Annotated in this window: 42 protein-coding genes, 7 tRNA genes and 1 rRNA gene (1 of these 50 running past the window's edge); 9 read left to right on the top strand and 41 right to left on the bottom strand. The window is 43.6% G+C overall.

From position 1 onward, the window contains the following. From FYJ57_RS10550 to FYJ57_RS10475, 16 genes are all read right to left on the bottom strand, one after another. On the bottom strand, window positions 1–600 hold the 5' portion of the coding sequence (locus tag FYJ57_RS10550; RefSeq protein ID WP_154432599.1) for a purine-nucleoside phosphorylase. It extends 240 nt beyond the left edge of the window; only the first 600 of its 840 coding nucleotides appear in the window; the start codon lies at window positions 598–600; its stop codon lies beyond the left edge, outside the window. Next, a complete protein-coding gene (locus FYJ57_RS10545; RefSeq protein WP_154432598.1) occupies window positions 590–1,168 on the bottom strand; it encodes a zinc ribbon domain-containing protein in 579 nt (192 codons plus the stop codon). Before FYJ57_RS10545 ends, FYJ57_RS10550 begins: the two co-directional genes overlap by 11 nt. A gap of 42 nt (window positions 1,169–1,210) precedes the next feature. Then, window positions 1,211–2,632: an ATP-dependent Clp protease ATP-binding subunit ClpX gene (clpX, locus tag FYJ57_RS10540; RefSeq protein WP_154432597.1), complete on the bottom strand. Its 1,422-nt coding sequence runs from the start codon at window positions 2,630–2,632 to the stop codon at window positions 1,211–1,213. A 475-nt stretch (window positions 2,633–3,107) separates the two neighbouring features. After that, window positions 3,108–5,219, bottom strand: coding sequence for a S1C family serine protease (locus FYJ57_RS10535; RefSeq protein WP_235904547.1), 2,112 nt, complete (start codon window positions 5,217–5,219; stop codon window positions 3,108–3,110). 102 nt (window positions 5,220–5,321) lie between these two features. Further along, a complete protein-coding gene (locus FYJ57_RS10530; RefSeq protein WP_154432596.1) occupies window positions 5,322–6,242 on the bottom strand; it encodes a glycosyltransferase family 2 protein in 921 nt (306 codons plus the stop codon). Window positions 6,243–6,320: 78 nt separating this feature from the next. Then, window positions 6,321–7,472, bottom strand: coding sequence for an LCP family protein (locus FYJ57_RS10525; protein WP_154432595.1), 1,152 nt, complete (start codon window positions 7,470–7,472; stop codon window positions 6,321–6,323). Between the two features lie 33 nt (window positions 7,473–7,505). Beyond that, on the bottom strand, window positions 7,506–8,771 hold the full coding sequence (locus tag FYJ57_RS10520) for an LCP family protein (RefSeq protein WP_154432594.1): 1,266 nt from the start codon (window positions 8,769–8,771) through the stop codon (window positions 7,506–7,508). Window positions 8,772–8,818: 47 nt separating this feature from the next. Then, the gene (locus tag FYJ57_RS10515; protein WP_106491384.1) at window positions 8,819–10,225 is read right to left on the bottom strand and encodes an undecaprenyl-phosphate glucose phosphotransferase; all 1,407 of its coding nucleotides are present in this window, start codon (window positions 10,223–10,225) and stop codon (window positions 8,819–8,821) included. Window positions 10,226–10,517: 292 nt separating this feature from the next. Further along, a complete protein-coding gene (locus FYJ57_RS10510; RefSeq protein WP_154432593.1) occupies window positions 10,518–11,486 on the bottom strand; it encodes a glycosyltransferase family 2 protein in 969 nt (322 codons plus the stop codon). Between the two features lie 13 nt (window positions 11,487–11,499). Then, complete coding sequence (locus tag FYJ57_RS10505) at window positions 11,500–13,317, bottom strand: glycosyltransferase family 2 protein (protein ID WP_154432592.1); 1,818 nt, start codon at window positions 13,315–13,317, stop codon at window positions 11,500–11,502. 79 nt (window positions 13,318–13,396) lie between these two features. Next, window positions 13,397–14,551 carry a dTDP-4-amino-4,6-dideoxygalactose transaminase gene (rffA, locus tag FYJ57_RS10500; protein WP_328597469.1) on the bottom strand — a complete coding sequence of 385 codons (1,155 nt, stop codon included), beginning with the start codon at window positions 14,549–14,551 and terminating at the stop codon, window positions 13,397–13,399. Window positions 14,552–14,619: 68 nt separating this feature from the next. After that, window positions 14,620–14,958: an EamA family transporter gene (locus FYJ57_RS10495; RefSeq protein ID WP_154432591.1), complete on the bottom strand. Its 339-nt coding sequence runs from the start codon at window positions 14,956–14,958 to the stop codon at window positions 14,620–14,622. Continuing rightward, window positions 14,951–15,301: a DMT family transporter gene (locus FYJ57_RS10490; protein WP_022171134.1), complete on the bottom strand. Its 351-nt coding sequence runs from the start codon at window positions 15,299–15,301 to the stop codon at window positions 14,951–14,953. The genes FYJ57_RS10495 and FYJ57_RS10490 overlap by 8 nt, the downstream gene beginning before the upstream one ends. Before the next feature lie 190 nt (window positions 15,302–15,491). Then, the gene (locus FYJ57_RS10485; RefSeq protein WP_154432590.1) at window positions 15,492–16,739 is read right to left on the bottom strand and encodes a lipopolysaccharide biosynthesis protein; all 1,248 of its coding nucleotides are present in this window, start codon (window positions 16,737–16,739) and stop codon (window positions 15,492–15,494) included. A 14-nt stretch (window positions 16,740–16,753) separates the two neighbouring features. Continuing rightward, entirely contained in the window at window positions 16,754–17,755 is a 1,002-nt protein-coding gene (locus FYJ57_RS10480) for a glycosyltransferase family 2 protein (RefSeq protein ID WP_154432589.1), read from the bottom strand. Beyond that, window positions 17,745–18,617 carry a LicD family protein gene (locus tag FYJ57_RS10475; protein WP_205839953.1) on the bottom strand — a complete coding sequence of 291 codons (873 nt, stop codon included), beginning with the start codon at window positions 18,615–18,617 and terminating at the stop codon, window positions 17,745–17,747. Before FYJ57_RS10475 ends, FYJ57_RS10480 begins: the two co-directional genes overlap by 11 nt. A gap of 166 nt (window positions 18,618–18,783) precedes the next feature. Between FYJ57_RS10475 and FYJ57_RS10470 the strand changes: the two genes are divergently transcribed. From FYJ57_RS10470 to FYJ57_RS10460, 3 genes are all read left to right on the top strand, one after another. Then, window positions 18,784–19,713 carry a glycosyltransferase family 2 protein gene (locus FYJ57_RS10470; protein ID WP_154432587.1) on the top strand — a complete coding sequence of 310 codons (930 nt, stop codon included), beginning with the start codon at window positions 18,784–18,786 and terminating at the stop codon, window positions 19,711–19,713. Between the two features lie 12 nt (window positions 19,714–19,725). Next, window positions 19,726–20,688 (top strand): aspartate aminotransferase family protein, encoded by a 963-nt coding sequence (locus FYJ57_RS10465; RefSeq protein ID WP_154432586.1) that lies wholly within the window; start codon window positions 19,726–19,728, stop codon window positions 20,686–20,688. A gap of 87 nt (window positions 20,689–20,775) precedes the next feature. Continuing rightward, window positions 20,776–22,041 (top strand): ATP-grasp domain-containing protein, encoded by a 1,266-nt coding sequence (locus FYJ57_RS10460; protein ID WP_154432585.1) that lies wholly within the window; start codon window positions 20,776–20,778, stop codon window positions 22,039–22,041. A 63-nt stretch (window positions 22,042–22,104) separates the two neighbouring features. Here FYJ57_RS10460 and FYJ57_RS10455 read toward each other — a convergent pair whose 3' ends face one another. From FYJ57_RS10455 to FYJ57_RS10420, 8 genes are all read right to left on the bottom strand, one after another. Further along, a complete protein-coding gene (locus FYJ57_RS10455) occupies window positions 22,105–23,535 on the bottom strand; it encodes an ArnT family glycosyltransferase (RefSeq protein WP_154432584.1) in 1,431 nt (476 codons plus the stop codon). A gap of 4 nt (window positions 23,536–23,539) precedes the next feature. After that, complete coding sequence (locus FYJ57_RS10450; protein ID WP_154432583.1) at window positions 23,540–23,953, bottom strand: GtrA family protein; 414 nt, start codon at window positions 23,951–23,953, stop codon at window positions 23,540–23,542. Between the two features lie 63 nt (window positions 23,954–24,016). After that, window positions 24,017–26,467, bottom strand: a complete 2,451-nt coding sequence (locus tag FYJ57_RS10445; RefSeq protein WP_154432582.1) for a glycosyltransferase family 2 protein — start codon at window positions 26,465–26,467, stop codon at window positions 24,017–24,019. After that, window positions 26,446–32,118, bottom strand: coding sequence for a glycosyltransferase (locus FYJ57_RS10440; protein ID WP_154432581.1), 5,673 nt, complete (start codon window positions 32,116–32,118; stop codon window positions 26,446–26,448). The genes FYJ57_RS10445 and FYJ57_RS10440 overlap by 22 nt, the downstream gene beginning before the upstream one ends. A gap of 15 nt (window positions 32,119–32,133) precedes the next feature. Further along, window positions 32,134–33,402 (bottom strand): ABC transporter ATP-binding protein, encoded by a 1,269-nt coding sequence (locus FYJ57_RS10435; RefSeq protein WP_154432580.1) that lies wholly within the window; start codon window positions 33,400–33,402, stop codon window positions 32,134–32,136. Window positions 33,403–33,426: 24 nt separating this feature from the next. Continuing rightward, window positions 33,427–34,809, bottom strand: coding sequence for an ABC transporter permease (locus tag FYJ57_RS16635; RefSeq protein ID WP_235904546.1), 1,383 nt, complete (start codon window positions 34,807–34,809; stop codon window positions 33,427–33,429). Between the two features lie 12 nt (window positions 34,810–34,821). Further along, a complete protein-coding gene (gene rfbC, locus FYJ57_RS10425) occupies window positions 34,822–35,385 on the bottom strand; it encodes a dTDP-4-dehydrorhamnose 3,5-epimerase (RefSeq protein WP_022171147.1) in 564 nt (187 codons plus the stop codon). Window positions 35,386–35,593: 208 nt separating this feature from the next. Beyond that, complete coding sequence (locus FYJ57_RS10420; protein ID WP_205839952.1) at window positions 35,594–37,552, bottom strand: DUF2142 domain-containing protein; 1,959 nt, start codon at window positions 37,550–37,552, stop codon at window positions 35,594–35,596. 214 nt (window positions 37,553–37,766) lie between these two features. On the opposite strand from FYJ57_RS10420, the gene FYJ57_RS10415 reads away from it, so the two are divergent. Continuing rightward, window positions 37,767–40,922 (top strand): Cna B-type domain-containing protein, encoded by a 3,156-nt coding sequence (locus FYJ57_RS10415; RefSeq protein ID WP_154432578.1) that lies wholly within the window; start codon window positions 37,767–37,769, stop codon window positions 40,920–40,922. Window positions 40,923–40,954: 32 nt separating this feature from the next. Here the strand turns inward: FYJ57_RS10415 and FYJ57_RS10410 are convergent, their stop codons facing one another. Beyond that, a complete protein-coding gene (locus FYJ57_RS10410) occupies window positions 40,955–42,217 on the bottom strand; it encodes a D-alanyl-D-alanine carboxypeptidase family protein (RefSeq protein ID WP_154432577.1) in 1,263 nt (420 codons plus the stop codon). A 194-nt stretch (window positions 42,218–42,411) separates the two neighbouring features. Here FYJ57_RS10410 and FYJ57_RS10405 point away from each other — a divergent pair, with 194 nt between their 5' ends. The 4 genes from FYJ57_RS10405 to FYJ57_RS10390 are packed head-to-tail and all read left to right on the top strand — an operon-like array spanning window position 42,412 to window position 46,126. After that, entirely contained in the window at window positions 42,412–44,214 is a 1,803-nt protein-coding gene (locus tag FYJ57_RS10405; protein WP_154432576.1) for an InlB B-repeat-containing protein, read from the top strand. A gap of 47 nt (window positions 44,215–44,261) precedes the next feature. Beyond that, on the top strand, window positions 44,262–45,068 hold the full coding sequence (locus FYJ57_RS10400; protein ID WP_117525296.1) for a glycosyltransferase: 807 nt from the start codon (window positions 44,262–44,264) through the stop codon (window positions 45,066–45,068). Then, window positions 45,065–45,751, top strand: a complete 687-nt coding sequence (locus tag FYJ57_RS10395) for a glycosyltransferase family 2 protein (RefSeq protein WP_022171153.1) — start codon at window positions 45,065–45,067, stop codon at window positions 45,749–45,751. The genes FYJ57_RS10400 and FYJ57_RS10395 overlap by 4 nt, the downstream gene beginning before the upstream one ends. 24 nt (window positions 45,752–45,775) lie before the next feature. After that, complete coding sequence (locus FYJ57_RS10390) at window positions 45,776–46,126, top strand: DUF2304 domain-containing protein (protein ID WP_118567554.1); 351 nt, start codon at window positions 45,776–45,778, stop codon at window positions 46,124–46,126. A 30-nt stretch (window positions 46,127–46,156) separates the two neighbouring features. Here the strand turns inward: FYJ57_RS10390 and FYJ57_RS10385 are convergent, their stop codons facing one another. The 8 genes from FYJ57_RS10385 to FYJ57_RS10350 form a co-directional block, all read right to left on the bottom strand. After that, on the bottom strand, window positions 46,157–47,401 hold the full coding sequence (locus FYJ57_RS10385) for a CDP-glycerol glycerophosphotransferase family protein (RefSeq protein ID WP_154432575.1): 1,245 nt from the start codon (window positions 47,399–47,401) through the stop codon (window positions 46,157–46,159). A gap of 64 nt (window positions 47,402–47,465) precedes the next feature. After that, on the bottom strand, window positions 47,466–48,197 hold the full coding sequence (locus FYJ57_RS10380; RefSeq protein WP_022171156.1) for an ABC transporter ATP-binding protein: 732 nt from the start codon (window positions 48,195–48,197) through the stop codon (window positions 47,466–47,468). 66 nt (window positions 48,198–48,263) lie between these two features. Then, window positions 48,264–49,046: an ABC transporter permease gene (locus FYJ57_RS10375; protein WP_154432574.1), complete on the bottom strand. Its 783-nt coding sequence runs from the start codon at window positions 49,044–49,046 to the stop codon at window positions 48,264–48,266. Between the two features lie 8 nt (window positions 49,047–49,054). Beyond that, on the bottom strand, window positions 49,055–50,368 hold the full coding sequence (locus tag FYJ57_RS10370; protein WP_154432573.1) for a CDP-glycerol glycerophosphotransferase family protein: 1,314 nt from the start codon (window positions 50,366–50,368) through the stop codon (window positions 49,055–49,057). A 10-nt stretch (window positions 50,369–50,378) separates the two neighbouring features. Beyond that, window positions 50,379–50,771, bottom strand: coding sequence for a glycerol-3-phosphate cytidylyltransferase (tagD, locus tag FYJ57_RS10365; RefSeq protein ID WP_022171159.1), 393 nt, complete (start codon window positions 50,769–50,771; stop codon window positions 50,379–50,381). A gap of 101 nt (window positions 50,772–50,872) precedes the next feature. Further along, window positions 50,873–52,078: a CDP-glycerol glycerophosphotransferase family protein gene (locus tag FYJ57_RS10360; protein WP_154432572.1), complete on the bottom strand. Its 1,206-nt coding sequence runs from the start codon at window positions 52,076–52,078 to the stop codon at window positions 50,873–50,875. 13 nt (window positions 52,079–52,091) lie between these two features. After that, window positions 52,092–53,582, bottom strand: a complete 1,491-nt coding sequence (locus FYJ57_RS16055; protein WP_205839951.1) for a sugar transferase — start codon at window positions 53,580–53,582, stop codon at window positions 52,092–52,094. Between the two features lie 86 nt (window positions 53,583–53,668). After that, complete coding sequence (locus tag FYJ57_RS10350) at window positions 53,669–55,564, bottom strand: polysaccharide biosynthesis protein (RefSeq protein WP_154432571.1); 1,896 nt, start codon at window positions 55,562–55,564, stop codon at window positions 53,669–53,671. A 269-nt stretch (window positions 55,565–55,833) separates the two neighbouring features. Between FYJ57_RS10350 and FYJ57_RS10345 the strand changes: the two genes are divergently transcribed. Continuing rightward, window positions 55,834–56,184, top strand: coding sequence for a sporulation initiation factor Spo0A C-terminal domain-containing protein (locus FYJ57_RS10345; protein ID WP_022171163.1), 351 nt, complete (start codon window positions 55,834–55,836; stop codon window positions 56,182–56,184). A 416-nt stretch (window positions 56,185–56,600) separates the two neighbouring features. Here FYJ57_RS10345 and FYJ57_RS10340 read toward each other — a convergent pair. The 8 genes from FYJ57_RS10340 to FYJ57_RS10305 form a co-directional block, all read right to left on the bottom strand. After that, window positions 56,601–56,686: transfer RNA gene (locus tag FYJ57_RS10340), tRNA-Leu, on the bottom strand. Between the two features lie 26 nt (window positions 56,687–56,712). Beyond that, window positions 56,713–56,785, bottom strand: a tRNA-Val gene (locus FYJ57_RS10335). A gap of 53 nt (window positions 56,786–56,838) precedes the next feature. Next, window positions 56,839–56,912: transfer RNA gene (locus tag FYJ57_RS10330), tRNA-Asp, on the bottom strand. A 22-nt stretch (window positions 56,913–56,934) separates the two neighbouring features. Continuing rightward, a tRNA-Ile gene (locus tag FYJ57_RS10325) sits at window positions 56,935–57,008 on the bottom strand. Window positions 57,009–57,037: 29 nt separating this feature from the next. Continuing rightward, window positions 57,038–57,110 (bottom strand) — tRNA-Thr (locus tag FYJ57_RS10320). 33 nt (window positions 57,111–57,143) lie between these two features. Continuing rightward, window positions 57,144–57,215, bottom strand: a tRNA-Glu gene (locus FYJ57_RS10315). A 4-nt stretch (window positions 57,216–57,219) separates the two neighbouring features. Then, window positions 57,220–57,292 (bottom strand) — tRNA-Asn (locus FYJ57_RS10310). 252 nt (window positions 57,293–57,544) lie between these two features. After that, a 23S ribosomal RNA gene (locus FYJ57_RS10305) occupies window positions 57,545–57,671 on the bottom strand; the annotation flags it as partial.

Genomic DNA, 57,671 nt, shown 5'->3' with positions numbered 1-57,671 from the left:
CATCCGTATCTCCGCCGGTGATTCATATGCCGGACCGGTAAACTGCAGATAGATTCCTTCCTGAAGCTCAATATTCAATGATTTGCTGCTCTCCCGGATGATTTCCCGGTACTCCCTCCGGTAAATTTCACTCATATCCGGAAAGCGCGGTCCAAGATCGTCCATATTGGCTCCGATTAACGGTGATGGCACAAAACTTGAGATCTGATCCGTGATCATCATCAGATCGCCGGCATGAAAGTTCTCGTTGACTCCACCGGCTGCATTGGTCAGAAACAGGATCTCTGCACCCATTTTCTTCATAAGACGTACCGGAAGTACCACATCCTGCATCGGATAGCCTTCATAATAGTGTACCCGTCCCTGCATCATAACAGTAGGTACACCTTCTACCTTTGCAAATACGAACTGCCCTTTATGTCCGGCTACCGTAGACCGTGGAAATCCTTCGATGCTCTCATATGGAATGGTTTTTTCCACTGTTACATGTTCTGCATAATCCCCCAGACCGGATCCGAGGATCAGTGCCAGTTTCGGTACAAACGGCAGCCGCTCTTTCACCGCCTCATAACACCGATTCAGTTTTTCTTCACTCGTCATCGCCGTCCTCCTTCTGCACACAGGCATCCCATACTTCCTGCTCTGCATCCTGTTCCGGTGCTGCCTTTTCTGTTTCTTCTTTCTGCACTTCTTCAGATTCTTTCTCCGGTTCTTTACCTTCTTTTTCTTTCGTCTCTTCCTCTTCTTCTGTCTCTTCTACAGAACCCTGGGTAAACCAGTCTTCCTCTTTTTCTTCCTCTTCTCCCGGAAGTTCCGCACCGCAGTACATACAGAATACAGCATCTTTCGGGTTGGAGATTCCACAGGCTGGGCATACATTTTTTCCCTGTTTGGCAGCCATGCTTTCTTTACACTCTGCCAGTTCTTTCTGAAGACCCATAACCACTTCACAGTGACCGGTCAGCTCTTCATCCGGTGTATCGCCATCTACGTAACGCCGGTATACGATTTCACCGAGATCTGCATATTTTTTCCGTATCTCTCTTTGCAGTGTCCGCACTTTGTTTCGCATCTTCTGTGTCTCAACAAATTCCTCTGTTTTCTTTCCTACAGCCCCTGCTGTTTCCGTAATCGTCTGTTTAATGCTGCCAAATAAATCTTCGTTCATAAGTCATACCTCCTTGAATATAAAACCCCATTTGTATCCGTTTTACTGCAACAACAGCGGCTCCTGTCCTCTTAAAAGGATCTTCGGACCACCGGTGTGTTCAATATATTCTTTGGTGATGATCACCTCTCCAATACTGTCGTCCTTTGGAATCTCGTACATAATATCCAGCATGTATTCTTCCAGAATCGCTCGCAATGCTCTCGCACCGGTATCTTTTTCCAGTGCTTTTTTTGCGATTGCACGCAGCGCATTTTCTTCAAATTCCAGTTTGACTTCGTCCATCTCCAGTAGTTTTTCATACTGTTTCAGGATTGCATTGCGTGGCTCTTTAAGAATCTTCACCAGCATGTCTTCATCGAGTCCCTGCAATGTGAAAATGATCGGCAGTCTTCCAAGAAATTCCGGTACCATACCGAACATTCTCAGATCCTCCACCGTTACCTTATTCAACAGATTTTTATCATTGTCATATTTATCTTTCAGATCCGCCTGAAAACCAATTGCTGCCTTTTTGTTTAACCGTTCTTTGATGATTTCCTCCAGATCCGGGAATGCACCGCCACAGATAAATAAAATATTGCTGGTATTTACTGTAGTCAGTGGTACCATGGCATTTTTACTGTTCGCTCCCACCGGCACTTCCACATCACTGCCCTCGAGAAGCTTTAACATCCCCTGCTGTACTGCCTCACCACTGACATCTCTCTGGTTCGTATTCTTCTTTTTTGCAATCTTATCGATCTCATCGATAAAGATAATTCCATGCTCTGCCCGCTCCACATCATTGTCTGCTGCCGCAAGTAGTTTGGAAACTACGCTTTCGATATCATCACCGATATAACCTGCTTCCGTCAGCGAAGTCGCATCCGTGATCGCAAGTGGCACATCCAGCAGTTTCGCCAGCGTCTGCACCAGATAAGTCTTACCACTTCCGGTCGGTCCGATCATCAACATATTGGACTTTGCAATCTCTACTTCACCATTTTTCTGCTCTGCGCTGAGTACTCGTTTATAGTGATTGTACACACCAACCGAAATCACCTTTTTCGCATGTTCCTGACCGATCACATATTCATCCAGTTTTTCTTTGATCTTATGTGGCGGCGAAACATCCTTCATGGTAAATTCCTGCTTCTTTTCTTCCGTTTTCTTTTTCTTCTTCACTCTTTGTTTCTCTGATACCTGATTCGGAATACTCGACAGATCCATCATGCTGATATTGGGCATGTGGCTCATCAGATCCCCGTAATTCATATTGCTGTTATTCATGGTATCAAAACTTTTCTGCATACATTCCGTACAAATATGTATATTCTGAGGAAGCGTGATCATCGGTCCTGTCTTGCTCTCCGGTCTCCGACACATAAAACAGACTTTTTCGTATTCATCTTCCTTCGTATTTTCATCAGAAGTCTCTCGCCCCTGCTTTTCTTTTTCCAATAAATCCTTGTCTTCTGACATCCGTTTATCCCTTTCTCATCCCACATTTTATGAGACACTGTCCCCGAAACCACCTGTCACTCCTGTGTACTTCCAGTTACTTACCCTATATTATAAAACAGAATCTTCTTGCCCTCAAGTAAACTTTTTCTAAACACAGCTTTCAGCATACTGTCTCCCCCTATTTTCCTTCTGGTCTCCCCCTCTGAATAAGTTCTATCCCTTCATTCCTTTTATTTCCTGCCATTCCCACCATATTTCAACTTTCTCCCACCGTCAACGCACAGCAGCAGGGGTTCCCACCAGGGTCCGGCAACACTTTGTGGGCGTTTAGAGCAAGCTTTAAGATCCAGTCCTTAGAAGAACTTGACAATGAGCGGCTCTCCGCGAACTGGCATTTAGTTCTTCTTAGGACTTAGCTTAAAGTTGCTCTGCCCACGTTGCCGGACTCTGACGGGAACCCCTGCCGCGTCCGTCTATGATACTACTTATTCACTTACTTACCCTGCTGGGGATCTGCCTGCTTCATCTCACTCTTCTTTCCAAGAGTAACCGAAACCGTCTGCTCCTGATACTCCCCGTTCTGTGCCCGGCTGATCACAACCTCCACAGTCTCTCCTGCCTGATAATACTCCAGTTTTCCAACCAGATCCGAACTACCGGAAACCGTCATACCGTCAAACTTGACAATCACGTCACCTTTCTGGATACCTGCTGTCTGTGCCGGTCCGCCCTCTTCCACAGAATCTACAAAGGCACCCAGTGGGATACCGTAAGTCTGTGCAGAAGTAGAATCTACATTCAGACAAGTCACACCGATATAACCCGCATGATCTTCATCCGCCTTATATCTTGTCTCGCGGTTCATCAGTTCATCCAGGATTGGCTGTGCCACAGATACCGGAATCGCATAACCCATTCCTTCTACTTCGGTGGCTGCCGCTTTCGCAGAGTTGATACCAATCAGTTCTCCCTGCATATTCAGCAGTGCCCCACCGCTGTTGCCGGGATTGATTGCTGCATCTGTCTGGATCAGCTTCCCGGTTGTCTTTCCGTCTTCGTCGGTCACTTCACGATCCACCGCACTGATCCATCCGGAAGTTACGGACTGTCCATATCCCAGTGCATTACCAATGGCAACTACCTGTTCCCCGATTTCCAGCTCATCGGAATTGCCGATGCTTACTACTTTAATGGATTTCAGAGTATCTTCATTCATATCCGAAATTTTCACAGCGACTACCGCCAGATCGTTATCGGAATCCGTTCCCTTGACCTGAGCTTCGTACACCGCATCATCATCAAAAGCAACCGTTATAGTATCTGCATCAGCTACTACATGATTATTCGTTGCTACCAGGATCTCACTGTCATTCTGTCCTACAATGATACCGGAACCGGAACTCTCGCTCGGATACTGCTGCACACCGCCAAAGAAATCCTGTACCGTTTTTACAGACGCATTCGTAATAGATACAACAGACGGCATACAACTTTTTGCCACCTGTGCAACGGTGTATTCTCCCGTTGTGCCTGCGCTTACTTCCTCCGTTGCATCACTTCCGCTTCCTGCTGCACTGTTACTGTCCCCGGCAGCATTCTCCTGCTGTGGCAGTTCCGTGGTCGGAAGCTGATACTCTGTTTTCTGTTCATTTTTAATTTCTTTATTCGCGATCATACTGGATCCGATGATAATACCGCCTGCAACTACACCAAAAAGTACCGCCAGACCAAGCGTTACTATTACTTTTTTTCCTGTTCCGCCCGGTTTTCTGTGGTCCTGTGGTTGATTCTGATCCTGCTGTGGCTGGTAATACGTATAATTTCCGTACTTTCTCTGACCGGTCACCGGACCGTTCTGCGTACTCTGTTCCCGGCTCGTCCAGGAATTCCCACTCTGATACGCTCCGCCATTTTGTGTATTCTGGTTATTCTGACTGTTTCCCGCACAGCCCCAGTTACCATTCTGATAGCCCCCGGTTGTCTGTCCGGAAGAACTGCTGTCTTCCATCTCTTTTGTTGTATGATTTCCATCGACCGGCTGTCCCCAGCCTCCGTTATCCTGTGATTCGGCTGCTGTTTCTGTGTAATTTTGTGTATCCGCTGTCCCGCTGACATCCTCCCGGTAATTCTGATTCTCATACGTATTCTGGCTGGCACGTTCTCCGCCGTCCGCTCCGTTCTGGCGTTTCTGATAATCCGGATTTACCCAGTGATAAGAAGCTGCTTCCCGCGAATTCTCCGGCTGTGCACCACTCTGCTGCACCGGCTGTTCCTGTGGCTGTACCGGAGTATCCGTCACATCCGCCGGCTGTTCTTTCTTCTCCTCTTTCCCCAGCACTGCTTCCCACGGATATCTCGGTTTTTCTTCCTCTGTTTTTGCAACCTGCCCGTCACCGTTTGTCGCTGCTTCTTCCGTCATTTCTGTCACTTCCACCCGCTCCGATACTTCAGGTTCCTGACTTTCTGTCGCCTCCGGCATTGCTTCTGCGGTTTTCCCTGCTTCCGGTTCTTTTACAGCTGTCGCCTCTGTCACTTCAGATTCTTCACCGGCCGGCTGCTGATTTTCTTCCTGTTCTGTTCCCGGCATTTTCCATTCATCATTCATCGTTTTTCTCCCTGTCCTTTATATGTCTTCACATTCTTTTTCACGTTTTGTATATCTGTTTATCATATCCGAAAATTGTGTTAAAACTGTGAACTTTCCCGCTTATTCCCAATATTTCGGATTCATCGTACAGCGAGGGATCACCCACTTTGGAAGCTTCTGATATCTCTTTCCCAGAAGATAGCCCAGATATTTCCAGCCGCTCTGCCATACCAGCTGGATCACCAGCCATGGTTTTCCCTGTCTGCAGAGCCAGCCGGCAGTTTTTTTCACCAGACGGATCCCCTCTCCTTCCGATCGGATCCCGGCAAAAACTTCCGGATGATCTGCCTGTGAAACCGCCAGATCAAAGTTCCGGTGAAACTGCTGGATTGCCGAATAATTGTGGGAATGTACCACCTTTGCCTCTGCCGCATAAGCCACTCCATATCCCTTTTGGATCAGTTCTCCTGCAAAGATCATATCTTCATTAAAAATGGCCTTCTGTACAAACCCCCCCAACTGCAGATACAGCTCCCGTCTGTACATTGCGCACACATTGGAACAAAAATACGTCTTGATACCGAGTTCCGGCAGGTCTGCCAGCCATTTCACCCGGCTTTTCTCCGGATAATTAAACTGTCTCGTATACTGTTCCATCAGCCGGCAGTCTTTCCGTGGCAGCTGTCTGGCATAGGCAGCTCCGATTTTTTCATCCTGTTCAATCGCCTCCACCAGTTTTTCAATCAGATGGCAGTCTTCCGGCAATGCATCCTGGGTCATAAACAGCAGATAATCTGCCCGGCTCATCCGCGCCGCCTGATCCCTTGTCTTTCCATGATCGAATTCCTCTCTGGTCAGATGGTGCACTTCCATCGGAATCGTCGTTTTCTCATAAGCTGCTTTCCAGTTTTCCTTTCCTGTATTCATCACGATCAGACGGTGTACCGGCCAGGTCTGTCCTTCCAGTCCGCGCAGCATCTGTTTCCACCCTTCTCCCGGACGATAAGCCGGGATAATCACATCTACCGTTTTCTTTTCCATAATCTGCTCCATTTTCTATATATGTGAAAAGAACTGTCGCACTTTTCACGACAGTTCTTTATTTTCCATTTTTTCTTCTTACTCCGTATCACTCTCACGATAAGCTGCAAGGGAGCCATCTTCCGAATGATCCAGTCTTGACTCTTCTCCAAATCCGCTCTTATCCACAATTCGCTGGCTATATGCCTTCACTTCTTCGGAAGGTGTATAACTGTCTTCCGGATACAGGAATTCATGCAGTTTGATCACATTTGATTCCAATGTGACCGGAAGTACTACATCAATTCCAACCGCATCTTTCACACGCTGTCCATACAGATGATCAAATGGAAAACCAGTTTGATCTTCAATATCATAGGATAACATACTCATTCCCATTTGCAGAATTTCTGCTTTTGAAAAAGATGTATAGATATTTGGAAATACTTTATCTAGAATTTTACTCAATGTAGCGACATCTGCATTTTTCGCTTTCTCTACGATTTTATAGATAACTTCTCTCTGTCTTGCCGCACGACGGAAATCATTTCCTGCTGTATATCTGATTCGTGCATATGCTACTGTCTGCACACCATTCAGATGATGTACGCCTGCTGTTTTTTTAAGTGGCGTATAATCCATACCTGTTACTTTTGATGTTTCCACACAGTAATTATTCAGATGAACCACTTCTTCTTCTTTCAATTCCACATCGATTCCGCCAAGCAGTTCCACGGCTTCCGCAACCGCCTGAAAATCTACGCTTACAAAATCTGTCACATTCAAATCCAGATTGGTATTGAGCATATTCAGAAACTGTTCGGCACCGCCTTTTGCATATGCAGCATTCGCTCTGTTATACTGACCATTTCCTTCCGAATCTTCGCCAATCCGCAGATACGTATCACGATATACTGAAACCAGTTTCACTTTCTTGGTATCATTGTCGATACTTGCAATAATCATAGTATCACTGTTACCGGATTTTAATTTATTACTGCGATTATCCAGGCCCACCAGACCGATGGTCGTATAACCTTTCATAACTTTATTATTGCTGACGCCGGAATTAACTCCAATCTTGCTGAAATCAAGACTCGTAAAATTCATCTTGCCAAGTTTTGCATATATAAAAACACCTGCAATCAGAATCAGCAGAATAAAAATCTCGATTCCGAAAAAAATTCTTCTGCGTCTTCTTTTCTTTAATAATCTCTTCTGTTTTCTGGTCAACGGCTGTTTTTTAGACATAGGTTTCCCTCCCTCTTTCGTATCCCCCGAGGTTTACTGTTCCAGGGAAGAATCATCATATCCCTGTGTATCATCTGTTACATCTGTCTGGCTTTCTTCCTGCGGATCTGCAGAGCTCTCTGCCGGATTCGCAGACTCTGTATCCGATTCATGATAAGCTGCCAGTGAACCATCCTCCGAATGATCCAGTCTGGATTCTTCTCCAAATCCACTGATTTCTATAATTTTCTGACTGTATGTTTTCACCTCATCCGAAGGAACATAACTGTCTTCCGGATACAGAAATTCATGCAGTTTGATTACATTAGATTCCAAAGTAATCGGAAGTACACAGTCAAGACCGTCCATTGCGTCTTCTACTACCCCTCCATATAAATGATCAAATGGGAAACCTGTCTGATCTTCAATATCATAGGAGAGCATACTCATTCCCATCTGCAAAATCTCCGGTTTCGTCAGAGATGTTTTGATGAGTGGGAACACTTTATCCAGAACTTTGCTAAGGGTACTGATACTGGAATTCTTTGCCTTTTCTACGATCTTATATATAACCTCTCTCTGTCTTGCCGCACGTCTGAAATCGTTTCCCGCTGTATAACGAATTCGCGCATACGCTACAGTCTGTACTCCGTTCAGATGATGAACTCCGGCAACCTTTTTCAGTGGTGTATAATCCATACCGGTAACTTCTGACGTCTCTACACAATAATTGTTCAGATGTTCAATCTCCTCTTCTTTCAGATCAACATCGATACCGCCAAGCAGTTCCACCGCCTCTGCAACGCCTTTAAAGTCAACCGTTACATAGTCAACAATATTAAGATCAAGATTCTTATTCATCATGGTCATCATTTTTTCCGGACCACCTGTACAGAACGCAGAATTTGCCTTATTGTATACATTTTCGCCGTCCGAATTACTTCCAACCCTAAGATACGTATCACGGTATATAGAAACCAGTTTTACCTTTTTGGTATCGTTATTGATACTCGCAATGATCATCGTATCACTGTTGACATCACCATCCAGTTCTCCTTCTCTGCTGTCAAGCCCAACCAGTGCAATACTTGTATAACCTTTCATAACCTGATTTTCTTCCACACTTTGATTCACATCCACATTTTCAAAATTCAGGTCTTCGTAATTCATATTTCCGAGTTTCGCATATACAAACAGTCCGCCCATCAGGACGACCAGAATGATAATTTCCAGCGCAAACACTACTCTGCTCATCGTACTTTTCCGGCGTCTGCGTCGGATTCTTTTCTGTCTGTCCGTCAGGTTTTTCTCTTTCGCCATGTATTTACTCCTTATTCCTTTGTTTTTCTATCTTGCGGACCCTCTTCCTAATATGCGTTCTTGTTAATAAAGCCTTTAAAAAACGTCAGCAAAATAATTTTTACATCCAGTCCGACAGACCAGTTTTCAATATAATACAGATCATAATCTATTCGTTTCCGAATGGATGTATTTCCTCTGTAGCCATTGACCTGTGCCCAGCCGGTAAGACCCGGACGTACCTGATGTTTTACCATATATCTCGGGATCTCTTCCCGGAATTTTTCCACAAAAAACGGCCGTTCCGGTCTTGGTCCCACCAGACTCATATCTCCTTTGAGAATGTTAAACAGCTGTGGCAGCTCATCGATACTCGTCCGTCGCATCAGCTTCCCGATTCCGGTTACCCTTGGATCGTTTTTGACGGTCCATGCCTTCTTTTCACTTTCCTTCGACTGTACTTCCATTGAACGGAACTTATACATCATAAATGTATGATTATGCAGTCCCACCCGCTCCTGTTTGTATATCAGCGGTCCCGGAGAAGTCAGCTTGATCATGATCACAGCAAACAACATTATCGGAGAAAACAGAATAATTGCAACGATCGATCCGAAAATATCCATCAGCCGTTTTACCACCGCATTGAACGTATTAGTCAGCGGTACATAACGGATATTGATGACCGGAAGTCCCAGTAAATCTTCTGTATATGGTTTTGTCGGAATGATATTATTGTAATCAGGAATAAACTTCGTGTGTACTCCTGACTTTTCACACATTGCCACAATTTCCTGCAGCCGGTAATATTCACTCAATCCCAAAGTGATTGCAATCTCATCCAGCCTGTTTTCCGGCAGGATCACCATTAGATTTGCGATTCTTCCAAGCACTTTAATTCCGCGGTACATAGTTCCGGCTTCCACATTATCATCGAGGATTCCACGGATCTGATATCCCCACTGTGGATTTTCAAGTATCCGGTCAATATATGCTTCTGCTGCCTTACTGTAACCAACCAACAGGATATGCTTCTGATTCAAACCTCGTTTACGGATATCCCGCAACAGATAACGAATCGTGATACGGACCAATTCTTCCAGGAACATATTTATAAAATAGAAGAAAAACAACATATCACGGGAAAAGTTGATTTCTTTGAGCCACACATAAATGCACCCGATGATCAACAATATTCCCACCGTATTGGCTTTTACAATATTAGAAAATTCCAGTCTGCGTCCCTGCACCCGTTTCGGTGTATACAGATTAAACGCATAATACAGGATCAGATAAACCGGTACGATTCCAACCAGCGCTGTCATATACCATTCAAAAGATAAACTTCTGACCGCATCTACTGAAAAGGGACCCACGAATTTTAATGTCCATGCCAGCAGATAAGAAACAATGATCACAACAGCATCAATCACTACATGCATACGATTAAAGTACTTCTGATTATCTTTAATCAATATTTTTCACCTTTTAGTATTTCTGGTATGTTTTGTATTTACAATATTACTATAATACGCAATATACAAAACCACAACCAAACATTTTGTTAATTAGCTTACACTTTTCTTACATATTATAGTCAGGATATATTTTCCTGTCAACAAAACTTACGTTCTCCAATGTTTCTCTCATCCAAATCGTTACTGTTCACGCTGCACGATGCACAGAATTTATGCTAATCGCATAAATTCGCGCGATATATCTCGGGTTTTCTGTGACCTTCGCTCGCAAAAAACACCTCGCGTGATATTACCAGTGAACAGTAACGTCAAATCTCCGTATCACATTGATCCACAACTGCAATTGAATCTTCCCGTAATTAGGAAGATTTTTCCAAAAAAACGGTACTTTTTTATCTTTTTTACACAGTGAAAAACCATTTTTAATCCCTGCTGCATATTCCCGCCCATATTTCTTTGAAGCAAAGAATATAAGTTTCACAGTGAATCCCAGCACCAGAAAAGGCAGATTCAGTAAGATCTGGAGCAATGGCATATTTTTATAAAGCATATAAACATTATTTCTGGAAGAATATCTGATTTTAAACTGATTATAGCGTGATCCTGAAGTTCCGCTTCCCACGTGATACACCCCTGCCTTCGGCAAATACCAGTTTTCATACCCTGCTATCTGTGCCCGATATCCAAGATCAATATCCTCAAGATACGCAAAATGTTCCTCATCAAATCCTCCCAGCTGCTTTACCAGTTCTGTCCGATAAATAGCAGCTCCGCCACAGGAAGCAAATATTTTCCGCTCTTTTCTGTATTTTTCTTCCGGTTTTCCCTTCCCAAGCGCAAACGCCCAGCCAAGACAGTTATAATAATTTCCGGCATCGTCTATCTTTCCCCGATCATGAAACTGCAGCATCCGAGCAGCTGCAGAAAAAGCATTCTTTTTCCTTTCAATTCCCCGATACAGTTCCAGCAGAAAATCGGGCTCTGCCTCGGTATCATTATTTAACAGTACTACATATGGTGTCTGTGTTGCTTCAATTCCGATATTCACTGCTTTACAAAAACCAGTATTTTCCGCAAGTGCAATTACCCGTACCCATGGATATTTTTCTTCTGTCAGTTCTCTGCTCCCATCTACGGAACCATTGTCCACAAATATCACATCGAATTCAGAAAAAGTCTGTCGTTTCAAACTGTCCAGACAACGTTCTACATACTGTATCCCATTAAAATTAGGAATCACAACAGTTATCTTCTTCATGGTATCTCCTTCCTTACGCACGCAGCGAATAATTCCATTTGCTCAACGTAAGGTTTTTATTATAATAAGGATCTCCCTGCTTTAACAAATCGATCCATCTGGTCCGCATAAATTCTATCTCCTGCTGGAACCGGCGCACTTTGTCTTCACTGTCCTCCGATCCCCTGGATTTGGATTCGTAATGATATAATTCCACCCTCGGATTATAGACCACAAGATATCCTGCTCTCACGCACCGCAGGCAAAGATCCACGTCGTTAAACGCCACTGTCAGTGCTTCTTCAAATCCATCCAGACTTTCAAAAACAGTTCGCTTCATCATCATACATGCGGCAGTCACTGCGCTCAGATCCATCTGCAAAGATGCTTTGTGAAGATACCCACTTCTCGAACGTGGCATATTTAAGAATGCATGACCGGCGATCCCGCCGATTCCGATGATTGTTCCAGCATGCTGGATCGTATCGTCCGGGTAATACAGTTTTGCTCCCACGATACCCACTTCTTTCCGTTGGCAGTTCCCCAGCATTTCTTCCATCCAGTGAGGATTGATCACTTCCACATCATTATTCAAAAACAGCAGATACTCTCCGGAAGCCGATTTTTCTCCGAAATTATTGATGGCTGAATAATTAAATCCGGATTCCCAGATCACAATTTTTACGTTATTCCGTTTTTTCAGTTCTTCATAATATTCCCAGGTTTCTTTCTCCTGGCTGTTATTTTCTATGATGATTACTTCGTAATTGCAATATGTAGTTTTGGAAAATACCGAATCCAGACACTGTTTCAACGTATCTTTCTGATCTTTGTTCGGGATCAGGACCGACACCAGCGGGGTTCCCTGCACCGGATATTCCACCTGATAGAAACCAAGATCTTTCGTATGACTCACGGTTCCCTCCACACCCTGTCGTTTCAGATGTGCTTCAATAGCTCTCTTTCCCGCCTCAAACGCATACATCTTGCTTGCCGGATTATCCGCCGTGGATGCCTGATGCGTCCGCCAGTGATACAGCACCTCCGGGATATGGCAGATCTTCTTCGCGGCCTCCGTACAACGGAAGATGAAATCATAATCCTGTGCCCCGTCATACTCTCTGCGGAACCCGCCCACCTGACGGATCAGACTGGTTCTCACCACGAAGAAATGTGTAATATAATTATTGGATCTTAACAGATCCACATTAAAATCCGGTTTGAAATGTGGCTGAAAATGTTCGCTCAGATCCGTCGTTACTTTATCTTCATCCGAATAAAAGACATCCGGCTCTTCTCTGCTCTGATTCAGTGCCTCCACGATCCGGTACAGTGCCTGTGGTGCCAGCAGATCGTCATGGTCAAGCAGACCGGTATATTCTCCGGCTGCCATCTCCATCGCTGCGTTCGTATTTTCCGCGATTCCGAGATTTTCTTTCAGATTCTCCACTTTTACTCTGGCATCTTTCGAGGTGTATTCCCGGAGTACTTCCGACATCGCTGCATCCTCGGGGCTTGCATTGGCGATACACAGTTCCCAGTTTGTATATGTCTGCACCTCCAGTGATTCTATCATTTCCCGCAGGAATTTCGCCGGTGTTTTATATGCCGGAACAACCACACTGATCATTGGCTGTTTTTTCCACTGTTTCCTTCTCTGCCCTTCCAGTTCTTTTTCCGAAGGTTTGTGATTCTCAAACCATGGACCATAAGGCACTTCTTCCGGCTCCATCCGCTCACACAGACGCACCCAGAACTCTTTCGGTCCGTATTGTTTCAGATAGCGGATCCCCTTTTTTATCGTATACGGTTTTATCTTTTTGAGATAACGCATCCAGTTTCCTGAACTCATCGATACTCCTTTCTGTTGCCTCTTATCTGCTTTCGTAACTGTCCAGTGTCTTCCCGGTTAACAGTTGCCCTCTGAATAGCTACCTGTCTTCTATCGTCTCATACTCCGGAAATTCTTTCAGTGCTTTTACCACTTCCGCTGCTTCTTCCAGGGACAGACTGTAGTACATCGGCAGACGACACAGCCGTTCGCTCTCTTTTGTCGTGTAAACATCCTCGCCATGGAACCGTCCAAACTTCTTTCCGGCTGTTGCAGAGTGCAGTGGAACATAATGGAAAACACTCAGGATCCCACACTCTTTCAGATAAGCCAGAAGCTTTGTACGCACCCTCAGATCTTTTACTTTGATGTAATACATGTGGGCATTGTGTGTGGCATACTCCGGAATATACGGGCGTTCCAGCACCCCTTTGTCTTCCAGTTCTTTCAGTTCTTCGTGATAGAAGTTCCAGATGGACAATCTCTTATCATTGATCTTGTCTGCCTCTTCCAGCTGCGCCCACAGATAAGCGGCATTCATATCGCTTGGCAGATAGGACGATCCATAGCCCACCCAGGTATATTTATCAATCTGTCCACGGAAATACTGGCTGCGGTTTGTTCCCTTTTCCCGTAAGATTTCTGCAGGTTCCAGGTATCTGTCATCCTGAAAGAGAATCGCACCGCCCTCTCCCATGGAATAATTCTTTGTCTCATGGAAACTGTAGCAGCCAAAATCACCGATTGTTCCAAGTGCTTTTCCTTTATAAAAAGCATTTACTCCCTGCGCGGCATCTTCCACCACTTTCAGGTTATATTTTTTCGCAATTGCCATGATCTCATCCATTGCACAGCTGACGCCTGCATAATGAACCGGCACGATTGCTTTGGTCTTTTCTGTAATTGCTTCCTCAATTTTTGTCTCATCAATGTTCATGGTATCCGGACGGATGTCCACAAACACGCAGGTGGCTCCCCGTAAAACAAAAGCATCCGCGGTGGATACAAAGGTATACGACGGCATGATCACTTCATCTCCCGGCTGAATATCCGCCAGAAACGCTGCCATCTCCAGTGCATGGGTACAGGAAGTTGTCAGCAATACGTTTTTCGTCTGAAACCTGTCCTTCATCCACTGGGAACATTTTTTGGTAAATGGACCGTCTCCGCAGATCATACCGTTTTTTTCTACGGCTTCTTTAATATACTCTGTTTCTTTTCCCACAAACGGTGGGCGGTTAAAACTGATTCTCACTCTTCTCACTCCTGTTATTGTTTTGCTTTGATATCGGATTGTTCCGTACTTTTGAGTCTTGTATCATCTCACATCGTATAAATCAAAATTCCTGCTATGATCAGCAGGTTTCCAACAAGTTTTCCTTTTGTGATCTTTTCGTTCAGGATCACTCTTGAAAAGATCAGAACAAATACATACGCAGCCGTATCGATCACCGGTCCAAACCGCATATCTACTTTTGTATAACACCAGGTGTTCAGAAGCAATACACCGAAAAAGATCCCGTACGCCATGATCACCCGCCAGTTCAGATATTCCAGCAGCGGATGGCTGTATTTTTTATTGGCACTCTGTTTTAAGAGTACCTGGGAGATGGCAGTAAAAAATGTGCCTGCCAGCATCAGTAACATAAACATTCTATTCATAGCGCTGCACCACCCATACGCCGGTGAGAACTACCAGGATACCGATAATATTCCGTACCGACAGATTTTCATGAAAGATCACCACTGCCCAGATCTGCGACCACAACAGGTACACACTCTTGTTGGCATAGGCTGTGGACAGGGAAAACTTCTTTATCACCTGCTGCCATGCAATGGCATAGATTCCGCAGTTTCCGATCATCAGTGCCAGGAACACATAAAGCCAGATACTTCCCAGCCCGTGCCGGTTATACTGCACGGATGCCATCTTGGAAAATACGCTGGTCAGGGAAAACAGCAGAATATTCAGGTGAAGCTGTATGTAATTCTTTACTTTTTCCATTGTTTTTTCCTTTTATTTTTTTGTATATCGTCTTTACGAGCGATACCATATCATCTTATTATACCATTCTTATACTTTCGCTTCAAGAATACTTTTCTATTGCAATTTACACTTACAATCAACTTGGGTCCACTGGCAATTATTGATATGCATTACAGGCAAAAAAGTGCCTCATAACAGGCACTTTTTCTTATTGTTCCATATGTTGTTTTTCTCTTTGTTTGACCTTCCGTAACAGCCAGAACCAGAGTGCGCCAATTTCAATCAGATAACTCACTGCCAGAGAAATACTTCCGCCCTGCATTCCATATTGCTGAATCAGCAAATACGCACCAAAATAGCTGACCGGAAGTATGATCACATTGCATATAACCAGTCCTTTGATTTCTCTCACTACCGTAAGCAGTGCACATAAAAACCACACGATGGCAGTCAGGATCGTACAGCCGATAAGTGGAAGCAGCAGATCTTCATGCGCTGCCACCTCATCCCCGTACAGAAGTTCCAGCCCCCAGTGTCCGAGGATCTTTCCTCCTCCCAGAGCGACAACACTGATCAGCAAAATTGCTGCCATGCATTTGCGAAAGGTTTTCCAGAAATCCCGGATATTTCCACTGCTGTACTGTTCGGCAAACAGCGTGATAAACGGGTTAAATACATAGGATGCTCCCATCTGAACGATCATTGTGGGTGCTGCGACTGATCCATAGATACCGAGTGCTACACCTCCCAGAAGTTTTTCCATGACCAGACGCGGGATCGTCGGAATGACCGATGACATAGTCTGGTAACATAACAGCGGAAAACATTCCGCCATCAGTGTTATATTTTTTTTCTCTTTCAGATGGATCTTTATGGTATCCAGCTTCTTTGCCCGAGGAATATCATACAAAAAGATCACCAGCCAGGAAACCAGCGCCATAGCAAGAATGGCTGCCAGCAGACTCTGTGTCACTGCCAGTACCGCCACAAATCCCACAAATGAAAGGATTCCTTTCACCATCCAGGACTTTCCGATCCAGTCCATCCGCCATTTTTTCTGACAGATTCCGGCATAGACATCGTAGAACGCCTCCGCCATCTTAAACAGGCAGTATGCAACGATACACAGACTCGATCCGTAGCTGTATCCGGCAATCAGTGCATAACCTACACAGACCAGGAATGAAAGGATACAGATGATCAGACGGCTGCTCACATAGATACCGGAGGTATATTTTTCTTTCATGTCCGATACCTGATAATTGCGGATACCCTGCATAGCGATGCTGTAAAATACATTGTTAACCGACATGGCAAGGGTAAGGATTCCCGCTGTTTCCACTCCGGACAGCCGGACCACCAGTACACTGATCAGCCACTGTGTGATCAGATATACCATACTTCCCGCCGAGTTCCAGATAATACTCTTTTGTATTGATACTTTTTTTTCTTCCATTTTTTCCTTTTTGTTCAGCCTACCAGTTTTGTCAGAAGTTTCAATCCGTGCACCCGGAGTGCACACACAAAGATCCACGGTCCGATCCTTTGTACCGCCGGAAGCTGGTGAAAATATCCCACTTTTATGTAGGGATTTTTATAGCATCGTGGGAAACAGGTTTCCATGATTTCCTGTACTTCCCGGCACATCCCGTCCTTCACCTCTTTGCGGCATCCTCTTCCCGTATCAAACAACAGACTCGTCATGATCCTGCTGATAAAAAATTCCAGTTTCAGTGGATCCATCGGATGCTCTTTGTCTGTACAGAATGCAATGGCATCACGCAATTCTCCAAAAGGCAGCTGCCACATCTCCAGTTTCCGGTTTTTGATCGTAGATGTTGTCGACTGGGGATTTGCACGGTAATAATATTCTCCGTCCCCGATGGTCTGAATATTTGTGGCAACGGCTTCTAGTTTTAAGATCAGCGGAATATCTTCACAGATCACGCCTTCACGGAAATGAATCTTCCAGGTATCAAACAGTTGTCTTCTTACCAGACGGTTACAGCAAAGATAAGATGGAATCCGAATCCCTTTTTCCTGATAATTGATCTCATACTTCTGTATGATCTCGCCCCGTTCTGTCACCTTGGTATAATTGCACATCACCATATCTGACTTCTTTTCTATGGCAGTGTTATACATTCTCTTCAGAAAATCCTTTCCTATGTAATCGTCGCTGTCCACAAATGCCACGAACTCTCCGGATGCCATCGCCAGTGCATGATTTCGCGCCGCTGACTGGCCTTGGTTTTCCTGATAGATCACATGGATTTTATCCGGGTATTTTTTTTCATATTCTCTCAGTATCTTCGCCGAGTGATCTTTGCTCCCGTCATCCACCGCAAGGATCTCGATTTCCTCAAGAGACTGCTGTAAAATTGAATCCAGGCATATGCGAAGATAGCTTTCCGCGTTATAAACCGGAACAATCACCGATACTCTGATGGGTTCTTTATTTTCATTTTCCAAATGTCATTACCTCTTCTCCCGGAAACTGAATCTCTACAGGCATATGATTTACCCTGTCTTCTTCATCCGGAAGTTTCATATAATCTCCGTAACATCTGGTCAGGATGGCATCATATCCGCATGGAATCTTCACAGTGATATTCTCAAAAGGCACATCCACCAGCTGTTCAATCTCTTTTTTCTCAATGATCCATTTTTTTGCATCTGCGGCAAAGGTTGTCATCCGAGAACTCCCTTTCTCCGGTTTCTTCATAAATGCCTGATTACACTTTTTCCAGACCATTCCCGCAGAGATTCCGCACAGATGCATTCCACCATGCAGAATATGCCAGATGGATCGCATTACAAAGTCTTTTGCCGGTCCGTACTGGCCGATCTGTGGTTCTTTGACCTTATAGATACTCAGGATCATGCCCCAACGCACCGCCCGGTTCAGCTGTTTTTCCATCTCTGCCTCATCATCAGAAATCTCATCGTAAGGAAAGATATCAATATAGAATCCGGTAATGCTTCCCGACTTTTGCAGACTGTTTTCCACAAAACGAGTGCGATTCATGCGTAGTTTTGCAAAATACAGATGATATTCCGGATCCGTATCCACAGTCTGAAGAAAATACTCTTCCCCGCATTCTTTCTGTGCAATCTGAAGGAATCTCTCATAGTCTTCTCTCGGCATTCCCACATCAATATCATCGTCCCAGGGAATAAATCCTTTATGCCGCACCGTTCCGAGAAGTGTCCCGAACGCCACAAAATAACGCAGATGGTATTTTTCGCAGATTTCGATATATTTGCATAAAATCTGTTTTTCCACATCCTTGATTCGATTCAATATTTCCGTATCGTATTCTCTGTACTGCAAAGCTGTTCCTCCCCACTTTTTTCTGCGTTGATCTTGCACCATTATATCTGTTGTAAAATCCATTGTCAAGGTGAGCCGTTTCCCCGGAAAACCTTGAAATAAAGGATTGAAAATGATATGATGAAGCACAGAACACAACCCTTTAAGAAAGGAAATACAAGATACTATGAGTTTATATTCTGTTGTTGTTCCGGTATATAATTCGGAACATACCTTAACGGAACTTTATACACGTCTCGAGAAAGTCTTCCGTGAAACCGTGCAGGAACCCTTTGAACTGATCCTTGTGGATGATGGTTCCAAAGACCGATCCTACCAGATCATGGAAGAACTTCGACAGAAAGATCCCCGTGTGAAGATCATCCAGATGGCGAGAAACTTCGGACAGCATCCGGCTCTTCTGTGTGGATTCTCTCATGCGGAGGGAGATTTCATCATCACCATGGATGATGATCTTCAGCATCCTCCGGAAGAGATCCCGAAGCTGATCAACACCATCAGAGAGCGGGACGATGTGGATGTCATCATCGCCAGCTATGAAGGCAGAAAGCACGGACCGATCCGCCGTCTCGGAACCAAAGTTTCTGTCTGGGCCACCTCCAAAATGCTTGGAAAAGACCCGAATCTGCAGATCACCAGTTTTCGTCTGATCCGCCGTTTCCTCGTGGATGCCATGTTGCAGACAAACACCTATCTTCCGCAGATCGGCAATCTTCTGGTGTTAAGTTCCAACCGTATCATCAATGTACCGGTGCATCATGATGCAAGAGCCTACGGAAAAAGCGGTTATTCTTTCCGCCGTCTGGTCAGAGACCTGCTTTACGATATCACTTCCCACTCAGCATTCCCGCTGCTTCTGGTACGTGATCTCGGCATCTGCAGTTTTCTGGTCAGTGTGGCACTTGGAATCTTTTTCCTGATCCGCTATTTCCTCTACGGTGTTTCCGTGGAAGGCTGGACTTCCCTGATGCTCGTACTGCTGGCATTTTTCGGTATCACCCTGCTTTCCATTGGAATCATGGGGATTTATCTGATGAATATTCTGAACGAATCCAAGAAAATGCCGCATTATGTCATCCGTAGAAAAGATGTCTGACAGGAGGATTGTATGAAACAGGAAATTGGAGGATATCTGGAACTGGAAGTTTTCCACGGGAAAGAATACTATCCTGATCTTGTAAAAGTGAATCTTGGCCGTACAGCCCTCTGCTGGCTGCTGGAATCCCGGAAGATTGAAACGCTCTATCTTCCGTTTTTCCTTTGTGACTCCGTGATTGATGCCTGCTTGCGGCAGGGAATCCACGTGAACTTCTATTCGCTGAATGAGGATCTTACGCCGGCTCTTCCTCCCGACCTTTCCCTTCATCCAGGGGAATACCTCTATCTGGTCAATTATTACGGGCAGCTGACGGATGAAAAGATTCTTTATTATAAAAAATACTATAAAAATATTATCGTGGATCACACCCACGCTTTTTTTCAGCATCCGCTTCCCGGCGTGGATACTCTTTATTCCTGCCGCAAATTTTTCGGGCTGAGTGACGGTGCCTATCTTTCCACAGATGCCACGCTCACTGCCGGAAAAGAGCAGGATGTCTCTGCGGAACGTATGGGACATATTCTCGGCCGTTTTGAAAAAGATGCCGGAACGTATTATCAGAAAATGTTAGACAACGCTGCGACCTATCATCATATGGAGATTCTCACCATGTCCCGCCTGACACAGAATCTGTTAAAAGCCATCGACTACGAACAGATCCGTCAGAAACGGAATGAAAATTACAGATTTCTGAAAGAACTGCTTCCCTCCGATTCACCTTTTACCCGCGTGACACCGGACGGACCCTTCGCCTATCCTTATTATCATAAAAACGGAATTGCACTGCGAAAAGCCCTGGCGAAAGAAAAAATCTTTGTTCCAACCAACTGGTCCAACGTGATCCGGGACTGTGCACCCGAATCTTACGAATATCAGTGGGCGGCAGACATTCTCCCGCTCCCCTGCGACCAGCGTTACGGAAACGAAGAGATGCAGCGGATCGCAGACGTGATCCATGCACTGGAACCTTAGAACGTGTCTGAAAAATCATTTCCGCAATCTGCAAACCCCAGTTTGCGAAAAGCCTTTTTCAGACACGCTCTAGAAGAAAGGATTATTATGAATAAACGTTTACTGATTCTCGGAACCCTCGGGGAATTTGAACAGCTGGTGCAGAAAGCCAGAGCCCGGGGCATCTATACCATCGTTTGTGACGGATACCCGGACGGTCCGGCACGTGCCTTTGCAGACGAATCTTATGTGATCCCGGTCACCGATACGGACCGAATCGCCGCCCTTTGTAAAGAAAAACAGGTGGACGGAATTCTCACCTCGTTTTCCGATCTTCTGCTGGAATGTATGGTGAAGATTTCCGCAAAAGCAGGTCTTCCCTGCTATCTGAACCCGGAACAGCTTCCCTGGTATCGTGACAAATCCGCCACCCGGGGACTGCTCGAAGAACTCGGTCTTCCCTCCCCTGGTTTTGCAAAAATCCCCACTTCCGGATTGGCTCCGGAGCTGATCGCTCACCTGCATTTTCCTCTGGTGACAAAACCACTGGATAAATACGGCTCCCGCGGCATCTATGTGGTACACAATCTTGAAGAACTGAAACAGGCAATCACTGAAACCGCTTCTTTCACCGATCTTCCTGAGATTCTCGTAGAAGAATATAACGACGGTTACGAATTCAATATGATGACCTGGGTACATAAAGGAAAAGTCCATGTGATCAGCATCGCAGATCGCGAAAAGACGGACATCGGACCGGGTGAGATCCCGATCAGCACCCGAAATGTCTATCCATCCTGTCTGTATGAACGGGTGGTTGCTCCGGCAACCGATCTTTTACAGTGCTACGCCAACAAAACCGGGCAGAAAGAGGGGGCGTTATCCATGCAGTTTTTCTGGAAACCGGAAAACGGCATCCAGGTCTGTGAGATCGCAGCCCGATTCTTCGGCTATGAGCACGAACTGACCGATATGGTATACGGGTTCTCCATCGAGGATCTGCTGTTAAATTACCTGTATGATGTTCCCGCACTGGAACAGATGCTGGATCAGCACGATCCACGAAAACCGATTTGCCACGGAGCTGTCCTGTATTTTCAGGGACGCCTGTTACAGATTCGTGATCTTTCCGTTCCGCAGAAACTGGCATCTCATTCTGCGGTAGAAAAACCATGGATTTTTTATCACGAAGGAGAAGCTGTCATTGCCCACGGACCGAATCCTTATGTGGCACTGTACTATATCTCCTGTCCGTCCAGAAAAAAACTGGATCAGGTTACCGATGAATTTTTCACTTCTATGACCATCCCGTCTTTGGATGGAAAAGAAGTCCTTTATCGTAACCAGATGCCGAACTATCCAAAAACAAAATAAGCACGAAAAATGAGCTTATACAGAAATCATTTTCCTGTATAAGCTCATTTTTTATAGTTATTCTTAATAAGCCGCCCGATATACCAGCACATACGTCAGCAATACAGAAATTGCTGCTGTCCCCTGTCCGATCCTGCAGATCCATATGCTTATTTTTTCATTTCTGATCAGTTTTTCACTCCAGTTTTCATATCCCAGTGTCACAAAATAGAAAAATGGAAGCGCCATCGGCATGATATAGCGTCCCTGCGCTTGAAAATCACTTGCATAAGCATAATACACCAGCAATCCAACCGGTATCACCATAGCTCCCACCATACAGATATGCATCCAGTTTCTCATATTCCACCATCTGTTTTTTCTCCATATCTCAGTGATAAGAATTCCATCTGCATCGGCTTTTTTCTCTTTTTTTACAAATTCCGTGGTCAGACAAAATTCCCGACGCAGTCTCCAGCTGTTTCCGAGAATTCCCACTGCAAACACGATCAGATACACTTTACTCCACAGATATGGCATAAAAATATCAAGATGTCCGAACGTTCCCACAAAGCTTACCAGTACCGTAACCAGCCAGTTATGCTGCCATTCTCCAGGTACCCACCATATCATATCCAGAACGCTCATTCCCATATTCACCGGAAGCACCCGATTGGAAGGTTTTAACTCATCGATCGCGTATTTTTCCGCATAGATGGAAGAGGTTTTCATTCCCAGAAAATCTCCGTCATACAGGATTCCGCTCCGGATAAACCACCATCCGGCCACAAGAAAGACAATTCCCAGCATCAGGCAGCCTTTCTTCAGCAGCTGCTGCCAGTCCCATTTCTGCTCTCCACACTTCATCATGCAGCCTGCAAAAAATACGGCGCTCATCAGAAGATATCCATATGCGTTGTAATAAGACAACATACACAATCCCATGGCAATTCCCATCTGTACACAGACTTTCAGGGTCCAGCCTTCCTTACACGCCCTGCACCAGCAGTACAGGATCCAGGCTGTCGTAAGAAGTGCCAGTCCATCCGTATTGATATAAGAAAACAGAAAACAGGTTCCCGGAAGAAAGCACACCAGAACTGCAAACAGCCTCCCTGTCTCTTTTTTCTGAAATAACAGTTCTCCTATCTTCCAGGTAAACCATGCCATTCCGCATCCCAGAAGAACATTCACCATACGCGCCGCAATCACCGTAGCCCGAAAACTGTCCGTAAATACCTGCACAACCTTTGCAAATACTGCTCCTGCCATATAAGGAAGAATTGGATTAAACGCATAGGAGATGCCCCAGTTGGCATTCCGTATCTCCGGATCCCGTCCATCCGGCAAGGTTCCATGCTTTACAATAAATTCGACGATCTGGTAACGCATACTTTCATCCGGTGAGGCATCGAACGGTGCCGCCAGCGCCCAGGAAAGATAAAATACAAAAACCAGAAGTACAAAAATCCATATTGCATATCCTTTTTTCACTGTTTTTACTGTTTTTTTCATTCCATCACCCTTTATGCCTGAAAATAACCAGTTTGCTTGTCACATAATTCAAGATGATTACAAGTACATTTGCCGCACATTTAATCAATACGTCATTGAATCCGCACAGATCAGCAAAAATAAACATACATGCCCAGTCCAGTATTCCCGTAGCCAGACGACAGGAGAAAAACGAAACTATCTCTTTCCCTATTTCTTCCCTTGTACTGGCTTCGCTGTGAAATACCCATTTTCTGTTAGTAAGATATGCAAACAGAACCGATAAAATCCATGCAAGTACAGTACTCACCATAACCGATAAGCCAAACGGATGCGCAAAGATCCAATAACTCACAATATTAACAAGCGTTGTCAGAACGCCGAAGACACCGTACGGAATAATGTCTTTGTACTTGTCCCATAGCTTTTCTATATTCATCTTTTCCACCTTTCTTTTAAAAAAGCAGGTACATTTCCACCATGCACCCGCTTTTTTGGTTGTTTATAATCGTTTCAGTGAAAAATCCTGGCTATCCAGGGTCAGGTTCGGATTATAGAACGGATCGCCGTTCTTCAGGATATCGGGCCAGCGTTTCTCAAACGTAGCAATCTCCTGATTGAATCTTGCCACTTTCTCCGGAGTATCTTCCAGTCCTCGGGATTTGGATTCGTAATGATACAGTTCCGCATATGGATTGTACACGATCAGATATCCTGCCTGTCGAAGTTTCATACAGAAATCAATATCGTTAAATGCCACCTGCAGTTCTTCACTCAAACCACCGACTTTCTCAAACGCTTCCCGTTTTACCATCATACAAGCCGCAGTCACCGCACTGTAATCCTGTGCACAGATGATCCGGTGGCAGTACCCGGTAAATCCACGCTTCTGCTGTACAAAACAGTGTCCGGCGATTCCACCGAAACCGATGACCACGCCGGCATGCTGGATCGTATCATCTTCGTAATACAGTCTCGCACCCACAGCACCCACATCTTCTCTGGTACAGTAACCAAGCAGTTCCTCCAAACAATCTTCGTTGATGATCTCGGTATCGTTGTTTAGTAGCAGGAAATACTCTCCTTTGGCATACTGCACACCGAAATTATTGATGGCAGAATAATTAAAGTGGCCTTTATAATACACCACATGCACTTTCGGATTAACCGCTTCAAGCTGCTCGTAATATGCAAAAGTTTCTTTTTCTTCGCTGTTGTTCTCCACGATAATATATTCATAATTGGTATATGTGGATTTTGCTTCGATTGAATCGATACACCGTTTCAGATCATCAATATGATCTTTATTCGGAATAATGATCGAGATCAGTGGGTCATAATCCCGCAGGAATTTTGTCCGATAGAGTCCCAGGAACTCTCCCTTGCTCACTTCCACTTTAACACCGATCCGGTCATAATGCGCCTGCACCGCCCGTTGTCCCGCATCAAATGCATACAGCTTGCTCTCCGGATTCTCCGATGTGGAATCTTCATGGCATCGCCAGTGATACAGGATCTTCGGAATATGATGGATCTTTTCCGATCCCGCATGTTCCACACAACGGAAGATAAAGTCATAATCCTGCGCTCCGTCAAACTCTCTGCGTAACATTCCGACCTCATCAATCAACGTTTTCTTCGCCACAAACAAATGGCAGATATAATTGACCGTACACAGCAGATCCACGTTATAATCCGGTTTGAAATGTGGCTGGAAGAACTTGTGTCCGTCCATCGTCATCTTATCTTCATCCGAATATAGAACCTCTGTTTCCGGTTTCTCATTCAGTACTTTCACACACTCATACAGGGCATGTGCCGTCAGTTCGTCATCATGATCCGCAAATACCACAAACTCACCCGTTGCCGCCTCGATCGCAGCATTCGTATTTTCTGATATCTGTAACTTTTCCTGATGATCGATGACTTTGATTCTGCTCTCTTCCTTCTGTAACTGTTTTAACAGTTCCCGAATCGGAGAATCCGCACCGCTTCCGTCAGACAGGCAGAGTTCCCATTTGCCATAAGTCTGCGCCTGCAGAGATTCCACCAGCGCACGGAGATATTTTTCCGGTGTTTTATAAAGCGGTACAACCACACTGAAGGTCGGTTCCCAGGAAAAATGTTCTTTTCGCTGGTGTTCCAGTTCTGCTTTACTTGGCAGATGTTTCGGAAGCCATTTCTGATAGATCACAGCGGCTTTATTTTTATTTTTCACTTTTCCGACCACTTTTTGGGCAAGTGCTGCCGGACCGTGCAGTTTCAGATAACGGCTGCCCTTTTTGCAGTATTCATTTATCTTTTCTGCGGCAAGCTGTATCGGCTGCAGGTGAATCTGTCTTCTCACCCGTATCGAACCTGCCTCAAAAACAATATAAAATTCTTTCAGCTGCTGGTAGTGCAGTTCAAAAAAGAACCCACATTTTTCTTCTACCTCTGCCTCCGGATACTGATTCTGTACATCGACACGTTTCAGGTGCTGGATCTCACATGGAATTCTGTTTCCGCGGGAATTCTCCAGATAAACCTTTAGCGGTTTCGTATAAGCTGCCCAGCCACGCACCCGGCAGATGCCGAGTTTCCGGTCCACTTCGGAACTCTCAATGAAATACTGAGGCATACCCTGTCTTCTGATCAGCTGTTTTACCGGAATTGAAAACCAGACCTCTTTTTTCCCGTTCTCTTCCGCATAAACCACTAATTTTTTATACTGTTCCAGCTTATCAGGAAGTACAATCTCCATCTGAACACGAATCGCATCCACCAGATCCAGATCCTGAAATCGTTCCAGGGCACTGATACGCTCCTGCTGCTTCAGATTTACCTCCAGTGGTTTCCCGTCCAGCTCCGCTGCCGCGGTATGTTCCTTGGGCCAGGTGCCCTGCAGATGATAGGTTTTCTCATCTGAAAGATCAAATCTTTCTTTTTCTACTACGAATACTTCTCGCTGCATAGTAATTCCTCTCTTGCATCTTTTCCTGTATTCTGAGTTACATACTGACACATCACTTTTTTATGGGCTTTTTCACCCATCTGTACTCTGGCTGTCTTCTCCTCGATCAGCGTTGTGAGCGCTTTTTTCCACTCCTCCTTGTCACTGCAAAGCCAGCCATCCATACCATTTTCGATCACGCCTTCCATCTCCCGGTTTCTGCTCATCACTGATGGCACTTTCACCAGTGCGGCTTCCATCCATTTGTTTTCGGACTTACTACAATGGAAGATACTGTCCTCCAGCGGCATCAGATTGATATCGATGCCTGCCATAACAGAAGGTAACTGTTTCCAGTCCATAAACGGAAGTTTTTCCACCTTATTTCCGAATTTTTCCATTTTTCTGTCAGAGAGTACACCAACCAGCTTCAGCCGTACCTCCGGATGTTCCTTCATCACTTCCAGAAGTGCTTCTTCCGCCACCTCAAAGTCCTGATCATGAGTTTTCGATCCGCTGAAGTAACCGATGGAAATATGCTCCGGGTCTTTTTCCACCTGCTCTACTGCGTCATGGGACAGAATCTGCATCTCCATGCTTGCACAATTCCGGTTGATTACCACTGGTTTTCCCGGAAATTCTCTTCGGATCTCTCCCGCCAGTGTATCAGTGGAGGTAAAATAGCCATCACACAGTTCCATACAGGAATGGATCTGTTCCGTCGTCTTTTTAAAATCTTTATACTCACTTCCGGTCAGAAAATGCAGATAAGAGATTCTTTCGTAATCAAAGATCAGATCGTCAATGTCATAATACACATTTAATCCGTTTTTTTTCGCCTGTTCAACTACCTTGCGCACCACATCTTCCCTGCTGCAACGGTAACATACAACTGCCCGGTACGCATCCCAGTCCAGATCTTTGACCTCATCCACCTGATAAAAATCCGATCCGTAACCCTGATAATGCAGCTGTTCCCGGAAATGCTCCACCCGGTAACGGGAAGCAAACGAAATTTCCTCACCCACAAACAGGATCTTCTTTTCGCGTACAGGTATTTGTTGCCACTTTAGTGTATGTTCTGCAAACTCCTGCAATTCTTTAAGAGCCGATTTTGCATCCGTCTCTTTCAGAACCAGACCTTTTTCGTAATGTTTTACACGCTCCACCGGCGCACCAATCGGGAATACAGCAACCGGCATATGCATGGACATAATCTCTGAAGTTGTATACGAGAAGGTCTCCGGCCAGATAGACGGGATAAAGAACAGATCAATATCTTCTTCCATCGTCAGTCTTGGAAGTTCATCTCTGGTATATCTTCCCGTACAGGAGAATACCGGACTGTCGATTTCTTCATCCGACACCCCGATCAGTTTCATTCGGATGTTCAGGTTCTGCGCCTCGATCTCTTTTATCATCTCCTTGACAACATCCAGACCTTTTTTATAACACAGCACACCGAGCAGACCAATGTTCAGTGTCCTGGTCGTCTTCACCTTCTTATCCAGTGCCGTCACATAATGCGGCTTGTGTGGCAGCACATGTAACTGATACAGATAAGGATAGGTCTTTTTAAATATCTGTGCCGTATCATCAGAGAATGCCAGAATCTCATCACACCGGGATAAAAACTCCCTCCAGTGTGTTCTCCATGCGGTTCCGGACTCATAGTCCAGACATGCATTGCTTCGGTTTGCCGGGATACACTGGTTACAAATTTGTGCATCCGCGCCATGACAGTATTTCCCCTGAGCATCCATCAGATTTACCGCCGGACACATGAAGAAAAAGTCATGAAGCAACATCTTCAGATGTGCCTGATGTTTTTCTTTCAGTTCAAGAATCTGATCCAGAACCTTATAGATTTTCTGATAAGTTACCAGTTCGTTGATCCAGATTTCATCCACTCTCGGAATCTCATCAAGGATCATCACCAGATCTTTGGCAAAATACTGAACCTTATATTTTTTGTATTCATATTCCAGATAATAGCGCATATTATCGATGTCAAACCGGACAGTCAGGAAACGCTTTCCTTCTTTCAGTGCCAGTTTACGTTTCTCAATCAGATATTCCGTGGCACCACCGCCGAGGTTATGATCAAAGGCAACAATCGTCGGTACATCCAGCAACTGATTTAACAGCTGTGTTTCCACATACAGTCGGATCGTTCTTGCCGGATCTCTCCGACAGAAAGCTGCCGTATCGCTGTTATAATTCGGATGTTTCTTCGCCAGTCTCTCCAGATGGCTCTTTAACAGCCGTAATTTTTCTTCGGAAGAAAAACTTCCGCCATGTTTGTGATAAACAAACAAATTTTCCACCTGTACATTGGTATATCCTGCCTGGATTGCCCGCTGACACCAGTCATTTTCTTCTCCGTATCCTTTGTCAAAGTTCTCCTCATCCAGAAGACCTACTTCTCTGATTGCTTCCAGATTCATACCCATGCAGAAACCAATACCTGTTGGCATGGTCGCATACTGCGGACGGATCTGGCGAAAAGCATCATCGATCTGCCATAATGGCATGCCTTCAAAGATCACATTATCCTCACAGAAATTAGGAAAGCTGCAGATGGTTCCGCAGGTCGTAAACGGTGTGGAGGATGCTACTTTTTCTTTTGTAAAGATCGGCCACATCAGTCTCTCCAGCCATCCCTCCGGCACTTCCACATCGGTATTGACCAGTGCTACATGATGCTCTGCAATTGCAAGGGCACGGTTTACAGACGGGAGGAATCCCATATTTTTCTCATTTCGAAGCAGAACCGTTCCCTCATGTTCTGCCACGTATTGCTCCAGATATTCCCGTACTGCCGGATCCGGACTCTGATCGTCCACCAGAATCAGACGGTATTTCATCTTTGTCTTTTCAATCCCCGCAAACAGCTTGTCAAAATACTGTAAGCCGTTATAAATCGGGATGATAATATCTATCACTTCATCCGAAGGAATCTTCGCATCAAATACCGGCGTTTCTTCCAGATAACGTTCTTTAAAATATCGAATATTGCCGATGCTCTCCTGTCCCTCCAGGGTATACACCTGTATCTCATTACAACCAGGATCTGCAGGGATCTTGCATAACGGATATGCTTTTTCTCCGTCTACGGTGTCGTAAACAACTGCCACTTCCGTTTCCACTGGTGAATGCACCACCAGCACACAGGAAAATCCACAGGATTCTGCCTCCGGAATCTGTAAAACAGCTGCCACATCACTCCGATATACTATAGTAATCGGTTCTTCCGCCACCACTTCCCCGTTCTGTAAAAAAGCAAGATGCGTGTTCTCCATGGCGTACGCACGGTCAAATGCCCAGCCGATGATCTGCAGCACATTATTTTCATAGCTGAAGCTGTCGATACTTCCCACACAGCTCGATACCGGCTGTTCTGTCTGTTGATTTTCTGTAACCAGTGGGGCCACAGGACGTCCAAGCATCTTCTTCACCAGACGTTTTGCTCTCTGTTTCGGTCGATGCTGAAATTCCATGGCTGCCCGAAGTTCTTCCTGCCTTCTCTCTTCTTCGGCTTTTTTCGCTGCTATCCGTTCTTCTTTTTGTATCCGCTGCTGAAGTTTTCTTTCTTCTTCCCGACGTACCGCTTCTTTTCGCTCCTCTTCCAGTTGGATTTCTTCTGCGATCTCTTTCTGCGACAGAAAACGAATTTGACCGGAAATTGTAATTTTCTTCAATTCTGACGGATCCGTCACATGGATAAAATATCCGCCTGCCAGATTCAGGAACACTACCGCATCCGCCGCCTTGTCGATCCGCATACCAAACGGAATTAACTCCCCATGGCATCCACAGTCAAGTACTTCCACTTTCACCTCACAGAACGTATCACTTAACAGATTCCAGCGGATTCCGCAGATATTTTCTACTTTCTGCAGATCAAACGTAACCTGAAATCTTCCCCGATCCAATTCCACCGCCGTCTCAATACTGTTCTCTTCCGACAGCCCAGAACCTGTATCATAATACAGTTTGCTGCGAAATCGCTTTTTCTCCTGACATGCGCGCACAGTTTCTGACAGATCCACCGGAATTCTCTCTTTCCGGTATACATCCAGCGAATCGCTGCCAACATATTCATAAGTAAAATGCATTGTCCATGCCAGGAAAATTTCGCTGTCCGATGGCTCTATACCAAATTCGTGATTCATATCGTCCTGTGTATACAGCGCGCCCAGTTTCGGGATTCGGTAATACAGTTCATGGATCATTCTCCACATGATAAAGGCAACCGGAACCGGAAAGTCAAAAGTCCATTCATAGTCAATGATTTCATAATCATCTCCGAACTCAAAGATATTCGCACAGATCAGATCAATGTTTGCCGGACTTACGCATTCATAATATTCCTTGCCCGGATGTTCTCCAAACACTTCCTTAAAAACTTTCGTCTGGTACTCCGGTTCTTTTTTCCGCTGTGCGAACACATGCTCATATACATGTTTCAGGGTTCTCAGAATCTCATCTGTCTGTTCTTTCTCCACAAGATCACGAATTCTGTCTTCAAGTGTTTTCCCGCCCAATACCGGATACACGATTCCCCCATTCTCATATCTGCACGGAAGATTACGAAATCCTTTTCCTGGTTTCTGCGCTCCTGTTTTTTTCAGTCCTGCTATAAAGTTTTCTGCCTCCGGGCACAGTGGTTTTTTCTCTGCCCACACACTTTCCTCTTTCCGCACCAGCTGGGTCAGGGTTCGAAACTCTTTCCTGCGGCCCTGATTCAGTTTTACATATAAAATTTCTTCTTTTTCTTCAAGTTCCTGTTTTCCTGCAACCAGAAGAAAAGAATTCACAAAACGGTCCGCGATCTGTTCTTTTTTCATTGCCTCGATACCGGCGCTTTCTGAAAACAGATCCACGGTTTTGTCCGTGTAAATCGGATAATTTTTCCCATAATGATCGGTGGTCAGTGATGCATCCGTAAAGATCTCCGTTGGAAATTTATAATCCGGATACGGGTAATAAAATTTTTGAAAAGGAAATCCGCTTTTTTTCACAAGTTCCTGCAATTCTGTTTTGGAAAATGTTCTGACACTGTGATTTCCCGGATAACCATTGATTCCAAAGAAGGGAATGTCCGTATGATCTTCCGGGGCCCCAGCAAAATACTTCATTCCCAGCTTATTCTCAATTGCGATCAGCAATTTTCCTGTATTTTTTAAGTAAGAACCCATTTTTCCTAAAAATGTCTCATACGGTGTATCGCCCTCTGTGAAACTCATGGCATATTCCAGTACTCCGTTGACTACCACATAGTCATACTGCTGCCCCAGATCCATGTCATTGAGGTTTCCCACCATGATGGTCAGATTATCTTTTTTCTCATTGCGGTAATAATTGATCTGTGCTCTTCTTTTCGAGAGTTCCACAGATGTAACCTGACCTGCTTTTTCACAGAGCGTACCTGTGATTGCACCACAGCCCGCACCGATCTCCAGAACACTGTCCGATTTTTTGATCGGATACCAGTTCAATATATTTGCTCGCAGATCTGAGAAGTGATAGATCACAGGAAAAGAAACCTGCTCACTGGAAAGATCCTCACAGGTTACTCCTTCTTTTGCCATCTTAAGCATCTGTTCTTCAATATCTCCATCTGAATACAGATCTTTTTGCGTATAATACTCTAAGTTCAGTATTGCCATTCTTTTCCTCCTCAGTTACTTTAACGTGACCTTTGAGAACAGATCAAAATATCCGACAGCTTTCTTATCCGTAATGACTGTCAGATTACATACATCATACAACCGGTGGAACACGGTAAAATCACCATCCCGGTAACCGGTACATCCCAGACACAGCATATATTCTCCGGCCTCTAACGGCATCTTCTGTGTAAAGGTGATCCGTCTGGTTTCTCCCGCCTTCTGTGTACCTACCGGTGTATTCTCATACATCGTATTGGTTCCGGTGATCTCCGTTCCTTTCAGATCTTTGATCGTGAAAGCAAAAATCGGTTCCTGGATCGTTTCATGAAAATGAATCTTCATATCCACGGAAAATTCTTCTCCCTTTTCAATCACATTCGTAACCATTCCGGACTTATCACGAATTGCAAAGTCCTGAATTTCTGCTAATTTACTTCCATATTCCAGTACTTTTGGATTCAGATTTAACTGATCTTTCGTACTCTTTTCTTCTTGTACCTCTGGCGTTTCTTCCTGCGTAGTGTTCTGCTCCCCTGGTTCATCATACTGGTTCACCAGAACACGACGATACAGATTGACCATCTCTTTCGCATCGCCTTCTGCCAGTTTTTCTCCTTTGTTTAACAGAACAACCCGGTCACAATATTTCCCGATGCTGCTCAGGTCATGACTTACAAAAAGAATGGTTTTTCCCATCTCTTTAAATTCTTCAAACTTCCGGTAACATTTCGCCTGAAAAAAGACATCTCCTACGGAAAGTGCTTCATCTACGATCAGAATTTCCGGTTCGATATTAATAGCTACCGCAAAAGCCAATCGCACAAACATACCACTGGAATACGTTTTTACCGGTTGGTGTATAAAATCTCCGATATCTGCAAAATCCAGGATATCCTGCAGTTTTGCATCAATCTCTTCTTTGCTGAATCCGATCATCTGACCGTTCAGATACACGTTTTCAATACCGGAATACTCTCCGTTGAATCCGGCTCCCAGTTCCAGCAATGCGGAGATTCTTCCATCCACCACCACTTCTCCCTGTGTGGGATTCAGTACGCCGGTGATAATTTTCAAAATCGTGGATTTACCGGAACCATTCGTTCCGATAATTCCCACGGTCTCCCCCTTTTTTACCTGAAAACTTACGTTGTTCAAAGCATAATGTTCTTTATATCCTTTTTTTCTTGTCAATCCGAGGGATTCTTTTAACCGATCCATCGGTTTCTCGTACAGTTTATACATCTTACTGATGTTATTCACTGAAATTGCAATCTCTGACATCTGTAAACCTCTCTTTGATTTCTCTTAAAGTACATCTGCAAAATGTGGTTTCAGTCTCTTAAAGATCCAGGAACCAAGTGCAAACAATACTACTGTTACGATCCAGAAGTATACGGTCCATCCCCAGTGATTCCAGAACCATACGTGACCCAGCATGGAATCACGGTATCCGGTGACAATATAGTACATCGGATTCAATTTGAACAATTTGATCAGCCATGGATAATTTGCCAGCATGTTGACATCCCACATGATTGGTGTCAGCCAGATACCTACCTGTAAGAAAATACTGATGATCTGTGTCAGATCCCGGAAGAATACAACGATCGCACTGGTCGCATATACCAGCCCCAGTGTAAACATAAATGTGCAGAGCGAATAATAAAAGATCTGCAATGTTGCCAGCGACGGCGTATAGCCATACAGGCTGCATAAAACCAGTGAAAACGCAACGAAAAAGGCATGTACAAATAAAGCGGAAATCATCTTTACGATCGGCAGTACACTGATTTTAAACACTACTTTTTTAACCAGGTAGTTGTATTCCATCAGTGCATTGGTTCCACCATTCAATGCATCCTGGAAAAAGAACCATGGTACAATACCAGATACCAAATATAGAACAAATGGATAATCCGATACATTTCCTGCTTTCAGACCGACAGAAAAGACAAACCAATATACCAGAATCGTAACGATTGGCTGTACAAACGCCCATACGATTCCAAGATATGACCCTGCATACTTCGTTTTGAAGTCATTCTTTGCCAGATTCATAATCAGTTTTCTGTTCTGTAAAAGCTCGATTGGGAGTGTCAGTACTTTCTTCCGGAAAACAAACGCAACCACTGCTCCACCGTCAATCAGTAACAGCATCAGAATATTTTTGATCCACAATTTCTGTGTATAATCTTTCTCGAGAACCGGATACAGTTTTTCTTTATCCAGATGCAGCCACACATAAGGATCTGTTCCATTCGTCCAGATTTTTAATGTTCCGTCATTAGCTTCCAGGCTCTCCAGTTGCTGACCTTCGATCAGCTTTGGATTCGTCATCTCCGGAATCTCTGTTTTCGTATCTTTACATCCAAGATAAACATTTTCAATCGTGAACGTTCCCGGCTGCGTGCCCAGATCCAGACGCACCATATTAAACTGAAATGGAACAGAAAAAACCAGTTCCTGACTTTCTCCAACCTGATCATACGTCTTGACCTGACTTGATTTTTCTGAAAGTTCTCCGGCCGCACTGTAATAGACCTGAATCTCCTGTTCCTTATCGCTGTTCATCGTAAGATGAAGCTCATAATTACCGCCTACACTTCCTCTGTGACATACGATCAGCACATTTAAAACCAGTAAACACAACACGCAGATACCGGCCAAAATCTTTTTCTTTCTTCCCATTTCATTTCCCTCTTATCGATTTTTGTACTCCGCAAAGCTTCCCCACTTCTGATCCTTGTCAGAGATGGTCAGTTCTTCTTTTGTCATTCCTTCCGGCATCGGCCATTCTACGCCAATCTCCGGGTCATCCCATTTCAGTCCGCCTTCATCGTTTGGGTGATAAAAATCGGTACATTTATACGCAAATTCTGCGGACTCGGACAGTACGATAAATCCATGCGCAAAATTCTTTGGAATAAAGAACTGTTTTTTATTCTCTGCAGACAGCACAACACCAAACCATTTTCCATATGTTTCAGAACCCGGGCGCAGATCCACTGCCACATCAAAGACCTCCCCACTAACTACCCGCACCAGTTTGTCCTGGGGATAATTAATCTGAAAATGCAGTCCTCTTAAAACTCCTTTTTTGGAGCTTGACTGGTTATCCTGTACGAATTCCATATCGATGCCTGCTGCTTTATAATCATTATAATTATATGTTTCCATAAAATATCCACGTTCATCGCCAAACACTGTCGGTGTGATTACTTTCAGTCCTTCAATTTCACATGTTTCTACTGTAATTTTTCCCATTTTTTTATCCTCTCTTTAATAAAATATTCTCTCCTGCAAGCAGGTTTTTAACACAAACGAGCAGTACCCTGATAAAGGATACTGCTGTTTTTATTGCATTGCATATCAATAATTGATCCAGTGAATCAATTTTGATTTCCATGATGTTTTATTATACCATCATCGTTCTTATTCTTCAACTCCAACGATTTTTTCCTGACAGACAGATTTACACAATCATTGCTTTCCATACATCAAAAACTGTAAGGATTTCCAGAATATACATGGAAATCATGATTCTTTTGCTGTATCTTTCCACTCGAAGTGTCTGTTTTCCCTTTAACATCAGTACCAACATTGGCAAAAATGGCAAAAAATATCGTCCCTGAACTCCCGCTACGTTTTTCCATTGAGGCGGTGTAAAATCAAGCCACATACTCAGCACTATTCCGCCAATCATAATCAATGACAGCATGCCAACCAGTACTTTCTGTTTATTCGTCATGTAATCCGCCTTTTTATCTGTAAATAAAGCAAATACCATACACAACAGAAATCCTGTAATATTTATCCAGGAAACTTTCACCTGAAGCCATCCCAACGACTGTCCTATAATTGTTCCCAGATAATACTCTGCCTGTTCAAAATACGTATTAAACAGTACACCCATACTGTTTACCGGATCTTCCAGAATCTGGACAAGAGTCCATCCTCTTTCAATATCCGAATATCCTGTTCCCGGAGCAGACGTCAGGTTTGCTACAACTGCCCCTCTCAGAAGCATTGTAACCATTCCAATCGCAACTATAATCCCTATTTTTCCCGTAAGCACACCGCGCGGATTATTTGATTTGGACGATGGTATCAGGAAGATGATTCCACATACAAAGATATAAACCAGTTTACACGGTGCCATCCACATTCCGACAACAGTCAGAAATGCATAATCTTTCCACGTCACCTTCTCCTTCTCATAAATCAGGTACATTGTATAACCGATGAAAAGAAAACTGAGTGCGTTTACCGTACAGTCATAAGAATACGACGCTGCAATCTCCAGACTCATCGGAAAGAGCGCAATCACCGCCATTACCATCTTTCCCCATGGCATAAAACGAACTGCCCAGAAAACACATAGTAGATAAAACAACAATGCTGTGATTTTTCCCAGATACAATGTAATCATACCATTTGTATGGAAAAGCCAGCCGATTGCAATTCCGACAGCCTGCGGCAGATGCGCGGCAAATGGTGCAGCCAATGGTCCTCGATTCAATGCAGCTGGTTCCTGTCCCCCTTTTTGAAGAAGCTGATTATAATAATAGGAAGCATCTGCCAGCGAAATCGCCATTTTATCCTGAATCTGTGCATCAGTCTTTCGCACCAGAACATATCCTTCTTCGTCCACGCCATTTCGAAACAGTATCTTATTCGCATCATAATATGCTGTTGCTATATGACTGTGCTCATCCGGTGCCGTATTGGGTGGAAAAAGTACAATATACATACTTCCCATAAAGAGTCCCAGAACAAGAAAATACCACTCCACTCTCTTTTCTTTTCGCATGATCAGAAACCCAAATGCGACAAGCGAAAGACACAGAATTACGCCCAGACATGCATATATATTCTTTAAAAATGCATTTGTTGCCTGTAAGTTAAAAACCATACACCCTGTCTCGTCATTCCCGTCGGTTTTTACATGTTCTCCATAAGCCTCATAATTCGTCACCGCCGGAACAATAGCCGAATTTTCCGGAATTATTACGTGAATAATGTATTTTTCTCCCATGATTTTTTTCAGCGGAACACTCAGATGAAAAGTCTGATAGCTGTAATCCCCTACCGTATTTCCGTCAATTTCCCATTTCTGGATCCGCTCTCTGTCCGTCGCTTTCAGAAGTTCCACCTGCACAGGCTCCTCTGCCTGCTGTTCAAGTTTTCGAAACATTACATTAAACTCTGTCAGTTCATTTTCATCTACAATAAACTGTTGTTCCATTTCACGGACCTCTATGTATCCTGTTTTGTCCTGAAATTGCTCTTCTGATGCTTCAATCTGCAGATAGGAGTGTTGGCTGTTTGCTGTTTCCCGGATTCTCCAGTAATAAACGCTCAAAAGGATTACACAGAGTCCGATCATTGCACACAGCAGACCCAACCATTTTTTATATTCTTTTTTGTTCATTTTTTCCTTCCTCTTATTACTTCTTTTCGTGCTTTTCATCATATCATTTATTCTTATTTTATACAAGTTTTCATTCTTACGTTTTTCTATCGTTCCTTGATTTTTCTATTATAACTGTTATAATGAACGTGATTATATGTAACGCGTTGCCTATTTATTTTTTTCTTTCTGCTGCGTGTTATTTTTTAGGAAAGGAGTTGTTTCACAAACTATTATGAAAAACAGATTAAAACACCTGCTGTGTGGTGTTTCGGCACTTTGTATGGCAGGCAGTCTGGTGTTTGCATCGCCTTCTGGGATAAGTACGGTTCAGGCAGATACTACTTTTCACAGTACAGACGGTACGATTCATTTTCTTACCTTAAATCACAATACTGATGCCATTCTCATCGAATGTGATGGAAAATTCGGTATGGTCGACTCCGGTGAAGACAATGATTATCCAGATGGCAGTGATCCCCGCTATCCTTTACGTGCAGGCATTACCAAAGGACTGGGATTCGAAAATCAGGTGATTTCCTATCTGAAAAGTATGGGTGTTACAGAAGATAACTTTGAATTCTATATAGGAACCCATCCTCACAGCGATCATATCGGATCTGCAGATGAAATCATCCGTGCGTTTCATCCAAAACGTGTCTATCTGGAACCTTATTCAGACAGCGATATCACTGATTCCACACATTATTGGGATAATCTCTATGTCTATGATCGCGCTGTTGCCGCTGCCAAGGAGACCGGGGCAACACTCATTCAGTATTTTAATACGGATGCACCACTCTATCCTGAGACAGTCACAGTAAAGGGAAGCATTGTCTGGACAGTGCCGGAGGAGCCGGAAGTCCCCGAAGAACCCGAAGAAATTCAGAAACCAGAACAGAGTACCCCGAACGATTCAGATGCAGACACCGAACTTAAAGGGGAGGATGATTCTGATGTCCCGGCGCAGGAGCCTGATACTACTGAATCTGATATTTCATCTGGTTCTGAATCCGAGTCAGAACCAGATGCACCGGCTGCTACCGAAGAACCAGCTGTGCAAAACAACGATACTGTCACGGAAACTTCTTCTGAAACCATAAAAGATCTTTCCGCTTCTACGGAAACGCAGAGTGATGTAGTTTCACTTGCAACTGTTTCAACAGCTGCAACGCCGGTCACAGAAACTTCCACACAGAATGATGATTCAGCCTCGATCAACCCTCCGGATACGATGTCAGTTACTCTGTCCTGGGGAGATAACCAGTCTGTAACGTTAACTTCCGATACCACATCGGAACATGGATCTGTTACCAAAGTCTCTGAGAACCAGTGGGACTATGAGTTCCAGTCCATTCCCAAATACGATGATACCAAATCTGCTTATACGTATACCGTTAGACCGGAAGCGGATGGTTATTCTTTCTCTAAACTTGGAGATTCTGATTATGATTTCAGTTGTGCACCCGCTGATGCTTCTGCTGAAACAACAGCCTCTACATCAGCAGAATCTCTGAATATCCACCCCCTGGACAGTGGTATTCTGGATGAAGATGTAAGTTCTTCACTCTCCGGTACCTCAGACAATCTGGTTACTTCCAGTATTCCATCCAGCGACCGCGTAGTTGCCGGAACTGACAGTGACCCGACCAATGCAAATCAGGATGAAAAGGCAGCATCCGGACAGCGCAGTATTTATGAAAATGAAACAGGATATGTGTCCACACCAATCTTCTATTTAGGCAACAAAAATAAACTCGAAATAGAAATTATGAATTACGATGTTCCACGCCCTCAACCAGATGCCAATTACTACAGTCTTGGTGTAAAAGTAACTTCGCAGACCGGAACCACAGCGTTCCTTTCCGGAGATATTAACAACTATAACGGTACAGAAACTAAACTTGCTGAGAAACTGGAACATGTAAATCTGTTAAAGCTTGGGCATCATGGCGCCTACGGTTCCAATACAGATGGGTATATTCGTCGTTTGCAGCCTGACATGGCAATCCTGACAGGAACCTATACCTATGTAACCAATACCACCATAAACGGTGAATGTGGTACCCGTGACACACTGCTTGCGATGGGTAAACGTACTCCACTATATGCTACCGGATGGTACGCAGGCAGTCAGCCCGCTCTCGTGATTCATCTGAATCCGTCTCTTGACAACAACATTCCATCCGGAAGAAGTCTGGTAGCGATTGGCAATATTGACGGTTCCACAGTCTCTGTTTATTACGAGAATGGTTTCCCAACAGTTTGCAGTGGATGGAAAAAAGATAATTATGGCAATTATTATTATTTCCAAAATTCCTCAACTCCGCTGACTAATCAGTTCGTTGAGGATAATAATGCCTGGTATTATGTGAATGCCTCCGGTCAGAGGACCACCGGATGGATCTATATTAACGGCTATTATTACTATCTTGATCCTTCTACCGGTGCCATGGTCACAGGATGGATTCAGCTTAATAATATCTGGTATTATCTTGGGGCAGATGGTGCTATGTACACCGGTACACATACCATCAATGGTTCCGAATATACTTTCAATTCTGACGGATCTATGGTCACATCTGCCTGGGTTGGAAATAAATATTACGGAGCTGATGGCGTATGGATTCCATATTACAAAAACGAAAACTGGAGAAAAGATACCAATGGTTACTGGTATCAGCGTCCTGATGGTACTTACCCTGTCAGTCAGTGGGAAAGTATCGATGGGCATTGGTACTATTTTAATGCCAGTGGATATATGATCAGCAACAATTGGTTAAAGCTTGGAAAAACCTGGTATTATCTGGATGAGAATGGTGCTATGCATACCGGCTGGCTCCACCTGGGAGGCAGTTGGTATTATATGGACGCATCCGGTGCCATGCTTACCGGCTGGGCATATCTTGGCAATGGCTGGTACTACTTTGGCGGAAATGGTGCCATGTACCCTGGCGGCTGGCATATCATAAATAATACTTACTATTATATGTATTCTAACGGTGCTATGGCGGCTGACACCTGGATCGGTTCCTACTATGTCAACGCATCCGGTGCATGGGTTCCCGGCAAAGTAAAATACACTGCCGGCTGGATCCAGAACGGTTCCCGCTGGTGGTATCGTCATCAGGACGGCAGCTACACTACCAATGGCTGGGAATATATTAACGGTCAGTGGTATTACTTTGATCAGTCCGGCTGGATGGTTACCGGATGGCTGAAACTTGGCAATACCTGGTATTACCTCACTGGCTCCGGTGCTATGGCAACCGGATGGATCAATCTCGGCGGTACCTGGTACTACCTGACCGCCTCCGGCGCTATGGCAGCCAACACCTGGATCGGTTCTTATTATGTAAATGGTTCCGGTGCATGGGTTCCTGGTGCTTAAACAAATCAAGAAAAAAAGAAGGGGAAAATCCATCAGGATTTTCTCCTTCTTTTTTTCTTTTTCATATGTTTTCGAATTCCGGAAATAATCGTAACTACCAGAGTAACTGCGATCAATCCCGCCAGAATATAGATCACATATCGATATACCGTCATATCCTGCGTTTTTTCTTCCTGTCCCGTGTTCGAATCAGAAGATTCCGGCACTACCTCAGGTGTCGGCGTTGTCTCCTCTGCCGCTATCTCTGAAGGTTCTTCCTCCTGCACCTCTTCGGAACCGCTTCCCACATAATAATCCGTTCCATAATAATAGGAATTATCTGTATTGGTCAGATCACTTACCTGTACATCTTTCGGTATCGTAACCGCTCCTCCCGGTACCTCTACTTTCTGAAAATTATTAAAACCATAATCAAACATACTGATATGATCCTGACACACCTGTCCGGCATCCGCCCGCATTGCCACTGCGATCAGTGTCATTCCATCTCTTGTCGCACCACTGACAAGTGTATTTTTTGATGCTTCCGTCACGCCTGTCTTTCCACCAAAACATCCTTCATAGTATTCCGGTGCTCCCTGTGCCACCAGTGCATGATGCGTGGAATACGTCCGACTTTCCGGATTCATATTTGTCGGATCAATCGTAAAGCTCTGTGTACCGATAATGTCCAGAAAATCCTGATTTTTGATTGCTTCCCGGAAAATCAGTGCCATATCGTGTGCCGTTGTATAATGATTCTCATCCGGCATTCCGCTGGCATTTACAAAGTGTGTATTGACACAGCCAAGCTCCTGCGCTTTCTGGTTCATCATATCTGCAAAGGCAGCTACCGATCCGGCAATCTGCACAGCTATCTGTGTTGCCACATCATTTGCTGACCGTATCATCAACGCCAGCAGACACTGACGCATCGTCAGCACCTCGCCTACCTGCATGCCGATATTTCCACTGTCCGATGTCTGATCTGCCAGACATTCCTCTGTAAATGTCACCTGATCATCCAGATTGCTGTTTTCCAGTGCCAGAAGTGCCGTCATGATCTTTGTGATACTCGCCGGATATCTCTTTTCATCCATTCCCTTATTATAAAGGATTGTTCCTGTATCTGCATCCATCAGCACTGCTGTCTCCGAATAAGTATCCGGACCCTGTGGCCAGCCTTCTATGGCATTTGTTGTGATCGGATAAGATGCCCCGTTATCCACCTCTGCCGCCTGTACCGTGACAGCTGACAGACCGATCACACCAGCCAGCAGCCATACCGTCGCCTTTTTACAGATTTTTCTTATCATAATACTATGTACTCCTCGTATTTTTCTTCCTGTTCATTTTCTGAACAATTACAAATTTACCTTTCATTCGTACTATTCTATCTCATATCCGTTCTTTCTTCAAGTTTTTTGTTTTTGCAGAATCTTCTCTCTGAACATTGCCCTGTTTTTTCTCTCATGGTATACTGAAAATAGTATCGTTCAGGAGGGGTTAGATGAAATCTTTTAAACACCACTATTTTTATTATCCATTTTTCATGCTGCTTACGGTCTTTTTTCTTTTCTTTTCCGGTACGATCGTATCTGCCGCTGTAAAAACTTCAGATCTGGAAACTGTTCCATGGAGTATGGTAACAGAATCTTCTATAATAAATGAAAAAGGCTGGCTGCAGTCCATGTGCGCCACTGATCAATATATTGTATGTCTGGTAAATGCGTCAAAAAAAGGCACGGATCCGGACACCCTGATTGCCTTCTACCGAAACACCACAGATACCGACGGCAATCCCGTAGAACAGTACAGTTATGCTTTCAGCGTGACAGAAACCGATTATGAACATGGAAACGGCATGACTTACAATCCCAGTACCCAGGAGATCGCAATTGCCGGTCTTTTTACCAATGATCCTTCTGATGCCGGAGCCATCTTTATCGTTGATGCCAACACTTTGCATTTCAAACGGAAAGTGCAGGTCGGAAACGGAAGTATCAATTTCTTTGGCATCGACTATGTTCCGGAAAAAGATCAGTATGTTCTGATGGCAAACCGCATTGCCGATTATGCCTTTTATTTTACCGACAGTAATTTTCAGATCATAGATAAATTAAATCTGCATCTTTCCTACAGCCGCAGTTCCTTCCAGGATTTTTGTGTTTCCGGCGATGCGATTATCAGCATTCCATATATGCAGCGGGAAGGCTATATGAATGTACTGGATGTTTATTCGATCTCCCGGCAAAAACGAATTGGAAGTTATTACCTCACACTGCCAGGTCATGATGCCTTTGAGGTCGAGCCGGAAGGCATCTGCCAGCTCGAACCCGGACATTTTCTGATGGCATCTGCCATCATCGGTACCACTCGCTTCCGTCTGTACGAAGCCACCCTTCCACTGGTCCATAGTGTTACAACCAGTGCGGAAAACGGAAAAATCACGGACAGCAATCTGGAAATCGATGAAGGCGGTTCCTATACCGTCTCCTACGGATGCGATACCGATCATCGCCTGCAGTCTCTTCTGATTGACGGCGAAGCTGTGGATGTCAGCCAATATCCTCTTTCCTATACATTCACAGATCTGCAGGAAGATCGCACAATACAGGCTGTTTTTGAAGAAATACCGGTCTATACCGTCTCTACCTCAGCTACCAACGGAACCATCGATACCTCCCCATCCGGGAAAGAGCATGAACCTTTGTCTGTCACTTTTACTCCTGATGAGCATTACGTTGTAGATACTCTCACTGTAGATGGTACCACTGTCCCTGTTACCAGTGACACTTCCGGCTATGTATTTGATGATCTGACTTCGGATCACACGATTGATGTGACTTTCAAACCGATCCCGTCATATACAATCACTGTTACAGCCCAAAACGGTACCGTGGATACTTCTCCGGTTACAGTCTACCGCGGGGATTCCTACACAACCACCGCCACACCGGATACCTCCTGTTTTCTGCACTCCTGCCTGGTGGATGGAAAAGAGTATACTTTCAAAAAGGGAGAAAATAATATCACGCTGACTGCCATTCAGTCCGACCATACAATCGAACTGATCTACAGCCGCGTGGACTGGATGCTTGTTCTTTTGCTTTCCATCCTGTTTCTGATCGTAATTTTACTGATCTTCCTCTTTTATCTGAAGATTCGAAGATGGCATCACAAAAAGAAACGAAAAAAGGAGCTTGCTCAGATGCGCCAGAAAGATATTGCTTTCTTCGAAACTCTGGAACAGATGGACCTCAAAAAACGTAAGGATTCTTACGATTCCTCCTCTCACCTTGACAAGCATTAAAAAATAAGCTAAAGTTTGTATGATATTTTGTTAAAAGGATAAAATAAATGAATTATACGGGAAAAAATCACACATTTGCCATTTGTGCATATAAGGAAAGTCCGTTTCTGGAAGAGTGTATTCAGTCACTTCTGGGACAGACGATTCCTTCTACAATAATTATTGTCACTTCCACAGATAACGCTTACATTCAAAATATGGCTGAAAAATACCATCTGGAGCTTTTCATCAATCACGGAGAATCCGGCATCACCCAGGACTGGATGTTTGCTTACCGAAGTGCCAGAACGGAACTGATGACCATCGCACACCAGGACGATACTTATGATCGGCTTTATACTGAAACTGTGTTACAGCAACTTTCTGCTGCCAGACATCCATTGATTGCCTTTACAGACTATGGAGAACTGAGAAACGGAGCTATTGTAAATAAAAATACGCTTTTAAAGGTAAAACGTACAATGTTGCTTCCGTTGCACCTGAAGATATTTCATAACAGTATTTTTGTCCGCCGACGGGTTCTTTCCTTCGGCTGTCCAATCTGTTGTCCTTCTGTAACCTTCGTAAAAGATAATCTTCCGGATCAGATCTTCTTCCCTGGTTTTCGAAGTGACGAAGACTGGCAGGCATGGGAACTGCTTTCCAGGAAAAGAGGAGCCTTTGTCTATTGTAACAGGATCCTGATGTATCACCGAATTCATGATGGCTCGGAAACATCCGCCATTCTTGGCGATTCTGCACGTGGAAATGAAGATTTCCAGATGTTTTGCAAGTTCTGGCCAAAGCCGATTGCCCGGCTTCTGACACGCGCCTATTCATCAAGTGAAAAATCAAACGAATTGGAGAACAAATGAAAAGTTTAATTATTATTCCCGCTTATAATGAAGAAGCATGTATCGAACAAACCGTGCGGGATATTTTGGAACATGCACCGAACTTTGATTATATTGTAATTAACGACTGTTCAAAAGATCGAACAAAAGAAATCTGTGAGAAAAACCATTTCCACTATATTGATCTTCCTGTCAATCTTGGAATCGGTGGTGCCGTACAAACCGGTTATAAATATGCCTGCAATCATGGATATGATTACGCTGTACAGGTAGATGGAGACGGACAACATGATCCTCGCTTTCTCGAACAAATGCTTCAGGTTATGCAGGAAAAAAAACTGGACATGCTGATCGGATCCCGTTTTATTACCAAGGAAGGCTTTCAGTCGTCCGGACTGCGTCGTACCGGTATCAAATACTTTACCTGGCTGATCCGTCTGCTGACCGGAAAAACCATCACTGATCCCACCTCAGGACTCCGCATGATCAACAAAGATATTATCCAATACTTTGCCAAAGAGTATCCACGTGATTATCCGGAACCGGAAAGTATCGTTGCCGTCCTGAAACGCAAGAAAAAAGTACAGGAAATTCCTGTCATTATGCGTGCCCGCGCCGGTGGTGTTTCCTCTATTTCTCCATTAAATTCCATTTATTATATGGTAAAAGTTACCATTGCGATTCTGATAGAACGGATTCGATGATATATCTCAGTGAGGTGTTTACATATGCATGAATATAGGATACAAATAATTCTGGCAGTTTTACTGGTTTTTCTTCTTTATAAACTGCTGCGCTCTGTTTTAAAGAAGAAACTGGAAATCAAATACGTACTTTCCTGGATAATCGTTGATTTTTGTTTGCTGATCATCGACTTATTCCCATCGATTCTTACCTTTTTATGCAAGTGCCTTGGGATTCAGCTGGCTTCCAATATGATTTTCCTGGTTGCCATTATTCTGCTGTTTTTACTGGCACTTTCCCACACGATTCTGCTCTCTAAATTAGTAGAATCCAATAAAAACTTAACCCAGGAAATTGCTCTTTTAAAAAAAGAATTGAAGGATACGACGAGATAAAAAAATAACACCATAAAAGGTGTTATTTTTTTATCTCATCCATTCTCTCAGATACTTTTCACTGCATCGTTCCCGATGTGGATTAAATACATTATTGAATTCTGCATATTTCTTTTCATACTTATCCACCATATCCGGTAGATTCTTCAGGGTTTTCAACACTTCTTCCTGGTTCATCAACACCGGGCCCGGAAGCATGTGGATATCGAAGTAAAAGTCACGCATCTCATGTTTATACTGTTCATAATCATACATGAAAAACAGAATCGGGCGTCTCAGATTGGCATAATCAAAGAATACACTCGAATAATCCGTGATCAGCACGTCAGCCGCCAGATACAGAGGATTGATGTCATCCATCTGCGACACATCATAAACAAACCCCTGAAACGCTTCAAAATCAAAGGAATTACTGATAAAATAATGTGCCCGGAACAACACCACATATTCCTCGCCAAGCACTTCTCGCCACCGTTTAAAATCCACCGGCAGCTGAAACTGATATCCCTCACCCGGGAGATGCTGATTCTCCCGCCAGGTCGGTGCATACAGAATTACTTTCTTGCCCTTCGGAATTCTCAGTTCCTGACGCGCCTTCTCACAATCCATATCTGAGAACTCAATCAGATCATCATTTCTCGGGTATCCCAGTTCCAGAAGTACCTGCTCTTTTCCCTCTTTCTTCAGATGAAAGGCCGACGCAATCTTTTCAGAATAGAATTCGGATGGCGATGGCATATGCGTTACCCGTTTTGTCTCTTCCAGATAATTTTCCTGTACTTCCCGCAGACTTCCATTTTTTTCTGCATAATGATCCAGATCATATCCCAACCGTTTTAACGGTGTCCCATGCCAGCACTGAATATATTCCTGCCCTTCTTTCGGCTGCAGTTCCCTCGGAAGCCGCGAATTCGTCACCCAGAACTTCGCGGATGCATATGCACGGTAATATTCCCCGCTTCGATAACGAACTACTTTTGTATGCGGCTCCTGCTCCATCTCGTGATACTTCTCCGGTTCCCGGAACGCCCAGATCAACTCCCAGTCCTGATACTGCGGATCCCGGCACATCGCCTGATATAGCGCTTTTGGACTGCACGCATATTTTTTTCCCATATACGCCTCAAAAATCACCTTTTTCGGATTGATCTCTTCCTTTTCCACATATCCCTTCTGATACTGCAGTTTTTTCCACCAGTAATACACACGAAGACTCCATGTTTTCATCCATGGAGTCTTGCTGCAGATTCTGGCCATCCATTTCCAGGCACTCATCTTTTTCCCCTGTCTTTCTACATACAATCACATCATCCGGTTACTTATCTTCTGAACCGCCTCTTTATGCCATAAATTCATTATAGGCATCCAATACAGTCTTCGTATCACCCTGCATCTTAATCTCCCCTTCATGGAGCCATAACAGACTAGTACACAACTTCTCCAGCGTCTCTGTACTGTGCGATACGATTACTACAGTACGATTCTCATCCATGATCAGTTCCTGCATCTTCTTATAACTCTTCTTCTTGAACTTGGCATCACCCACGCTCAAAACCTCGTCAATCAGCATAATATCTGTTTCAAGAACCGCCGTAATAGAAAATGCCAGTTTTGAATACATACCGCTGGAATAAGTCTTTACCGGCATATCGATGAATTTTCCCAGATTGGCAAACTCGATAATCTCATCCATCTTATCCCGTACTTCCTGCTCCGAGAAACCCAGCAGCATTCCCGATAAAATAATGTTTTCCCGTCCGCTTAATTTTTTCTGAAATCCAACACCGATGGAAAGGAGGGATACAGAATCCGATTCCAGTTCAATACTTCCGGAGTCCGCCGAAAAAATTCCGGCAATTGCGCGGAGCAACGTGGATTTACCGCTTCCATTCTTTCCGACGATTCCCATGATTTCTCCCTTTTTCACTTCAAAAGAGATACCTCTCAGGGCTTCATATACTTCCAGCTTACTCTTTCTCAGATGAAAAAGACTTTTTCTCATAGAAAGAGACTTTACACACTTGTAGGTAATCTTCAGATCTTTTACCTCAATTGCATTTCCTGGTTTCATAGCTTAAATCCTTTCGTAGATTTGTCACACTGGCCTCTGCTTTGGTCAGCTGACCGGCAACACATTCTATATTACCTTTACATAATTATTTTCATTTTTATATATGATTGCCACACCGATTGCCGATAATACTGCTCCGATCACAAACCACAGCAAAATCAGTCTTCTGTGCGGTGTCTCACAGTAAACCAGTGACGACCGGCAGGCATCGATCAGAAATCCCACGGGATTCACCTTTAATAACAATGTGGCGATCGCTTCATTGACTCTGTCTGTGATCACGTAAAAGATACCAGACATATAAAAAAGAATTCGTAACCCCACGTTGGTAATATTCTTAAGGTCATCAAAGAAAACCCCAAAATGAGCCAGTATCGCACTCACACCAAAGGTTATCAGAATCAGATCCACAAAGATCGGAATCACATAGATCACATTATACGAAACCGGTACATGGGACCAGAGCATCATCACGATCACGATTCCAAAAGAAATCATCATCTTAAACAGATTCTGAAACAGCAGAATAATGATCAGGAAATACTTGGGAATATATACTTTCGTTACTACCGCCCGGTTCGCCGCCACGATCCGTACGCTTCCGGATACTGTTTTATTAAACAGATTCCACATGGACAGACCTACAAAGACAAAGATATGAAAATATTCTTTTTTCTGTCCGAAAATCACCATGAAAATAAACCAGTATACCAGCATAAATAAAATAGGATCCAAAATCCACCATAGCCAGCTCAAATGTGAGCTGGCCACTTCTGACTTCAATCCCGATTTTGTTGCATATTTTGCATAAGGCATATAGCGCTTTATGTCTTTCCAAAATCGTTTCATTTACTTTCTTATCCTTTCTCGCCCCGGAATACCCAGTCTACAAAACGTCTGCTTGCCTGACCATCTTCCCGTTTGCTGAAGGTTTCGTTGAATTCCCGGTATTTATCGTCGTAGACAAAATTATCGATACTGTCACGGATCGCATCCGGCAGTTCCTCTTCCTTTGTAATGATCTTTCCCGGAAGTTTATCAATACCAAAATAGAATCCGCGGATACTGTCCTTATAATCTTCCAGATCATACATATAAAACAGCATCGGCTTTTTCAAAATTCCATAATCAAAGAATACGCTGGAATAATCTGTAATCAGTAGATCAGCGATCAGATACAGATGGTTAATGTCATCATAATTGGATACATTATAGATAAATCCTTCGTAATCATCAAATGAGAACTTACTTGCCACCAGATAGTGTACACGGAATAAGATCACATATTCATCGCCAAGCTCCTGCCGCAGTGCATCAAAATTCACATTCAGATCATAAGTAAATCCTGTACCCGCCTCATGCTGATTGTCTCTCCAGGTCGGTGCATACAGAATTACTTTTTTATCCTCCGGAATCTCCAGTTTCTCTTTGATCATCCGGATATCTTCCTGTGTATGATTGATAAGAAAATCATTTCTCGGATAACCGATTTCCATGACTTTATCTTCCATCTTCGTTTCTTTCAGATTCCATGCGGAAGTAAATTTCTCACTGGCAAATCCTGATGGCGAAAGAATATAATTGAATTTTTCTGCATCCATCGCATATTTTTTCCGAATATCAGCAATAGAGTCGATAGCATTTTCCGAAGTTTCCAGATCATATCCCAGACGTTTTAACGGTGTTCCATGCCAGCACTGCACATAGACCTGATCTTTCTGGGGCCAGACATGATCCGGCACACGATAGTTCGTAATCCAGTATTTTGCTCTGATCAGTTTTCTTTCATAAACTCTTGCTGTTTGTTTTACCACGATCGTATTCGGATTTTCTTCCAGAAAACGATGTTTTTTTGCATTTTTAAACGCCCAGATAAATGTCCAGTCTTTAAACTCATCCTGTGTCAGCATATACTCATACACTGCTTTCGGACTGCATCCATACGTTTTTCCGTTAAAAGAATTAAATACTACTGTTTTCTCGTCAGGAGTCACGCCAAGACCCCGCCACCAATAATAAATTCTCCGCTTGGTATACAGGATTTTCTTCCAGCACTTTCGAAAACGTGGGTGCGTTTTCGAATACTGAGCCAGGCGTTTCTTTATCGGGCTTTTAAAGAATCTCCGAATCAGTTTTCTCCTCTTTTTCCGAATTTTCTTTACAATCTTCATCTTTTAACTCCTACTTCTTTCCCAGATCCTTTTTAATCTGTGTTGTGGAAATCTCCGGTGTACGTGGAAGATAAACCACGTCACAGTATTCTTTTAAAAAGTCAAACTTTCCTTCCCAGTCATCTCCGATTACGAACGTGTCCACCTTGAATTCTTTCACATCCGAAATCTTCTGCTCCCAGGACTCTTCCGGAATAACCAGATCCACATAACGGATCGCTTCCAGCAAACTCTTTCTCTCCTCATAGGAGAAATAGCATTTCTTCTGTTTTTCATTCCAGTTAAATTCATCGGTAGACAAAGCAACGATCAGATAATCTCCAAGTGCCTTGGCTCTCTGCAGTAATTTGACATGTCCATAATGAAGAAGGTCATACGTTCCATACGTGATTACTTTTCTCATTTTTTTCTCCTTTTTTTCTCCTTTTTATACCTTTCACCCTCCTGTTTCCTGTATACCTGGTAAATATAACTTTTTTCAGAGGGATTTTTTGTTTCTGTCTTTCATCGAATACACATCATCTTTACCATTCTGCAAATATCTTCGCTGCATGGTTTTTGTATTTTATTAAATTTTCTTTCAATTTTCTTTCGATTTTCGACATAATTCATTTCATTATACAACAAACCTTCTATGGAATTCAAGAACTCTGCATAACTTTTCGGTTTTGGTCCCGGAGTTACCTCATCGTAATCAAAATTAAACCCCCGTGTCTTCAGATATGCTTCCCGGTCATATGGTAAAAATAAAATCGGACGTTCCAGCAACAAATAATCAATATAAATACTGGAATAATCTGTGATCAACAGATCAAACATCACCAGTACTTCCATAATATCTTCTATCCTGTCCTCATTCAGAAAGCGAATCCGGCTTCCCGGACGATCTAATGCCTTTAGCCACTCATATCCTTCTTTCTCATACAGATGCATACGGATACACATAATACACTGATTTTTTTCCAGAAAATTCTGTAACTGTTCTACCGCTCTTCCACGGTTTTCTCCGTGGAATTCCTCAAACGGAAACAGTCTGGTTTCCCCATCATCCCGGAATGTAGGCGCATATAGAAGCAAAGAATCAAATTCCGGAAGCTTTTCTTTTTGAAAAATCTTTTGCATTTGTTCCCGGACATTTATTTTTTCAAATAACTTATCATTTCTTGGCTGTCCCCACACTTTGACTCTTTCCTGTTCCACCAGAAAACTTCTGCTCATCACCGGAATCAGCTCTTCTGAAGTAGTAACAACTGCTTCATAATTATCCGCAAACAGATATTTGTAGTACAGCTTTGTCATCCATCCCAGATTTTCCTGCTCCATCCCGATTTTTTTTAACGGTACCCCATGCCACAGATTGATAATACAATATTTTTTTCGAAATCCCATCCCATACAACGGCGGTGCAGTGGACGTAAACCAGACTTTACATTCCAGCACTTTTCGTATTCCTTCCATAGTGCTGGTATCAATAATAGACTCCTTCCCAAAACACTCCTGCAGTTTTTTTCGTTCCACCGGATCTTCCATTACATAAAATGCCTGGATCTCCGGATGGTATTTCTTTACATATTCAAAAAGCGCACTGGAATTATAATTGAATGCCCGGTTATGCACTGAAGAGAACACCCATTTTTTCTCATTGGGTTCCTCCGAAGTCGTAATTCTGGCATAACTGGTTTTCAGTAAATTCTCTATTTTTTTCATCATAAAGACATATTCCTTATTTTCTTTTCCACACCATTGCTATACAGGCAAACGGTGCCGATAATAAAGCCTGCATTCCTTCTTTTACAAATGCCGGATACTGTCGGTTTCTAAGATACGTATACCCAAGTACCATATGATGGCGCATACAAATTTTTCTTTTTTCTCCCCATCTCATATCTGCCCAATATTTCTTTTTATGTGCAAATAACCGATTTTCACCTTCAATTTTTCTTTCTCGGCTGGACATCCCCTCAGATTCTGTATGCACCAGTGCCTTCACATCACATCTTGGAAGGTAGCTGACTGTTCCGTGATTCCGAATGACTTTCTCCATCAGATAGAATTCATCCCCAAGGTCAATCGGTGGAAATCCTCCTGACTTCAGCAAAAACTCCCTTTCGAACATCAGTGTATCCGTTCCTGTCATATGATACAGATAATGTTTTGCCAGCAAATGCTTCTCTTCTTGTATAACCCCCGGTTTCAGATAATTTCTTTTCCGCACTTCCTCTAATCTTCCATCCTCGCGATACAGAGCCAGATCGGTAATAGATACATTTGATTTCACACACTGCATATGACGCACCTGTTGCTCTATCTTCTCTTTTCTGTATTTGTCATCATCATCAAGAAATGTAATATACATCCCGGATGCTTTTTCTATACCACGGTTTCTCGAGGTCGCCGACCCTTTATTGGTTTCATTCACCACATACTTTAAGGAAATCTGATATCTTCTCTGGAATCCTTCAACAATTTTCTTTACTCTGGCATTCCATTCCGAATCCGCATTATCATCCACAAGAATAATCTCCTGGTTCTTCCATGTCTGTCTTGCAAGACTTTCCAGTGCACAGCTTAATTCTCGCTCTCTGCGATATGTTGCCATAATAACCGACACCAGTGGTGTATCATTTACTTTCTTCTCCGCACCTTCCTGAACTCCATCTCTTCTTAAAACAGCAAGTACCGTCAGGAACAGACATTTCAGATCCATCCAGGTACTCTGGTGTTCTACATAATATCCATCCAGTTTTGCTTTTTCGGAAATACTGATCGTATCTCTTCCATGTATCTGTGCCCAACCGGTAAGCCCCGGTAATACATCATTTGCTCCGTATTTCTCCCGTTCTTTCAGAAGGTCGTACTGATTCCAGAGTGCCGGTCTTGGTCCTACAAGACTCATATCTCCTTTTAAGATATTTATCAGCTGTGGCAGTTCATCCAGACTTGTAGCTCGTAAAAATTTTCCTGATTTCGTAATGTACTGATCCGGATTTTCCAGAAGATGAGTCGGTACATCCTTGGGAGTATCTGCACGCATCGTCCGAAACTTCAAAATTTCAAAATATTTCTGATGAATACCAACTCTTTTTTGGCGAAAAAAAACCGGTCCCGGAGAATCTATCTTTACCCATATCGCAATTCCAGCCAGAAGTGGCGCACAAAATATCGTTGCCGGCACCGTAATCACATAATCTAACCATTTCCTGTTATCTCTCATCACTCTTTAAAAAACGGAAACTGTGGTTCTGTTTTTCCATCAGTTTCCGTTCTCACCTCCATACCTTTTTGGCGCTTCCACGCTTATTATTTCTTCTTTGATTTCTCTCCTGTTTCCTGATACTGATATGTCGCTACAATTTCTTTTACCGACTCACGAATATGATTTCCATCCTGATAGGCCTCTTTTTTCAGTTGTTCCAGCTGCTTTAAAAATTTTTCCTGGTCAAACTCCAGAGGCTTTCCGATAAAAATTTTTTCATGCGCAGTTTTTCGCAACCCTTCTTCGGCCATCAGAAGCTCCTCATACAGTTTTTCTCCCGGGCGAAGTCCTGTATACTGGATCTTAATATCTTCATCAGGTCGCAATCCGGAGAGCTTGATCAGATTTCTTGCCAGATCATCGATTCGCATCGGCTCTCCCATATCCAGTACAAAAATCTCCCCACCTTTTGCGTATGCTCCTGCCTGTAATACTAAAGAAACTGCCTCCGGAATTGTCATAAAATAGCGAATAATATTTTTATCTGTTACAGTTACCGGACCGCCTTCTTCTATTTGTTTTCGAAACAATGGAATAACGCTTCCATTACTTCCTAATACATTGCCAAACCGTACTGCCACAAATTCTGTCTCACAGGTTGTATTCAGTGTCTGTATAATCATTTCACAGATTCTTTTTGATGCTCCCATAATGTTGGTAGGGTTTACTGCTTTATCCGTAGAGATCAATATAAAACGTTTACACCCATTTTCAGAAGCAGCCCGTGCTGTATTTAATGTACCAAAAACATTATTTTTGATTGCTTCATTTGGACTATTTTCCATAAGTGGTACATGCTTATGTGCCGCTGCGTGATATACAAGTTCCGGCTGATATTTCTGAAAAATGCTACTGATTCTATGGGTATTTCTCACTGAACCGATCAAAACCACCAGATTCATTTCCGGATAATCATGTTTTAATTCCTGTTGAATATCATAGACTGTGTTTTCATAAATATCCACGATCACAAGCAATGCAGGATGATGTGCTGCTATCTGGCGGCAAAGCTCGCTGCCAATAGATCCACCCCCTCCGGTAATCAGTACTCTTTTATCCTGTACATATTCCAGGACAGATCCAAGATCCGTCTCTACGGGGTCTCTTCCTAACAGATCTTCAATTTCTACTTCCCGCAATTTTGCTATGCTTACTTCTTCATTGATCAGCTGATAAACTCCTGGAAGAATCCGAAGTTTACAGCCACTGTCTTTGCAGATTTCCAGAAGAGCTTTCCGATCCTTTGGAGGCATCGTAGGGATGGCTATAATAATTTCCTGTACCTTATAACGTTTTACAGCCTCTAAAATCTCCTCTCTTCCTCCTACGATTGGAATACCAAGAAGTTTCGTATTCTTTTTCTGTGGATTATCATCGATCACACATACCACTTTATTACTTAAGTGGTAGCTGGATTGAAGTTCTTTGATAATCAACGTTCCTGCATCCCCCGCTCCGATCACCATGGTAATAATAGGTTTTTCCAGATGATCTGTATATACTTTCTGCTTGAAAATACGAAGCAGTCTATACGAAAATCTCCCTGCCATCATAAGTGGTAATAATACCAACAAATACAGAATATAATAGGATCTTGGAAGATGGTATCCCATCATATACATTCCCACCAGTTGAAACATTGCTGATACTATACACGATAAAACCAGGTTTAAAAGTTCTGTAACACTGGCATACCGCCACAGGCTCTCATATAAACTGAACAGTGCAAAAATAATCAGCGTACACCCTATATTAATTGGTGTATAATGAATCATAGACTCAAGAAATGGTTTCCTTATCATTCCCGGATGGAATTCAAATCGAATCAACAATGCCGTATACTCTGAAATCCCAATAACAAGAATATCATACAATATAAGCAAAGAAACTCGTATACGTTTTTTAGGATTTTTTAATCCTTTTATTGTTCTTATCCACATAATTTTCTCTATTCTTTCTGTTACTAATCAGAATCTTTTATTCATCTCATTATACCCTTTTCCATTTCAGTCCGCAATCCCATACTCCTTTTTCTCCTGTTTTCCCTGTCTTTTTAAGGAAAAAACGACATTTTGTATCCTTTTTGAACTTTTTTCAGTTTTTTTTAATTTTTTTTGACATAAATACTGATTTCTCCGTGTTATTAGTATAAGAAAGAACACACAGACACATACAGACCAACAAAACAATCTTAAGAAAGGAGATTCCTATGGTAAATACAAAAATAATTGCAGATCTTCCGATTGAACTTGGAATCAAAAGAACTTACAAAGGTTACTTTTTCCTGATTGCTGCACTGGAACTCGCAATCACTGATCAGAAAAATTTACTCTACATGAGTAAATCTATTTTTCCGGTTATTGCAGCACGTTATGGAACTACATACAGTTGTATTGAACGTAACATCCGAACAGCAATCAACGCCTGTTGGAATTCGCCAAATCGTGAAAAACTGCTGACAATGTCTCCTTATCCACTGCAGAAAGCTCCTTCCGTAACTGCTTTTATTGATATTCTGTATTGGTATCTGAAAAATCAGGAAGGCGGTAGTTTATATTAAACCGTTTTGTCGATAGTAAACTGGTTCCAGTTTATTCATCATATTTCAAGAGAAGACTGCATACCCTACTCGATAACTGTAGACTTGTACAGGTTCTAATCTACAGATCTTTCTCGTCTGACCTGCTCATCGGAAACAAAAACATTTCTGTAATATTCTACTGCATATAGAGAATTTAACCGAAAAGACATTGTATCTTTTAGGAACAGTTTTTTTTTGAATATCAGGAAGATGGTCTGGTAATTTTCATTATCTGACCATCTTCTCATTGTTCTCACAATATTTTAGCTGTAACGTAAGTGTCGGAAATATAGCAAGTGCTATTCTCGCGAAGTATTTTTACGTTGCGTATAAGAATTCCCTGTAAAAGGAAAAATGCTTCAATTCTTAGAAAAGAATTGAAGCATATAATAATCTGCCGCAGACCGGAATCGAACCGGTACGGGTATCACTACCCACGGGATTTTAAGTCCCGGGCGTCTGCCAGTTCCGCCACTGCGACATGTAATTTTATTTAAAAACAAAAAATGGGACCTACAGGGCTCGAACCTGTGACCCTCTGCTTGTAAGGCAGATGCTCTCCCAGCTGAGCTAAGATCCCATAATTTATACATAAGATACACAATAGCCTTTCGACTGTCGTCCACTTATGAACGACCCAGACGGGACTCGAACCCGTGACCTCCGCCGTGACAGGGCGGCGCTCTAACCAACTGAGCCACTGGGCCATGTGTAATTAAAATAGCAAAATGGACCTTCGGGGACTCGAACCCAGGACCGACCGGTTATGAGCCGGTTGCTCTAACCAACTGAGCTAAAGGTCCATAACCATCTTTCCAAGACAATTGATGGAAGCCGATGATCGGACTCGAACCGATAACCTGCTGATTACAAATCAGCTGCTCTGCCAATTGAGCCACATCGGCATGATGAACTCAAAAAGTAGGTTGCTATCAAAGTGACTCCGACGGGAATCGAACCCGTGTTACCGCCGTGAAAGGGCGATGTCTTAACCGCTTGACCACGGAGCCATAACTCCCCCAGTTGGACTCGAACCAACGACACTGCGGTTAACAGCCGCATGCTCTACCGACTGAGCTATGGAGGATCATTCTCTTTCTCTCTTTTCTCTCCATGTACCTTCAAAACTGCACACACGTAACATCCTTCTTCCTACTGCTTTGCGATCGACCACTCTCCTGATCATGACCAGTACCGGCTCGACTTCCGTCTCGCCTGTCTGTCAAACTTCTGTCTCTGCCTCTCATCTCTGTCTTTGGAAGTTCACCTCACTTCGTTCAGTGAACGACCTTCCGACTAAGATTCAGCCTTCAACTTCGTCTCGTCTTCATCAAGTCTACAGGTCAAACCCTCGACCGATTAGTAACAGTCAGCTCCATACATTACTGCACTTCCACCTCTGCCCTATCTACCTCGTCGTCTTCAAGGGGTCTTACTTCTTCCGAATGGGATATCTCATCTTGAGG

The organism is Oliverpabstia intestinalis (genome assembly GCF_009696065.1).
GTDB lineage: Bacteria > Bacillota > Clostridia > Lachnospirales > Lachnospiraceae > Oliverpabstia > Oliverpabstia intestinalis.
This window is presented reverse-complemented; position numbering and strand designations above follow the sequence as displayed.

Coding starts and splice junctions, on each gene's coding strand:
- FYJ57_RS10545 (WP_154432598.1), bottom strand. CDS start 1,168: ATGAACGAAGATTTATTTGGCAGCATTAAACAGACGATTACGGAAACA.
- clpX (WP_154432597.1), bottom strand. CDS start 2,632: ATGTCAGAAGACAAGGATTTATTGGAAAAAGAAAAGCAGGGGCGAGAG.
- FYJ57_RS10535 (WP_235904547.1), bottom strand. CDS start 5,219: ATGAATGATGAATGGAAAATGCCGGGAACAGAACAGGAAGAAAATCAG.
- FYJ57_RS10530 (WP_154432596.1), bottom strand. CDS start 6,242: ATGGAAAAGAAAACGGTAGATGTGATTATCCCGGCTTATCGTCCGGGA.
- FYJ57_RS10525 (WP_154432595.1), bottom strand. CDS start 7,472: ATGTCTAAAAAACAGCCGTTGACCAGAAAACAGAAGAGATTATTAAAG.
- FYJ57_RS10520 (WP_154432594.1), bottom strand. CDS start 8,771: ATGGCGAAAGAGAAAAACCTGACGGACAGACAGAAAAGAATCCGACGC.
- FYJ57_RS10510 (WP_154432593.1), bottom strand. CDS start 11,486: ATGAAGAAGATAACTGTTGTGATTCCTAATTTTAATGGGATACAGTAT.
- FYJ57_RS10505 (WP_154432592.1), bottom strand. CDS start 13,317: ATGAGTTCAGGAAACTGGATGCGTTATCTCAAAAAGATAAAACCGTAT.
- FYJ57_RS10495 (WP_154432591.1), bottom strand. CDS start 14,958: ATGAATAGAATGTTTATGTTACTGATGCTGGCAGGCACATTTTTTACT.
- FYJ57_RS10490 (WP_022171134.1), bottom strand. CDS start 15,301: ATGGAAAAAGTAAAGAATTACATACAGCTTCACCTGAATATTCTGCTG.
- FYJ57_RS10485 (WP_154432590.1), bottom strand. CDS start 16,739: ATGGAAGAAAAAAAAGTATCAATACAAAAGAGTATTATCTGGAACTCG.
- FYJ57_RS10470 (WP_154432587.1), top strand. CDS start 18,784: ATGAGTTTATATTCTGTTGTTGTTCCGGTATATAATTCGGAACATACC.
- FYJ57_RS10465 (WP_154432586.1), top strand. CDS start 19,726: ATGAAACAGGAAATTGGAGGATATCTGGAACTGGAAGTTTTCCACGGG.
- FYJ57_RS10460 (WP_154432585.1), top strand. CDS start 20,776: ATGAATAAACGTTTACTGATTCTCGGAACCCTCGGGGAATTTGAACAG.
- FYJ57_RS10455 (WP_154432584.1), bottom strand. CDS start 23,535: ATGAAAAAAACAGTAAAAACAGTGAAAAAAGGATATGCAATATGGATT.
- FYJ57_RS10450 (WP_154432583.1), bottom strand. CDS start 23,953: ATGAATATAGAAAAGCTATGGGACAAGTACAAAGACATTATTCCGTAC.
- FYJ57_RS10445 (WP_154432582.1), bottom strand. CDS start 26,467: ATGCAGCGAGAAGTATTCGTAGTAGAAAAAGAAAGATTTGATCTTTCA.
- FYJ57_RS10440 (WP_154432581.1), bottom strand. CDS start 32,118: ATGGCAATACTGAACTTAGAGTATTATACGCAAAAAGATCTGTATTCA.
- FYJ57_RS10435 (WP_154432580.1), bottom strand. CDS start 33,402: ATGTCAGAGATTGCAATTTCAGTGAATAACATCAGTAAGATGTATAAA.
- FYJ57_RS16635 (WP_235904546.1), bottom strand. CDS start 34,809: ATGGGAAGAAAGAAAAAGATTTTGGCCGGTATCTGCGTGTTGTGTTTA.
- rfbC (WP_022171147.1), bottom strand. CDS start 35,385: ATGGGAAAAATTACAGTAGAAACATGTGAAATTGAAGGACTGAAAGTA.
- FYJ57_RS10420 (WP_205839952.1), bottom strand. CDS start 37,552: ATGAACAAAAAAGAATATAAAAAATGGTTGGGTCTGCTGTGTGCAATG.
- FYJ57_RS10415 (WP_154432578.1), top strand. CDS start 37,767: ATGAAAAACAGATTAAAACACCTGCTGTGTGGTGTTTCGGCACTTTGT.
- FYJ57_RS10410 (WP_154432577.1), bottom strand. CDS start 42,217: ATGATAAGAAAAATCTGTAAAAAGGCGACGGTATGGCTGCTGGCTGGT.
- FYJ57_RS10405 (WP_154432576.1), top strand. CDS start 42,412: ATGAAATCTTTTAAACACCACTATTTTTATTATCCATTTTTCATGCTG.
- FYJ57_RS10400 (WP_117525296.1), top strand. CDS start 44,262: ATGAATTATACGGGAAAAAATCACACATTTGCCATTTGTGCATATAAG.
- FYJ57_RS10395 (WP_022171153.1), top strand. CDS start 45,065: ATGAAAAGTTTAATTATTATTCCCGCTTATAATGAAGAAGCATGTATC.
- FYJ57_RS10390 (WP_118567554.1), top strand. CDS start 45,776: ATGCATGAATATAGGATACAAATAATTCTGGCAGTTTTACTGGTTTTT.
- FYJ57_RS10385 (WP_154432575.1), bottom strand. CDS start 47,401: ATGAGTGCCTGGAAATGGATGGCCAGAATCTGCAGCAAGACTCCATGG.
- FYJ57_RS10380 (WP_022171156.1), bottom strand. CDS start 48,197: ATGAAACCAGGAAATGCAATTGAGGTAAAAGATCTGAAGATTACCTAC.
- FYJ57_RS10375 (WP_154432574.1), bottom strand. CDS start 49,046: ATGAAACGATTTTGGAAAGACATAAAGCGCTATATGCCTTATGCAAAA.
- FYJ57_RS10370 (WP_154432573.1), bottom strand. CDS start 50,368: ATGAAGATTGTAAAGAAAATTCGGAAAAAGAGGAGAAAACTGATTCGG.
- tagD (WP_022171159.1), bottom strand. CDS start 50,771: ATGAGAAAAGTAATCACGTATGGAACGTATGACCTTCTTCATTATGGA.
- FYJ57_RS10360 (WP_154432572.1), bottom strand. CDS start 52,078: ATGATGAAAAAAATAGAGAATTTACTGAAAACCAGTTATGCCAGAATT.
- FYJ57_RS16055 (WP_205839951.1), bottom strand. CDS start 53,582: ATGAGAGATAACAGGAAATGGTTAGATTATGTGATTACGGTGCCGGCA.
- FYJ57_RS10350 (WP_154432571.1), bottom strand. CDS start 55,564: ATGTGGATAAGAACAATAAAAGGATTAAAAAATCCTAAAAAACGTATA.
- FYJ57_RS10345 (WP_022171163.1), top strand. CDS start 55,834: ATGGTAAATACAAAAATAATTGCAGATCTTCCGATTGAACTTGGAATC.